We start from the raw sequence: 56828 nt of genomic DNA on the forward strand, positions 1-56828 counted from the left end.
TCTCGATACGTCCTCGCCCTGGGGCTCGTCCTACTCGACCGGCGGACGGCACCGGGACCGGGCGGGGGTTCCCGCTGGTTGAGCCGGTGCGAGGCGCCAGCCGAGGACCGTGTCGAAACCTGGTGAGGCACAGGGAGACTCGCGCGAACGCGTCACCAGGTTTCGACTCGGGTACAGCACCGTCGGTCGAGTAGGCGGAGCGCTAGCGGAGCCGTATCGAGACCAGGTGCACCCGCTGCGGTGGTCTCGATACGTCCTCGCCCTGGGGCTCGTCCTACTCGACCGGCGGGAGTTCCCACTGGTTGAGCCGGTGCGAGGCGCAGGTAGTGCTGGGTCAGACGCCGCGGAGGTCGAGGTGGAGGGTGTCGCCGCCGCCGGCGGTCAGGACGACCGGGATGCCCCAGTCCTGCTGGTACAGGTGGCACGCCGCGTGCTCGGGCACCTCGCCGGTCACCGGGTCGCCGTCGCACGCCGCCGCCCGCACCGACACGTGCAGCGTCCCGGACCCGACGGTCGGGTCGAGCCGCAGCGTCCGCGTCAGGCCGGTCGCTGTGCCGCCGCCGTCGACGAGCAGGCCCTCCGGCGACGCGGACACCATCAGCTGCGTCGGATCGCCCCACCGTAGGTCGAGCTTCTGACCGGTCGGCGGCTCGAAGGCGACCCGCAGCTCGACCTCCCCACCCGCGAGCTCGGTCGGCGGTCGCTGCGTCTGGTGCGCCGGGCCGTCGACCCGCTGGGCGTCGGCGGGCACAGCAACCCGCGTCAGCCGGTGCGCAGCCGACTCCACCACCACGAGATGGACCTCGCCGCCGACCGCGACGACGAGTGCGTCGCTCGGCTCGGCGAGCCCCGTTGCCAGCGTGGAGATCTCGCTCGTCGCCGGGTCGTACCGGCGGATCGCCCCGTTGTACGTGTCGCTGATCGCCACCGAGCCGTCCGGCAGCTCGGTGACCCCGAGCGGGTGCTGCATCAGCGCCTCACTCGCCGGCCCGTCACGGTGACCGAAGTCGAAGAGTCCCTGCCCCGCGTACGTGGACACCTCGAACCCGTTGTCGTTCAACGAGATCGACCGCAGCGCCGACGTCTCCGAGTCGGCGATCCAGACCTTCGACCCGTCGGAGGAGGACGCGAGTCCGGACGGCTGCGCGAACCACGCCTCGTCCGCCGCCCCGTCGCGGATGCCCTCCGAGGACGTTCCCGCGAGGACGGCGACCGTCGAGTCGGCCGGGTTCGGCGCGAGGTGAAGTGCCCACAGCTGATGGGTCCCGGCCATCGCGATCACGACCCGGTCGATCCACCAGGCGAGGTCCCACGGCGTCGACAGGTCCTGCTTGAGCGCCGGACCCGAGCCCGTACGCTCGCGCAGCTGCTCTCCCGTACCGGCGAGAACGCCGATCCGCCCGTCCGACAGACGGATTCCCTTGATCTGGTGGTTGACGCTGTCGGCGACCACGACGTCATACCCGATACGCTCCGCGACGTCCGTCGGCAGCACGAGCACGCCCTGCGGCTCGTTGAACGTCTCGCGCGAGCCGTACCGCGCCCGCTCGGTCTCCAGGTCCGGCCCCAGGTGGACCACCTGGTGGTGCGCGGTGTCGGACAGCAGCACCGAGCCGTCCGGCAGCCCGGCCAGCTTGCCCGGGAACCGTAGCGAGGTGGTCGGCGCGGGCGGCGGCACGTACGGCCCGTCACCGGCGCGCAGCGTCCCCTTGGCGGCGTGCTCCTCCAGCAGCTCCTCGATCAGGACGGCCAGCCCGTGCGCGTGACCCTCGCCGGACATCTGCGCGACGACGTACCCCTCGGGGTCGATCACCGCCAGCGTCGGCCACGCCCGCGCGGTGTACGCCTGCCAGGTCACCAGCTCCGGGTCGTCCAGGACCGGGTGGTGGACGGCGTACCGCTCGACGGCCGCGGCCAGCGCGTCCGGGTCGGCCTCGTGCTCGAACTTGGGGGAGTGGACCCCGATGAGCACCAGCTGGTCGGCGTACCTCTCCTCCAGCGGACGCAGCTCGTCCAGGACGTGCAGGCAGTTGACGCAGCAGAAGGTCCAGAAGTCCAGCACGACGACCTTGCCGCGCAGGTCCTCCAGGCGGACCTCGCGGTCGCCGGTGTTCAGCCAGCCCCGCCCGCGCAGCTCGGGGGCGCGGACGCGGACGCGGGTACGGATCGAGTCACTCACGTGAGTAGCCAACCCCATGGCTGTCCACAGGCTTCCCTCCTGTCCACGGTGTGATGTCGGGCTCCCGGCGTAGGGTCGAGCCATGTCGGCGCTGCTGTGGTTCATCGCGGCTCTCGTGCTTGCGGCCGCAGAGCTGCTGGGGGCCGAGTTCGTGCTGCTCATGGTCGCCGGCGGTGCGCTGGGCGGTGCCGCGACGGCCGCGCTGCTGCCGGACAACCACTGGCTTCCGTTCGTGGTGTTCGCGGTCATCACCGTCTTGCTCGTGGTCGTCGTCCGGCCGCCGCTGCTGCGTCACCTCAACCGGCAGGAGCCGCCGCAGCTCGGCATGCGGCGCATCATCGGCGCGCCCGCAACCGTGCTCGCGCCGGTGGACGAGCACCGCGGTGAGGTGAAGGTGCACGGCGAGGTCTGGTCGGCCCGGACGTACGCGAGCGAGCCGATCCTGGATGCCGGCGCCGAGGTCACCGTCACGGAGGTCCGTGGCGCGACGGTCTACGTGAGAGGTGAGTCCCATGGATGATGTGCCCATCGGCCTGATCGCCCTGATCGTGCTGGCGGTGCTCGTGGTCATCGCGGTCATCCAGGCGATCAAGGTCATCCCGCAGGCGCAGGCCGCGGTGATCGAGCGGCTCGGCCGGTACAACCGGACCACCGAGGCGGGCGTCACCTGGCTGGTGCCGTTCATCGACCGCATCCGCTCGCGGGTCGACCTGCGCGAGCAGGTCGTGTCCTTCCCGCCGCAGCCGGTGATCACCGAGGACAACCTCACCGTCTCGATCGACACCGTCGTGTACTTCCAGGTCACCGACCCCAAGGCCGCGGTGTACGAGATCGCCAACTACATCCTCGCGGTCGAGCAGCTGACGATCACGACGCTGCGCAACGTCGTCGGCGGCATGAACCTCGAGCAGGCGCTCACCAGCCGGGACGCGATCAACACCCAGCTGCGCGGCGTGCTGGACGAGGCGACCGGCAAGTGGGGGCTGCGCGTCTCCCGCGTCGAGCTGAAGGCGATCGACCCGCCGCCCTCCATCCAGGACTCGATGGAGAAGCAGATGCGCGCCGACCGCGACAAGCGCGCGATCATCCTCACCGCGGAGGGTCAGCGGGAGGCCGCCATCAAGACCGCCGAGGGCCAGAAGCAGGCGGCGGTGCTCACCGCCGAGGGTGCCAAGCAGGCGGCGATCCTCAACGCCGAGGGCGAGCGCCAGTCGGCCATCCTGCGCGCCGAGGGTCAGCGCGCGGCGCAGTTCCTGACCGCCCAGGGCCAGGCGAAGGCGATCGAGAAGACATTCGCCGCCATCAAGCAGGGTCGCCCAACGCCGGAGCTGCTGGCGTACCAGTACCTCCAGACGCTGCCGACCATGGCCCGTGGCGACGCGAACAAGGTGTGGATGATTCCGAACGACTTCAGCAAGTCGTTGCAGGAGATGGCTCGCGCGTTCGGTGCGAAGGGCGACGACGGCGTCTTCCGGTACGAGGGTCCCGAGCCGGAGTCCGACACCTCCCGTCCGGGCGACGTCGACGACGACGTGAAGGACTGGTTCGGTTCGACGACCGCGGACGCAGCGCTTGCCGCCGTCCGGCAGGCGGAGGCCGCGGCCCAGATGCCGGTGGAGGAGGGCCCGCTGACCACTCCCCGCATCCGTCCACAGGCCCCGCCGGTCTCGGAGCCCGCACTGCCACCGACCGTGGAGCCGGAGGACCCGGACACGCCGCCGCCCGCCGACCCCGCTGGCTGACCGACTCCGCCGGCTGACCGACCCCGCCGACTGACCGACCCCGCCGACTGACCGACCCCGCCGGTCGAGCCGGGCGAGGCGCCGGCCGAGCCCGTGTCGAGACCCGGTGACCGCGAGGGAGACTGGTCGCGACGGGTCGTACCGCCGCTCGAACGGAGGTGGCCGCATGAACGCGAGCGACAGGCTGGCCGCGTACCGGAGCATGCGTGACTTCGGTACGACGCCCGAGCCGAGCGGCGACACCGCCGCGCCGTCCACCGGTGGGCTGCGCTTCGTCGTGCAGCGGCATCGGGCGACGGCCCTGCACTACGACCTGCGGTTCGAGATGGACGGCGTCCTCGCCAGCTGGGCGGTACCCAAAGGCCCGACCCTGGACCCGTCCGTCCGCCGGATGGCGATTCACGTCGAGGACCACCCGATCGAGTACGTCGACTTCGAGGGCGTCATCCCGCACGGCGAGTACGGCGGGGGCGACGTCATCGTCTGGGACCGCGGCACCTGGGTCCCGCACGACACCGACGACCCGGTGGCCGCCGTGGCCAAGGGCGACCTGCACGCCGACATGTACGGCGAGAAGCTGCGGGGCCGGCTGGTCCTGGTCCGCCGTGGGCCCGCCAAGGAGAAGGAGCAGTGGCTGCTGCTGCACAAGCACGACGACCACGCGGTGGACGGCTGGGATCCCGAGGACCATCCGCGCTCGGTGATCAGCGGGCGCACGAACGAGGAGGTCAAGGCCGACCCCGCGTACCTGTGGCGCAGCGACCGCCCCGCGCAGGACGCTGTCGAGGTCGTGGTCGGCGCGGCGTCCGGGCCGTCCGACGACGAGCTGGCCGCGCTGGACCGGCTCGGCGACGACGGCACCTGGACGGTGTTCGGTCGTGAGCTGGCGGTCACCCACCTGGACAAGGAGCTCTTCCCAGGCCGCGCCGGCGAGGACCCCGTCACCAAGCGGGAGCTGCTCGCGTACACCGCACGTGTCGCGCCGGTCGTGCTGCCGTACGTGCGCGACCGGGCGATGAACCTGCACCGTTACCCCGACGGGGCCACGCGAAAAGGGTTCTGGCAGAAGGCCCTTCCTCATCACGCCCCGGACTGGGTCGGCCGTTGGGACAACTCCGACGCCGACGCCGGCGAGACACGGACGTACCTGGTGGTCGACGAGCCGGCCGCCCTGGTCTGGGCGGCGAACTTCGGCGCGCTGGAGTGGCACCCGTGGACGTCGCCGACCGACGCGCCGGACCGGCCCTCGTACGCGCTGTTCGACATCGACCCCGGCGAGCGGACCACCTGGGAGGAGACGCTCGAGCTGGCCCGGCTGCACCGGGCGGCGTTCGAGCAGCTCGGCGTCAGGGGTGTGCCGAAGGTGACCGGCAGCCGCGGCATCCAGGTGTGGGTCCCCGTCCGCCGCGGCCCGACGTACGACGAGACGCGCGCCTGGGTCGAACGCGTGTCCCGGACGATCGGGAAGCTCGCCCCGGGGCAGGTCAGCTGGAAGTGGCGGAAGACCGAGCGACAGGGGCGAGCCCGGCTCGACTTCACCCAGAACGCCGTCGGCAAGACGCTGGTGGCGCCGTACTCGCCGCGACCGGCCCCCGGAGCGCCCGTGAGCATGCCGATCGGCTGGCAGGAGCTGGACGACCCGACGCTGCGACCGGACGGCTGGACGATCAGGACCACGGCCGCGCGCCTGGACGAGCACGGCGACCTGTTCAGCGGCGCTCTCGTGCACGACCAGCGGCTGGCCGAGTTCCGGTGACGGCCGCCTAACCTGGGACCATGTCGCGCAGCGTCTACATCACCTCCACCGAGGGCGAGACGGGCAAGTCGACGATCGCGCTCGGCCTCCTGGACCTCCTGTCGCGCGAGGCCGGCCGCATCGGCGTGTTCCGTGCCGTGACCGGCTCGGACCACCGGCCGGACCCCGTCGTCGAGCTGCTCCGCTCCCACGCGGGCATCGACCAGTCGTACGACGAGTCGATCGGCGTGACGTACGACCGGCTGCACACCGACGAGGCCGGCGCTCTGGGCGACATCGTCGACCGGTTCCACCGGCTCGCGGCGACGCGTGACGTCGTGATCGTGCTCGGCAGCGACTTCACCGACGTGAGCAGCGGCGGTGAGGCGGCGATGAACGCGCGGATCGCCGCGAACCTCGGCAGCCCGGTCGTGCTGGTCGTCCAGGGCAAGGAGCGCGACGCGGACGCGGTGGCGGTCGCCGCCGAGCTCGCCTGCGAGCAGCTGCGCGAGGAGCACGCCCTCCCCGTGGCGCTCATCGCGAACCGGGTCTCCACCGACGTGCTCGCCGACGTCCGCGAACGGCTGGGCGACCTCCCGGCCGCGGGTGGAGCACCGCTGCTCGGCGTCCTGCCCGAGGTGCCCCTGCTCGTGGCGCCCACCGTCCGCAGCCTGCTCGCCGCGTGCGACGGCGAGCTGCTGCGCGGCAACGACGCGTGGCTGGACCGGGAGGCGCGCGGGTTCGTGATCGCCGCGATGTCCATGCCCAACGTGCTCACCCGGCTGGTCGAGGACGTCACCGTGATCGCGCCCGGCGACCGGTACGACGTGCTGCCGGGCCTGGTGTTCGCGCACCAGTCGGGCACTTTCCCGGCGCTGTCGGCCATCGTGCTGACCGGCGGTTATCGCCCGCCGGACACGATCCTGCAGCTCATCGACGGCTCGCCCAGCGACCTACCGATCATCGTCACCGACCTCGGCACGTTCGACACGACGACCCGGCTGGCGGGCACCAAGGGCGCGCTCTCCTCCGGCAGCCTGGTCAAGCGGCAGACGGCGCTGCGCACGTTTGCCGATGCGGTGGACGGCGACGCGCTGCTCGCCGCGATCGACGTGGCCGACGCGACCGCGGTGACGCCGCTGATGTTCACCCACCGGCTGCTGGCCCGGGCGCGCTCGGACCGCAGGCGCATCGTCCTGCCCGAGGGTGACGACCCGCGCATCCTGCGGGCCGCGGACTCCCTTCTGCGGCAAGGGGTTGCGGACCTCGTCCTGCTCGGCGACGAGACCGCGTTGCGGGCGCAAGCGTCGTCGGCGGGCCTGGACATCTCCGGCGCGACCGTGCTGTCCCCGACCGACGAGGAGCACGTCGAGCGGTACGCGAAGGTGTACGCCGAGCTCCGTGCGCACAAGGGCATGACGGTCGAGAAGGCGCGCGAGGTCGTCACGGACGTCTCGTACTTCGGCACGCTCATGGTCCACCTCGGCGAGGCCGACGGCATGGTCTCCGGCGCCGCGCACACCACGGCCCACACGATCCGCCCGTCGTTCGAAATCATCCGTACGGTGCCGGGCACGTCCGTCGTGTCCAGCGTCTTCCTGATGTGCCTGGCCGACCGCGTCCTGGTGTACGGCGACTGTGCCGTCAACCCTGACCCGACCGCCACCGAGCTGGCGGACATCGCGATCTCGTCCGCGGCCACGGCCGAGCAGTTCGGCATCGACCCGCGGGTGGCGATGCTGTCGTACTCGACGGGGACGTCCGGTGCGGGCGCCGACGTCGACAAGGTCCGCGACGCGACCGCCCTCGTCCGCGAACGGCGTCCGGACCTGCTCGTCGAGGGACCGATCCAGTACGACGCCGCCGTCGACGCCGACGTCGCGCGGACCAAGATGCCGGACTCACCGGTCGCCGGGCAGGCGACCGTGCTGATCTTCCCGGACCTCAACACCGGCAACAACACCTACAAGGCCGTGCAGCGCAGCGCCGGCGCGGTGGCCGTCGGGCCGGTTCTGCAGGGTCTGAACCGTCCGGTCAACGACCTGTCCCGAGGAGCTCTGGTGGACGACATCATCAGCACGGTCGCGATCACCGCCATCCAGGCGCAGTCGACGTCCACGTCTCACGCGGCCGACAAGGCTCGCCGATGAGCCGGTCGGTGCTCGTGCTCAACGCGGGCTCGTCGTCGCTGAAGTTCCAGGTCGTCGAGCCCGAGTCGGGCGAGGCCCGCGCCAAGGGCACGATCGAGCGGGTCGGCGCGTCCGGCTCGTCGATCTCGCTGACCGTGGACGGCGAAGCCCGCGAGGAGGACGCCGAAGTCCCCGACCAGGCCGCCGCGCTGGAGGTGATGCGGACGGCGCTCGCGGACCGCGGGGTCGACCTCGCCGCGGCCGGGCTGGTCGCCGTCGGCCACCGGGTCGTGCACGGCGGTCGGGCGCTCACCCGGCCGACGGTGGTGGACGAGAAGGTCCTCTCCGAGATCGACCGGGTATCGGTGCTCGCACCGCTGCACAACCCGGTCAACGCGGACGGGATCCGCAACGCTACCAACGCTTTTCCCGACCTCCCGCAGGTCGCCGTCTTCGACACGGCGTTCTTCTCGGACCTTCCCGAGGCCGCCTCGACGTACGCCATCGACCACGACCTGGCGGAGAAGTATGCGATCCGCCGGTACGGCTTCCACGGCACGTCGCACGAGTACGTGTCCCAGGAGGTCGCGCGGTTCCTCGGGCGTGATCTCGCCGACCTCGACCAGATCGTGCTGCACCTCGGCAACGGTGCCTCGGCCTCCGCGATCCGCGGCGGACGTCCGGTGGACACCTCGATGGGGCTCACACCGCTGGAGGGCCTGGTCATGGGCACGCGAGGCGGCGACATCGACCCCGGTGTGCTGCTGCACCTGCACCGCGTCGCGGACCTGGACGAATCCGCTCTGGACGAGCTGCTGAACAAGAGGTCGGGCATCCTCGGCGTGTCCGGCATCGCCGACTTCCGCGACCTGTCGAAGGCGGTCCACCAGGGCGAGGAGCGTGCCCGGCTCGCCCTGGACGTCTACCTGCACCGGCTGCGCAAGTACGTCGGTGCCTACCTGGCCGTGCTGGGCGGCGTCGACGTGATCACGTTCACTGCAGGCGTCGGCGAGAACAGTGCCGAGCTGCGAGCGGCGGCGCTGGAAGGATTGGAGCGTCTGGGGATTCGCATCGACGGACGCCGCAACAAGGGCGCCAACGACGGTCCGCGGGTGATCTCGACCGACTCCTCCGAGGTCACCGTCCTGGTCGTCCCCACCAACGAAGAGCTCGCCATAGCCCGTCAAACCCTCGCCGCCCTCAACCCCTGACCCGGACACCCCGTTGGGCGAGCCGGGCACTCACCGTCGGTCGAGTAGGGCGAGGCGGGCACCCTCCGTCGGTCGAGTAGGGCGAGGCGGGCACCCTCCGTCGGTCGAGTAGGGCGAGGCGCTAGCCGAGCCCGTATCGAGACCAGCCGAACCCCGTCCACAACCCGCGCGCGGATGTACCAGCGATCCACACCACGGAGCAGCCGATCGGCCATGCGGCACCGCCGCACACAGACTCGCGTCATGGCGTGGACCTACATCTTGCGATGCGGCGACGGCAGCTACTACGTCGGCAGCACACGTGATCTCGAACGCCGGCTCGCTCAGCACCGAGCGGGGGAGGGCGCCGCATACACCCGACGGCGACTGCCGATCGAGCTCGTGTGGGCGCAGGAGTGCACTCGTGTCGACCAGGCCTACGCGCTGGAGAAGCAGGTGCAGAACTGGAGTCGCGCGAAGCGCGAGGCCCTGATCACCGGCCGGCTGGAGCTGTTGCCGTCTCTGGCCCGTAAGCCTGCGAAGCGACCGTCGATGGAGTAGCCGTGGTCCGCTGGTCTCGATACGGGCTCGGCTAGCGCCTCGCCCTACTCGACCGGCGGTGCCTTGCTCTGTTTTCTATCGACCGGCGGTATGGGGGGGGGGGGGGGGTGGTCGCGCCTCGACCGGCGGTGTGTTTCAGTCGCCTGCTCGACCGGAGGTACTTCGGTTACTCAGCGGGCCAGTGGGGTGGGAGGTGGGTCGTGGCGTCGCCGCGGGCGGCGTCGAGCTGGGACTGCAGCAGGTAGAGCGTCCCGGACAGGTCGGCGCCACGCAGGTCGGCGTCCCTCATGTCCGCCCCGGTCACGTCGGCGCCGGCCAGATCGACACCCCGCAGATCGGCTGCGACCAGCATCGCTCCTCGCAGGTTCGCGCCGCGGAGGTCGCGGCGCCGGAGGTCGACTCCGAGCAGGTCCGCGCCTCGCAGGTCGGGCCCTCCACTGCCACGCAGCTGCGAGCTCGCTTGCTGCAGCAGTGGGTTCACCTCTCCGCGGAGCACGTCGACGTCGAGTTCGGCCACCTCCGCCGGACTGCCCGCGCCGAGGGCATCCAGCCGGTCCGCCTCCGCACGCAACGCCGCGCGCAGCGGGCCGTCCGGGAGCAGACGTACGGACTCCGAGACGTACCAGAGCAGCTCGTGCAGATCCCGCATGACCGGGAACACGTCGAACATCGGCGGCGCGGCCCCGGACCTCCAGTCCACACCACCGAACGTCTCCTGTGACATCCGCTGGCCCGCGCCGAAGCAGTCGTACACGGTGCATCCGCGGAAGCCGAGCTCCGGCAGCCGCTCGTGCACCGAGCACCCGAAGTCGGCGGCGAGGTTCGGGCACGGCGTACCCGCCGGCTTGTCAATCGCGAAGTCGGACGAGGCGGCGAACGCCGGGACGACACAGCACAACCCGAAGCACTGCGAGCAGTCGGCGCTCAGCTGTCGCGCTGCGGTCACCCGAAGTCCGCGCTGGTCTCGCTCGTGGACGTGGCGGACGGTGAGCCCTCACCATCGGCGCTGCCGTCCCACGTCCAGCCGCTCACCTCGGGCGCGTCCTCGCCGTACGTGCGGGTCCACTCCTTGGCGCGACGTCGTGCGTCCATCATGTCCTGCCGCAGCTGTGCCGCTCGCGAGCCGAGACTGGGCACGCGGTCGATGACGTCTATCACCAGGTGGTACCGGTCGAGGTCGTTCATCATCACCATGTCGAACGGCGTGGTGGTCGTGCCCTCCTCCTTGTACCCGCGGACGTGCAGGTTGTCGTGGTTCGTCCGCCGGTACGTCAACCGGTGGATCACCCAGGGGTACCCGTGGTAGGCGAAGATGATCGGCTTGTCGCGGGTGAACAGCGTGTCGAAGTCGCGACCAGCCAGGCCGTGCGGGTGCTCCTTCTCGTCCTGGAGCCGCATCAGGTCGACCACGTTGATGTACCGGATCTTCAGGTCCGGCAGGTGCTTTCGCAGCAGGCTCACGGCGGCCAGAGCCTCTAGCGTCGGGATGTCACCCGCGCTGGCGATGACGACGTCCGGGTCCCCGTCGTCGTTGGACGCCCACTCCCAGATGCCGACGCCGCGCGCGCAGTGGTCGGCCGCCTGGTCGGCGTCGAGCCAGTCGAACTGCGGCTGCTTCCCGGCGACGACGACGTTGACGTAGTGCTCGCTCTGCAGGCAGTGCGCCATCGTCGACAGCAGTGTGTTCGTGTCCGGCGGGAAGTATGCCCGGACGATCTCGGGCTTCTTGTTCAGGACGATGTCGATGAAGCCGGGGTCCTGGTGGGTGAACCCGTTGTGGTCCTGCCGCCAGACGTGGGAGGTGAGCAGGTAGTTCAGCGACGCCAGCGGAGGTCGCCACTCCAGCTCGCGGGTGGTGTTGAGCCACTTGGCGTGCTGGTTGAACATCGAGTCGACGATGTGGATGAACGCCTCGTAGCAGGAGAACAACCCGTGCCGGCCTGTCAGGAGGTAGCCCTCCAGCCACCCCTGGCAGGTGTGCTCGGACAGCATCTCCATCACGCGGCCGTGCCGTTCCAGGTGCTCGTCGACCGGCAGGATCTTGCCGGCGAACACCTTGTCGGTGGCCTCGTACACCGCGCCCAGCCGGTTCGACTCGGTCTCGTCGGGACCGAACAGCCGGAACGAGGTCGGGTTGTCCCGCACGATGTCGGCGACCATCGACCCGAACACCCGGGTGGCCTCGTTCACCGATCCACCCGGCGTCTTGACCTCAATGGCGTACTCGCGAAAGTCCCTGATCCTCAACGGTTTCCGCAGCAAACCGCCGTTCGCGTGCGGATTGGCGCTCATCCGACGGTCTCCCGCGGGAGCCAGCGCCTTCACGTCGGCCACGAGTCGTCCGTCCTCGCCGAACAGCGCGGCCGGGTCGTACGACTCCATCCAGCGCTGCAGCTGGACGCGGTGGTCCTCGTTGGTACGGGTCTCGGCGAGGGGCACCTGGTGGGCGCGCCAGGTGCCCTCGACCTGGACGCCGTCGACGGTCTTCGGTCCGGTCCAGCCCTTCGGCGTCACCAGCAGGATCATCGGCCAGCGCGGCCGATCGGCATCGGCCGAGCCCCGACGCTTCTTGCCCGACCGGGCCGCGTCCTGGATCGCGGTGATCGAGTCGTGCGCGCGGTCGAGCGCCGCGGCCATCTGCTGATGGACGTCCGCCGGGTCGTCGCCCTCGACGGTGATGACCTCGTGGCCGTACCCCTCCAGCAGCTTCGTCAGCTCCTCGCGCGGAATGCGCGCGGGCACAGTCGGATTCGCGATCTTGTACCCGTTCAGGTGCAGGATCGGCAGCACAGCCCCGTCCACCGTCGGGTCGATGAACTTGTTGGCGTGCCAGGACGTCGCGAGCGGACCGGTCTCGAACTCACCGTCGCCGACGACCGCCGCGACGACGAGGTCCGGGTTGTCCATCGCCGCGCCGTACGCGTGGGAGAGGACGTACCCGAGCTCGCCGCCCTCGTGGATGGAGCCGGGCGTCTCCGGGGCGACGTGCGAGGGGATGCCGCCGGGGAAGGAGAACTGCCGGAACAGCGCCTGGAGCCCCTCGGCGTCCTCGCTGATCCGCGGGTACACCTCGCTGTACGTGCCCTCGAGGTAGGCGTTCGCGACCGCCGCGGGCCCGCCGTGACCGGGGCCGGCGAGGAAGATCGCGTTGACGTCGCGCTGCCGGATCAGCCGGTTCAGGTGGGCGTACACGAGGTTGAGGCCGGGCGTCGTACCCCAGTGCCCGAGCAGCCGCGGCTTGATGTCGTCGGCCACCAGGTCGCGCTTGAGCAGGGGGTTGTCGAGCAAGTAGATCTGCCCGACGGCCAGGTAGTTCGCCGCACGGAACCAGGCGTCCAGCCCGGCGAGCTCGCTGCGCGACAGCGGCTTCTTCGACGACGTCGAGGACGAGGTGCGCTTGCGAGGTGGCGTCATGGCCCCACTGTGCCCGCCGACGGTCGCCGGGTCGAGAGAAGATTCTGCTCTTGACGGCTGCAACGGTGTAAGCGTGTAATCAGTGCATGAGTGACATTCATGGTTGGCTCATCGGGCGGCTCCCCGACGAGTGGTTCGAGGCCGAGCCCGAGGTCACCGTCGATCGCGAGGAGATCGTGGTCGTCGGCACACTGCCCACCCCCGACGTCGAGGACACCGGCGAGGCCGCCCACCGCGGCGCCGAGGCCGGGCGGATCAAGCGCTTCCGCGAGGACACCCGCCAGCAGCGGATGCGCATCGCCGACGAGGCCGAGCGTCGGTTCGGGCGCAAGGTCGCCTGGGGCGCCCAGTGCGGTGAGACGCGCGAGCTCTTCACCAACCTGTCCATCCCGGTGATGACGCGCCTGCGGCAGCCGGAGCGCCAGGTGCTCGACACCCTCGTCGCCGCGGGCGTCGCGCGCTCCCGTTCGGAGGCCCTGGCGTGGTCGGTACGGCTGGTCGCGGAGCACGAGGGCGACTGGATCGCCGAGCTGCAGGACGCGCTGACCGCCGTCCACGAAGCACGCCGCGCCGGCCCGTCCTCCCGTCGGAAGCCGGCCTCGTGACCGACGCGGCCGACGCGGGCGCCGTACCGACGCTCTACACCTGGGCCGGCGGCGAGGAGGCGTTCGAACGGCTGACGTCGGTCTTCTACGCGAAGGTGCTGCAGGACGATGTGATCGGGCCGTTGTTCGCCCAGATGGCGCCGAACCACCCGCAGCACGTCGCGTTGTGGCTCGCGGAGGTGTTCGGCGGACCACCGCGCTACACCGACGAGCTCGGCGGTTACCCCCGGATGGTCGCCCACCACATCGACAAGGCCATCACCGAGCCGCAGCGCCGCCGCTGGCTGGAGCTGCTCCTCGACAGCGCCGACGAGGCCGGTCTGCCCGACGACCCGGAGTTCCGCGCGGCCTTCGTGGGCTACCTCGAGTGGGGCACTCGGATCGCCCGGACGAACTCCCAGCCCGGGGCCGACGTCGTCCGCGACGCTCCCGTCCCGCGCTGGGGCTGGGGCGTCGCGCCACCGTACGACGGGGGCTGACCGGCCATCCCCGTACGGCGTCCGTCGCCAGCCATACTGGGCGGTATGCCGTCGTTCGCCGTCCTCAACGGGCCCAACCTGAACCTGCTCGGCCAACGCGAGCCGGCCACCTACGGCCGGACCACCCTCGCCGAGATCGGGAAGTCGTGCGCCACTGTCGCGAGCGAGCTCGACTGCGAGCTGAGCTGGTTCCAGTCCAACCACGAGGGCGCACTGGTCGACGAGATCCAGCGCCTCGCGTCCGACGGCACGGACGGACTCGTGGTGAACGCAGGCGCATACACGCACACGAGCATCGCGATCCGGGACGCGCTGTCGACGCTCGACGCACCGTTCGTCGAGGTCCACATCTCGAACGTCCATGCGAGAGAGGGCTTCCGGGCGCACTCGTACCTCTCCGACATCGCCGCCGGCGTCATCGTCGGCTGCGGCGTCCAGGGCTACGAGCTGGCCGTACGCCGCCTCTCTGCGCTCGCCGGCCAGCATGGCTGACCGCGAGGTGACTCAGGACGGCAGCTCGGTCGCGGTCGACACCACGCCCCGGCGCGACCCGCACGGCTTGTTCTCGCCGGCGGCCCGCGCGCTGGGCCGGCTGGTCGGACGACGTGCCAAGTGGGTGACGGTCGTACTGGCCGTGGTCGTCGCAGCGGCCGCACTGGCCCTCGGCGGCAGCGCCGAGGCCACGTCGACCACTGCGACGTCACTCCCGGCGTCCGCGGAGGCCGCCCGCGCGGACGTCCTCCGCAACCAGATCCCCTCCGGCGGCAACGCGCCCGCGATCGCGGTCTTCTCCCGCCCCGGCGCGCTGACCGCCGCCGACCGCGCCGCCGTCACGGCCGCTCAGCGCCGGGTCGTGGCCGGTGACCGCAGCCGGCAGGGACCACCGCCGCAGTACGCCCGCGACGGCAGCACCGGGCTGCTGGTGATCCCGCTGTCGGCCGACCTCACCGACGACCAGACGTCGACGACCGTGGAGCAGCTGCGCACCACCCTTCGGGGCGATCTCCCCGCGGGCCTGCAGGTCAATGTGACCGGCGGACCGGCGTTCTCCGCGGACGTCGGCAAGATCTTCGAGGGTGCGGACGTCCGGCTGCTGCTCGCCACCGCCGGCGTCGTCGCGCTGCTGCTCCTGCTGACCTACCGCAGCCCGTGGCTGTGGCTCGTCCCGCTGATCGTCGTCGCCGTGGGCGACCAGGTCGCCTCCAAGGCGGTCGCCGCCCTGAGCCGCGTGACGGACCTGCGCGCCGACGGCGCCGTCACCGGCATCACCTCGGTGCTGGTCTTCGGCGCGGGCACGAACTACGCGCTGCTGATCATCGCCCGCTACCGCGAGGAGCTGCGCCGTACCCAGGACCGGCACGAGGCGATGCGGGCCGCGCTGCGCTCGGCGTCCCCGGCCGTCCTCGCCAGCTCGAGCACGGTCATCCTCGCGCTGCTCAGCCTCGGTCTGGCCGACGACCCGTTCACCCAGTCCCTCGGGTACGCCTCCGCCGTCGGCATCGCGATCGCGCTCGCCTTCGCCCTGCTCGTCCTTCCGGCCGCGATGGTGCTGTTCGGTCGGCGGCTCTTCTGGCCGTTCGTCCCGCGGCTGGGACAGGCCGAACCGACGCACCACGGGTTCTGGTCGCGCGTCGGGGAGCGCGTGACGCGGAACCCCGTCAAGGTCGGACTCGCCAGCGCCGCGGTGCTCGCGGTGCTGGCCTGCGGCGGGTTCGGCCTGCGGATCGGGCTGACCTCCACCGAGCAGTTCCTGCAGAAGCCGGAGGCGGTCGTCGGCCAGGAGCAGCTCGCGCGCGCGTTCCCCGCGGGCACCAGCGAGCCCACCGTCGTCCTCACCCGCAGCGATCAGGTGGCCGCGGTGACCGCCGCCGTGCAGAAGGTCGACGGCGTCGCGTCCGTACGGCCTGCCGGATCCGGCGGTGGCATCACCGAGCTCGATGCCGTGCTGTCGGCGGACCCGAACAGCTCGCGCGCGTTCGACATCGTGCGCGACGTCCGGACGGCCGCCTCCTCGGTGCCGGGCGCTCGAGCGCTCGTCGGCGGTGCGGACGCCGAGGCGCTCGACGCGCAGACCACCGCGGCCCGCGACTACCGGGTGCTGACGCCGGTCATCCTCGCGATCGTGCTCGCGGTGCTGCTCCTGCTGCTGCGCAGTGTCGTCGCGGCGGTACTGCTCGTCCTCACGGTGATGGCGACGTACGTGGCGAGCATGGGCGCCAGCTGGTTCGCGTTCGACCACTGGCTGGACTTCCCGGCGATGGCCCTGTCGACACCGCTGCTGGCGTTCCTCTTCCTGGTCGCCCTCGGCGTCGACTACAACATCTTCCTCACGACCCGGGCTCGTGAGGAGGCGTCCGAGGGCGCCGCGGCCAGACCGGCGATCGTGCGCGCGCTCGCCGTGACCGGTGGCGTGATCACCAGCGCCGGCATCCTGCTGGCGTCGGTCTTCGCGGTGCTCGGCGTGCTCCCGTTGATCCAGCTGGCCCAGGTCGGCACGATCGTCGGGTTCGGTGTCCTGCTGGACACCCTCCTGGTCCGCAGCGTCGTGGTGCCGGCCCTGGTCAGCATCATCGGCGAGCGCTGGTGGTGGCCGAGCCACCCCGGTCCGCACGGCACGAGCGAGCCCGAACCGGCCCCCTGACGCCGCCCGGAGGCTCCCGCGACCGCCACCGCTTCTCCGGGCCGAGTGCGCGTGTCCTGCGTGATTCCGCGTGGAAAATCAGCAGGACACGCGCATTCGGCCGGCGGGGCGGGCGGGCGGCGGTCCGGCAGGGGCTGGGATGAGACCCAGGAGGCTCAGCTGTGCCGGCGCCAGGGACCGGTCACCGCGAACGTGGTCCCCGGCGTGTAGACGTTGAAGAACAGCGTCCGCCCGTCCTGGGAGAACGAGACGCCGGACAGCTCGCCGGTCTCACCCGGCGACAGCTCCTGCCGGTTCCGCGCGAAGGTGAACGGCTCGCCGTCCCGGGTCGTGCCGAGCAGGTAGTTCTCGCCGCTGGAGTCCTCGCACATCATCAGTCCGCCGTACGGCGACATGCAGATGTTGTCCGGGCACTCGTACGTGTCGTCGGCGTCGGTGCCGTTGAAGATGATCTCGAGGGTGAGCGTGCGGCGCCGCGGGTCGTACTTCCAGACCTGCCCGTCGTGCGTGGCCGCCGAGCCGTCCTTCGGGCGGGCGAACGACGACACGAAGTAGACGCACCCGTCGGCATCGCCCCACCAGCAGCCCTCGAGCTTCTGACCGCGCACGATCGGCTTGGCGTACTCCTGGGCGCGGACCGGCGTGGTGGCGGCGGTCGGGTCCGGGACGTCGAACCACTGCACGTTCGTGAACGTGGTGCCGGGCTCGCGGACCAGCGACATGTCGTTCAGTCCCGGCGCGTGCATCGCCTGGAGCGTGCCGCCGGCGCGCAGGCTGCCGTGCCCGGCCAGCGGTTTCTTCGGCAGGAAGCGGTAGAACGAGCCCAGCGGCGCACCCGAGAAGGCGTCCTCGGTCTCGTACACCACGCCGTTGGACGGGTCGACGGCCACGGCCTCGTGCATGAAGCGACCCATCGCGGTCAGCGGGACGGGGTCGGCGTTGCGCCTGTTGTCGTACGGGTCGACCTCGAAGATCCAGCCGTGGTCCTTGGTGTAGCCGTTGGTACCCGCCCGGCCCTCGGTCTCCTCGCACGTGAGCCAGGTCCGCCAGGGCGTGTGGCCACCGGAGCAGTTGATCGCGGTGCCACCGAGGCTGACGTACTCCTCGCGGGTCCGCAGCGCCGGGTCGAGCACGAGGTTGGTCGTGCCGCCTCCCGCGCCGGGGTCGTAGGTGGTGGCGAGGCCCGCGGTCGGCACGGTGTTGGTGGCGTCGGGATAGTTCTCGTGGTTGCGGACCAGATGGGTGTGCTGCCGCGAGCCGGTGAAGCTGCCCATGCCGTCATGGCTGCCCGGGACGCGACCCTGGCCTGACAGCAATCGGTCACCCTCGCGGGACAGGATGCGGTACTTGAAGCCACGCGGCAGGTCCAGGATCCCGGCGGGGTCCGGGAGCAGTGGTCCGTAGCCGGCCCTCGGCCCTGGACGGACGGTGTGGAGCGCCTCCGCACGGCCGGTCAGGGCGAGCGAGAGGCCGGCGGCGCCGGTGCTGACGAGGAAGGTGCGACGGGACAGAGACATCGGTGGCTCCTCCGGTTGCCCGAGGCCGGGGCATGGCCGCGGTCGGATCTGCCGACCGTAACGGAGTGATCCGTCCGGCTGGGTGAGTCCGCCGGAACCCGACTCTTGGAGCAGATTCGGCCCCGTACGACAGCGGCGGCGGGGCACCCCCGCCAGATGGGGTGCCCCGCCGCCGCTGTCCTACGCGACCGACCGGTCGATCAGAAGGCCGACTCGTCGAGCTCCATCAGCTCGAGGTTGACGCCTTCGGCGATCGCACGGTCGGACGCCAGGCGCGGCAGCACGGTCTGGGCGAAGAACTTCGCCGCGGCGACCTTGCCGGTGTAGAACGCCTGGTCCTTGCCCGCGTCACCCGCGTCGAGGCGGGCCTGGGCGACCTCGGCCTGACGCAGCAGCAGCCAGCCGATGACGACGTCGCCGGCGGCCAGCAGGAGCCGTACCGAGTTGAGGCCGACCTTGTAGGCCTCCTTCGGCTGCTCCAGCGCGCCGAACGCGTGGTTGCCCATGACCTCCAGGATCGCCTGCAGGTTGGCGACCGCCTGGCCGAGCAGCTCGCGCTCGCCGGCGATCTTGTCGTCGCTGCCGCCGCCCTTGACGGTCTCGGCGATCTGCTGCGCGAGCCAGCCGATGGCCTGGCCCTGGTCCTTGATGATCTTGCGGAAGAAGAAGTCCAGGGACTGGATCGCGGTCGTGCCCTCGTACAGCGTGTCGATCTTGGCGTCACGCACGTACTGCTCGATCGGGTACTCCTGCAGGAAGCCGGAGCCGCCGAACGTCTGCAGCGACTCGGTGCCGAGCAGCACCCAGGCGCGCTCGGAGCCGACGCCCTTGACGATGGGCAGCAGCAGGTCGTTGACCCGGTTGGCCAGCGCGGCCGGCGAGTCGTTCGGGATGGTCTCGACGCCGGTCTTCAGCTGCTCGGCGTCGACGGTGTCCTGCTGGGTCGCGGTGAAGACCACCAGCGCGCGCAGACCCTCGGCGTACGCCTTCTGCGTCATCAGCGAACGACGCACGTCCGGGTGGTGGGTGATGGTGACGCGCGGCGCGTCCTTGGCCGGCGTGGTCATGTCGGCACCCTGCACGCGCTCCTTGGCGTACTCCAGCGCGTTCAGGTAGCCGCTGGACAGCGTCGCGATGGCCTTCGAGCCGACGAGCATCCGGGCGTGCTCGATGACGCGGAACATCTGGGCGATGCCGTCGTGCTTGTCGCCGAACAGGGTGCCGACGGCCGGCTCCTGGTCGCCGAAGGTGACCTCGCAGGTCGTGGAGACCTTCAGGCCCATCTTGTGCTCGACGTTGGTGACGTACGCGCCGTTGCGCTCGCCGAGCTCACCGGTCTCGAGGTCGACGTGGAACTTCGGGACGATGAAGAGCGACAGGCCCTTGGTGCCGGGGCCGGCGCCCTCGGGGCGGGCCAGCACGAAGTGGATGACGTTGTCGACCATGTCGGACTCGGCCGAGGTGATGAAGCGCTTGACGCCCTGGACGTTCCAGGTGCCGTCGTCGTTCTGCGCGGCCTTGGTGCGACCCGCGCCGACGTCCGAACCGGCGTCCGGCTCGGTCAGCACCATCGTGCAGTGCCAGCCCTTCTCGACGATCCACTTCGCGAGCTTCTTCTGCTCGTCGTTGCCGAGCACGTACAGCAGCTTGGCGAAGGAGTAGGAGGCGGCGTACATCGCGATCGCCGGGTTCGCGCCGAGGACCATCTCGTTCATGGCCCACTTCAGCGACGGCGGGACGACGGTGCCGTCCAGCTCGGCCGGGACGTCGACGTTCCAGAAGCCGGACTCCTGGTAGGCGGCGTAGCTCTTCTTGAAGCTCTCCGGGACCGCGACGCTCTTGGTCTGCGGGTCGTACACGGGCGGGTTGCGGTCCGCGTCGTCGAAGGAGGCGGCCAGCTCGGTCTCGGCCAGCTCGGCGACGCCCTTCAGCATGTCGCGCGCGGTCTCGACGTCCACGTCCTCGTACGGACCCCGGCCGAGGACCTCACCGCGGCCGAAGACCTCGAACAGGTTGAACTCGAGGTCGCGAACGTTGCTCTTGTAGTGACCCATGCTGGCCCCTTCTCTGACTGATAGGACGCCGTGCCGGCCCGTGCCCGATCGATCGGGTGGCGGACTCGCCCACGTAAGTTACTCGCTAGTAATCCATTGTCCTACTGATGAGTAGCAAACGCAACGTCCCGCGAAGTTCCGGCGCAGTAGCGGTGCGGCTCAGCGGTCGTGGGCGCGCCAGTCAACGCGCACGGCGGCAGGTCGGTGCGCCTCGTACCAGCGGGCCGCCCGGAGGACGCCGGCGTCGTCGAACCGCCGCCCGATGAGCTGGACGCCGACGGTCCGGCCGTCCGTCGTGAATCCGGCGTTGACGGTGGCGGCGGGCTGGCCGGACAGGTTGTACGGCGCGGTGAAGCCGATGTGCGCCATGCCCTGGTCGGTCTCGCCCCACGGCATCGGCCACTCGGCGGGGAAAGCGGCCATCGGCGCGACCGGCGAGAGCACCAGGTCGTACGGCTGGGTCGCGGCGACCGTGCGGGCGCGGATCGTGTTGATGGCGGTGTAGCACTCCATCAGCCGCAGACCGCTCACGTCGCGCGCCGCCGTCACCCAGCGCACGATGAACGGCAGCACGCGCGCCTGCGCCTGTGGGTCGAGCGCGACGAGGTCGGCGTACGAGCGCACCCGCCAGAACGTGTCGAGCGCGTCGAGCAGCTCGGGTGACATCCACGGCTCGAGGGGTACGACCTCGGCGCCGGCCTCGGAGAAGACGGTGGCCGCCGCCTCGACGGTGCGGCGCACCTCCGGGTCCACGGGGAGGCCGCACCCGGCGTCCAGGAGCAGACCGACGCGGAGGCCGCGTGGCTCGAAAGACGTTTCTTCCCAGTCGATCTCGGTAGCTGGCAGACTCGCCCAGTCTCGCGGGTCGGGCTGGGCGATGACCCGCATGAGCAACGCGATGTCCTCGACGGAACGAGCGAGGGGGCCGGCCACCCGCCCGAGGTACGGCGTGTCGAGGGGTACGCGGCCGTCCGACGGCTTGAGCGTGGCCAGACCGAGCCAGGTGCCGGGCAAGCGGATCGAACCGCCGATGTCCGTACCGACGTGGAGCGGCCCGTACCCGCCGGCGGCCGCCGCTCCCGCGCCCGAGCTGGAGCCTCCGGTCGTGAGGGTCGGGTCCAGCGGGCTGCGGGAGATGCCGTGCAGGCTGGACACGCCGGAGGAGAGCATTCCCCAGTCGGGCATCACGGTGGACCCGAGGACGACCGCGCCGGCCCCGAGTACCCGTTCGGTGATCGGCGCATCCCGCGTGGGGAGGACGGCCGGAGAGCCGGCGTTCCCGGCGCGGAGCGGGATGCCGCGGCGAGCGACGTTCTCCTTCACCGTGATCGGGACACCGTCGAGCGGACCGATCGGTGCGGAGCGGACCCACCGTTCGGTCGATGCTGCGGCCTGGCGCTCCGACGTCTCGGCGGAGTCCTGGGCGAGCGCGTTGAGGACCGGTTCGCGTCGTTCGACGACCGCCCGCACGGCGCGATGGACCTCGGTCGGGGAGAAGTCACCCCGTGCGTACCCGGTGATCAGCTGGGTGGCGCTGCGCCACGCGAGGTCCTCGTCCGCCATCCGCTCATCCTGCCCCGGTACGCCGACCGACTCGCGCGACCGGCCGGACAGCGCGAAGCGGGGCCGCCCGACGGCGGCCCCGCTCCCTGGTGATCGACGGCGGCTCAGCGCTGGTCGTCGCGCCGGAGCCGGTCGCGCCAGGACCGGCCCTGCTTCTCCTCGTCGGTGGCGTCGGTCTCCCACGCCGGGCGGTCCGCGTCCGTCCCCCGCTCGCCGGCGACGTGCTGACCGGGCTCACCCTGGACGTGCTGACCGGGCTCACCCTCGAGGTCCTGGCCCGGCCGGCCGGTGGCGCCCTGGTCCGGAGTCACGTCTCCCCGATCGGTCTCGGGGAGGCGGGCGGCGGGCTGGCCGTCGCCCTGAGCCGCGACACCGGGCCGGTCCTCGCCTGCCGGGGCAGGCACGGCGCCGGCCTGGTCACGACCTGCTGCCGCACCGGACGGCACGCCGCTCTGCTGGCCCCCGCGCGCGAAGTCCTGTGCGCGCGGGACGTCGTCCGACTGGTCGACACCGTGCCGACCCGCCTGCTCGTCGCTGTAGCTGGCGTGCGAGCCGGACGTCGCACCGGCCCGATCGCTGTCGGGCGCGGTGTGCGTGGGAGGTACGGCGCCGCCCGGCTGGTCGTGACCCAGGTCCTGGTCGCGAGCCGGGGGCATCGCGCCGGTGGGACGACCGGCATCGTCCAGATCACGGCCGTGGCCCGAGTGCGTCGGAGGGACCGGACCGCCCTGCTGGTCCTGGCCAATCCGGTCGCGTCCGAGGCTGTCGTCCTGACCGACGCGGTCGTGTCCGAGTCCACCCTGGCGGGTGTCGTCCTGGCCGATGCGGTCGTGATCCGCGGATCCCGGCGCAGCGGCGACCGGCGGGACCTGCTGGCGCGCCGATCCGTCATGAGAGGCGCGGTCCGACGCCGCACGTGCTGTGGTGCCGTCCGTGTCGGCGGCGTGCCGGCCGCGGTCACCCTCGACCCGGCCGTCCTGCCCGTCCAAGCGACGGCCGTCGGCGTCGGTGTCGACGTCGGGGTCGACACGGTCCGCCTCACGCAGCTGGTCGTGGTAGGACGAACGCTCGGTGTCGGCCGCCTCCTGCCGGCGGGCGGCCTCGGACTCCAGCTTCTGGGCCTCGGCGTTCTTGCGGTCGGCCTCGGCGCGCGTCTCCCGGGCCTGCGCCGACGCGCGCTGGGCGTCGGCCTCCTTCTCCTGCACGGTGCGTGCCTGGCCCTGAGCCTGCTCGCGCAGGTCGGCGGCCTGGGCGCGGTGTGCGTCTGCACGCCGGCGTCGCATCATCGGCAGGATCAGCAGCACGAGCGCGATGAGCACGACTGCTGCGATGATCCACCACCAGATGGCGTCCATGGATCTTCCTCTCACTGGATGTGATCTGTGCCACCGAACCTAGCGGCGAAATCCCCGGACTGGCGGTGTTTCCCCCGCGTGCCGGACGGCCGGATGTCCAGGAACGGCCCGCAGAAGACCAGTGGTGTGCTGCTGCGCGCCGGCTCGCGCGTACGCCATGCTGGATCCCTGATGCGACGTGTCGACGCGTCGCCGCTGGATTAGGAGTGCCGATGTCCCTGCGCCGTCCTCGTGTGCTGGTGTCCGTGGTCGGGTTCAGCCTGCTGGCGGGCTGCTCGGCCGGGTCGTCCTCCGAGGAGAGCTCCTCGGCGACCGCGGCACCGAGCTCCGGAGGCGGCGGCGCGCAGGGACCGAGCAACGACCCGATCAGCATCGGGCTCGTCGCGGAGCCCGCCAGCCTCGACTTCACCAAGAACGACGGCGCCGCCATCCCGCAGGCCGAGCTGGGCAACATCTACGAGACGCTGGTGAAGCAGGACCAGGACGGCAAGATCGTGCCCGGTCTCGCGACCAGGTGGACCGTCAGCCCGGACCGGAAGACGTACACGTTCGACCTGCCGGCGAACGCCACGTTCAGCACCGGCGCCAAGGTGACCGGCGCGGACGTCGCGTACTCCATCGACCAGGTGAAGACGAAGTGGACCATCGGGCTCAAGGCGAAGATGGACCCGGTCAGCGCCGTCGACGCGACGAGCCCGACCCAGGTCAAGGTCACGCTCTCCAAGCCCAGCAACAGCTGGCTGTTCGACATGACCACCCGCGTCGGTGCGATCTTCCCGAAGTCGGGCGGCGACCTGGCGAACAAGCCGGTCGGGTCGGGCCCGTACACCTTCACCCGGTGGAATCGCGGCGACTCGATCGTCCTGACCCGCAACGACAAGTACTGGGGGCAGAAGCCGCACTTCAAGACCGTGACGCTGAAGTACTTCAAGGACCCGACGGCCCTGAACAACGCGCTGCTGTCCGGGACGATCGACGTCGTCAGCACGCTGCAGGCACCGGAGGCGCTGTCGCAGTTCCCCACGAGCAAGTACCAGGTCATCGAGGGCACGACCAACGGCGAGGTCGTCCTGTCGATGAACAACTCGCGAGCACCGTTCACCGACAAGCGAGTTCGCCAGGCCGTGCGGTACGCCATCGACCACAAGGGCCTCATCGACACCTGCTGGGCGGGCAAGGGGCAGCAGATCGGGTCGATGGTCCCGCCCACCGACCCGTGGTACGAGGACCTCACGAAGGTCACGCCGTACGACCAGGCGAAGGCCAAGTCGCTGCTGCAGCAGGCCGGCAAGGTCGGCGCCACCGTGCGCCTGCGGCTGCCGAACTTGCCCTACGCCACCGCCTGCGGGCCGGTGGTCAAGAGCATGCTCGAGCAGGTCGGTCTCAAGGTGAAGATCGACACCCTGGAGTTCCCGGCAGCATGGCTGACGACCGTGTTCAAGAACGCCGACTACGACATGTCGATCATCGCTCACGTCGAACCTCGTGATCTGCCAACCGTTTTCGGAGATCCGACGTACTACACGAGGTACAACAACCCGCAGCTCGAGCCGTTGCTGGCCGCCGCCGACCAGGGCAGCGAGACCGACCAGGTCACGAACATGAAGAAGGCCGCCCGGCTCCTGGCCGACGACGCCGCGGCGGACTTCCTGTTCCTGCTCCCGAACCTGATGGTCGCCGACAAGGGCATCACGGGGCTGCCGAAGAACGCCATCACCGAGGGCTTCGACCTGGCCGCGCTCGGCCGCTCATGAGCCCTGCATGATCCTGCGCCTGCTGAGCCGGCTCGCCGTGCTCGTCGCCAGCCTGGCGGTGAGCACGATGGTGGTATTCGGGTTCATGGTCGTGCTGCCGGGCAGTCCGGCGCGGGTCGCCCTGGGGGTCAACGCCTCCGACGCCTCGGTCGCCCAGCTGGAGCAGGAGTTCGGCCTCGACCGGCCGAAGGGCGTCCAGTACCTCGACTGGGTCGGCGGCCTGCTGCGCTTCGACCTCGGCCGCTCGTACGTCTCCCGCGCCGAGATCGCCCCGCAGATCGCCGACCGGTTGCAGGTGACGCTGTGGCTGGTGGTGACCTCGACGGTGCTCGCGCTCGTCATCGCCGTACCGCTGGGCGTGCTCATGGCCGTACGCCACCGACGCGCGAGCGGCGTCCTGCTGTCCGCCCTGTCGCAGGTCGGCGTCGCGGTGCCGGCGTTCCTCGCGGGCGTGCTGCTCGTCGCGCTGTTCTCCGTACGCCTGGGCTGGCTGCCCGCGAACGGCTGGACGCCGCCGGTCGAGGACCCGGCCATGTTCCTCGAGCAGCTGGTGCTGCCGGTGCTGTCCCTCGGTCTCGTACAGGGCGCGGTGCTCGCGCGGTACGTCCGTTCGGCCGTCCTGGACGTGATGCGCGAGGACTACATCCGGACGGCGCGGGCGAAGGGGCTGCGGCCGATGCGGGCGCTGGTGCGGCACGGGCTGCGCAACGCCGCGATCCCGGTCGTGACCGTGCTGGGGCTGCAGCTCGCGACGCTGCTGGTCGGTGCGGTGGTCATCGAGCGGGTCTTCGTCATCCCTGGCCTCGGGTCCGGTCTGCTGGACGCCGTGGCCAACCGCGACCTGATCCTGGTGCAGGACATCGTGATGCTCCTGGTGACGGCCGTCCTGATCGTGAACTTCGTGGTCGACCTGCTCTACCTGGTGATCGACCCGCGGCTGCGGAGCGTCCGGTGAGACGGCGCAGCGGCACCCTGGTCATCGGCGGGTCACTGGTCGCGATGGTCATCCTCGCCGCGCTCGTCTCGTTCGTCTGGACCCCGCACGACCCGGGGCTCGTCGTCCCGCAGGACCGCCTCGCCGGCCCGTCCGGGAAGCACTGGCTGGGCGCGGACAAGCTCGGCCGCGACGAGCTCTCCCGCCTCATGGTCGGCGCTCGTACGACCCTGCTCGTCGGCATCGTCTCGGTCGGGGTCGCGGCGCTGATCGGTGTCCCGCTGGGCCTCGTCGCCGCGATGACCTGGCGCTGGCTCGGCGAGATCCTGATGCGGGTGAGCGACTTCGTCCTGGCGTTCCCGGCGGTGCTGCTGGCGATCATGCTGACCGCGATCTACGGCTCAGGCGTGGTCATCGCGATGATCGCCATCGGCATCTCCACGATCCCGGCGTTCGCGCGGGTCGTCCGCAGCGGCGCGCTCCAGGTGATGTCGACCGAGTACGTCGTCGCCGCCCGCGCGGCGGGCCGCCGACCGGTCGGGATCGGGCTACGCCACGTCCTGCCCAACGTGACCAGCCTGATCATCGTGCAGGCGTCGGTGTCGTTCGCGATCGCGATCCTCGCCGAGGCGGCGCTGTCCTTCCTCGGGCTCGGCGCCCCGCCGGACGTCCCGTCCTGGGGACGCATGCTGCAGGAGAGCCAGTCGCTGCTCCAGCAGGCGCCGCGGCTCGCGATCGTCCCGGGCGTCGCGATCGCGCTGGCGGTGCTCGGGTTCAACCTGCTCGGCGACGGCCTGCGTGACCTGCTCGACCCGCGGTTGCAGCAGCGTCGGGTGGAGGTGCAGCGATGAGCGCCGTGCTGAAGGCCGAAGGGCTGGGGGTTCACACCGGCGACCTGGCGCTCGTCCAGGACGTGACGCTGACCGTCGGCCGGGGTGAGCGGGTGGGCCTGATCGGCGAGTCCGGCTCGGGCAAGTCGCTCACCGCGCTCGCGCTCATGGGTCTGCTGCCCGAGGGTCTGCACGCAACCGGTTCCGTACGGCTGGACGGGTCGCCGGCCGATCTGGTCGGCGCGGACGAGGACGAGCTCGCGCCGTTGCGCGGCAAGCGCATGTCGATGGTGTTCCAGGAGCCCATGACGGCGCTCAACCCCACCATGCGGATCGGCGACCAGGTGGCGGAGGGGATGCTGCTGCACCGCGCGCATCGCCGGCGCGCCGCGGCCCGGTCCGCCGCCGTGGAGCTGCTGGACGACGTCGGCCTCCCCTCACCCGCGGAGGCCGCCCGCGCGTACCCGCACCAGCTCTCCGGCGGGCAGCGCCAGCGGGTCGTCGCGGCTATCGCGCTCGCCAACGACCCGGACCTGCTGATCTGCGACGAGCCCACGACCGCGCTGGACGTGACGGTGCAGGCGCTCGTCCTCGACCTCATCACTCGCGGCGTCGCCGCCCGAGATGCCGCGCTGCTGTTCATCACTCACGACCTCGGCGTGGTCGCGACGGTGTGCGACCGGGTGCTCGTGATGTACGGCGGCCGGATCGTCGAGGCGGGCGAGGTGGCGCAGGTGTTCACCCGGCCCCGGCACCGCTACACCTCCGGGCTGCTCGCCGCGTCCGACCTCGCTCGTACGGACGACGGCCGCCTGCTGACGATCCCGGGCTCGGTGCCGCAGGCGGGTGCGTTCCCCGCGGGCTGCGTCTTCCGGAATCGTTGTGCCGCAGCGACATCCGCGTGCGAGACGCTGCCGTCCTGGGTGGGCCCGGACCCGGAGCACGGGCACGCCTGTGTCCACCCGGTGGAGGTGCCCGCATGACCGACCCGTCCGCCGCCCCCCAGCCCCCTTCACAGGCCGCTTCACAGACAACTGAGTCACTCGAATCTGACGCAATTGCAAGCCGGTCGAACTCGGGTGACTCAGTTGCCTCCGCAGTGGCGGGGAACGAGTCGTCGATCATCCGGCTGCAGGACGTACGCCGCGAGTTCCGTCGGCCGCGCAGGTCGCTGCTGCAGCCCGGTCCCGTCGTGCCGGCTCTGCGGGGCGTCACGCTCGACATCGCAGCGGGAGAGCGGTTCGGCATCGTCGGCGAGTCCGGCTGCGGGAAGTCCACGCTGCTGCGCATCATCGCGGGGCTCGACCGCCCGACGTCCGGGAGCGTCCAGGTGGCGGGCCGAGAGATCAGTGGCCTGCGCGAGGGACGCCTCGGCTTCCTGCGCGACCAGATGCAGCTCGTGCTCCAGGACCCGATGAGCTCGCTCGACCCCCGGATGCGCGTCCGCGACATCATTGCCGAGCCCCTGGTCGCGCAGGGCAAGCCGCATCCCCGCACGCGCATCGTCGAGCTGGTCGAGTCGGTCGGCCTGTCCGCGGACGCGCTGGACCGCTACCCGCACCAGTTCTCCGGCGGCCAGCGGCAGCGCATCTCGATCGCCCGCGCGCTCGCCCCGGACCCGCGGATCCTGCTGGCCGACGAGCCGGTGAGCGCCCTCGACGTGTCGGTCCGTGCCCAGGTGCTGAACCTCATCCTGGAGATTGTGGAACGCCTCGACCTGACGCTGGTCTTCGTGTCGCACGACCTGTCCGTGGTCCGCCACGTGTGCGAGCGCGTGGCGGTGATGCAGGCGGGTGAGGTCGTCGAGATCGGCCCGACCGACCAGGTGTACGACGAGCCCGCACAGCCGTACACCCGATCACTGGTGGCGGCGATCCCGCACCTGCGGACGGCGCTGGAGGGACGTACGGCGGCGGACCTGGCCGCTGGGGCCGCCGCGGCGACGGTGCCGCCCGACCGGCCAGGCGAGAATTGACGGGTCGGCCTGGCATGGAGTGCCGACCAGACGAGATTCGCGAGGTGATCGGGCGAAGATCGACTGGACGGCCCGGTATGGAGTGCCGGACAGACGAGATGCGCGGGTGAGGGAGACGGGTGTGACGGACGTGGCTGCAGGACCGACCAACTCAATCGTGGACGTACCAGGCATTCGCGTCGGGCATGCACAGCGGATCGGCGACGGCTGGCTCACCGGGACCACGTGCGTCCTGGCGCCGGACGAGGGGGCCGTGGCGGGGGTCGACGTCCGGGGAGGCGGTCCCGGCACCCGGGAGACCGATCTCCTGGACCCGCGCAACCTGGTCGAATGCATCCACGCCGTCGTGCTCACCGGCGGAAGCGCATACGGTCTGTCCGCGGCAACCGGAGTCATGGAAGCGTTGGGGCGCAACGGGATCGGCCTGTCGATGGGTGAGGAGGGCGAGGTCGTCCCTCTGGTGCCGGCGGCTGTCATCTTCGACCTCAAGCGTGGCGGCGACTTCACCAAGCGGCCGGACGCGGCGATGGGCGAGGCGGCGTACGACGCGGCGGTCGCCCACGTGCACGGTGAGCCGGTGCGGGAGGGCAACGTCGGTGCCGGTACGGGCGCGAAGGCCGGCGGGCTCAAGGGTGGCGTGGGTTCGGCGAGCGCGGTCCTGCCGGACGGTACGACGGTGGCCGCCCTGGTCGTCGCGAACCCCATCGGCTCGTGCGTGGACCTGCAGACCGGCGAGCTGTACGCCGCGAGGTTCGGCCTGCCGGGCGAGCTCGACCACCTGCGCCGGCCGCGCGCGGACCAGGTGGCGACCGCCGTCCGGCTCGCCGAGGAGCGGGCCCGCGACACCGGCCTGCGGTACGGCATGGCGACCACCATCGGTGTGATCGCCACCGACGCCACGCTCACCAAGTCGCAGTGCCAGAAGGTCGCCGCCATCGGTCACGACGGCATGGCCCGGGCGATCCGGCCGGTGCACACGATGTTCGACGGCGACACCCTGTTCACCCTGGCGATCGGCGAGCGCGACGCGCCCGACCCGCTCGCCTTCCACGCCCTGCTGGAGGCCGCGGGCGACTGCGTGACGCGGGCGATCGGTCATGCCGTCCTCGCCGCGGAGACGGTCGAGGCGGCCGGCATCCGGTGGCGCTCCTACCGCGACGCCTTCCCCAGCGCCTTCGCCTGACCCTCTCCCCGGCAAAAGTTGGCGGCCGGCACAGCCATGCGTGTGCGGATGACCAACCTTTGCCAGGGGGCGGCAGAAGTTGGCGGTCGGCACAGCCATGCCTGTGCGGATGACCAACCTTTGCCAGGGGGCGGCAGAAGGTGGCGGCCGGCACAGCCATGCGTGTGCGGATGACCAACTTTTGCCGGGGGATGGGGGCGGGCGTGGTTAGCATCGGACGACGAGTGGCACGCCCGGACGAGGAGGTCCGATGGACTACGCGACGATGTTCGACCTGACCGGACGGACGGCACTGGTGGTGGGCGGCGCCGGAGGGATCGGACGCGCCGCCTCCGCCGGCCTGGCAGCGCACGGCGCGGACGTCGTGGTCGCGGACCTCGACGTCGCCGCAGCCCAGGAGGTCGCCGCCGACCTGACCGGGCAGGGCCGCAGCGCCACCGCGTACGAGCTGAACGTCCTTGACCCTCAGTCGATCTCGCGCGCGGTCGACGAGCTGGACCCCGTCGACGTGCTGGTCCTCACCGCCGCCGTCAACGTCCGCAAGCGGATGCTCGACTACACCTCCGAGGACTTCGACAAGGTCATCGCGCTCAACCTCAAGAGCTCGTTCGAGATGATCCGGGCGTTCGGGAGGGGCATGGCGGAGCGTGGTCGCGGGAGCATCATCGCCTTCACGTCCATCCGCTCCGTGACCGTCGAGCCGGGCCAGTCCGCCTATGCCGCAACGAAAGCCGCGCTCCTCCAGGTTGTGCGCACCGCCGCGGCCGAGCTCGGCCCGCAGGGCGTCCGGGTCAACACCGTCGCGCCCGGCGTGGTCGAGACGCCGCTCACGCAGCCGATCCTCGACAACCAGGAGTGGGCCGACGCGTACGCCGCGAAGTCCGCTCTCGGGCGCTGGTCGAAGCCCGAGGAGCTCGCCGGCGCGGTCGTCTACCTCGCGAGCGACGCGGCGTCGTACGTCACCGGGACCCAGATCTTCGTCGACGGCGGCTGGACGGCGGTGGACGGTCGTTACGACCCGCCCGCCTGACCGCCGCGCCAGTCGGCCGCGGTGAGCGCGTACACGACCTCACCGAGCTCGGTGCCCGGCAGCGGGTCGTCGAACTCCCCGTGGAAGGTGTGCCAGTACCTCATCCCGATCGACTCCATCACCGCCCGCGACCCCTCGTTCACCGCCATGGTGTCGGCCGTGACGCGGGGCAGCCCGAGGTCCTCGAAGGCGTACCGCAACAGCTCGCGCGACCCCTCGCTCGCGTACCCCTGGCGCCAGTGCCTCCGCAGCAGCCGGTACCCGAGGACGCCGTCCCGCGGATCACCCTTCTCCGGCCGGTCGGGCCGGACGAGCAGCCACCAGCCGACGAACTCGCCCTCGACGAACCCGCACCAGTAGCCGAGCCCCTCGGCGTCGAGGTCGGGATTCGTGCGGCGGGGCTGGAACGCGAGGACCTCCTCGCGGGTGCTGGCCCGCCCGGTGATGAAGCGCATCACCGCCGGGTCGCTGTCCAGCTCGACGAGGTGGTCCAGGTGCTCGTCGCCGAGAGGTCGCAGGGTCAGGCGGGCGGTGTGCAGGACGGGTCGGCTCACGCCCGTCACCCTTGCAGCCGCGCGGCCGGCGGCGCACTCCGAATACGCCACGCGGTTGCGCACGACGCAGCACGCGCCAGACTGGTGGCGACGGAAGGAGCGCGACCCATGAGCGAGGCGACCAGAGCGACGCGCGTGGACGATGCCGTACGCCAGCTGCGCGACCTCGGCGAGCGGGTCACGCTCGCCCGGCGGGCGGTGCTGGAGACGCTGGATGCGACCCCGCTGCACCTGGACGCGGAGGCGATCTGCGTGGCCGTCGGCGAACGCGCGCCCGGCGTGCACCGGGCCACGATCTACCGCTCGTTGCAGTCGCTCGCCTCGCTCGGCATCGTCACGCACACGCACGTCCCGGGCTCCTCGACGATCTACCACCTCGCCCCGGGCGCCTCCCGCCAGGCGCACACCCACCTGCAGTGCAGCTCGTGCGAACGGTTCTTCGACCTGCCGGTGGAGGACCTGGAGCCGCTGCGCGCCACCGTCCGGCGCAGCACCGGTTTCGACATCGACCCCGGTCACGCCGCCCTCCTCGGCACCTGCGCCGACTGCCGCGAGGAGTGACGCGCCCGATCCGGTGGTTCGATGGCCGCATGGGCGTACGCGCACTCACCGTCGGCGGGACCGCGGCTGTCGCAGCCGTGGGCGGCGCTGTGTACTGGCTGCTCGGGGAATCCGCGCCGCCCGAACCCACCCTGCCCGGCCGGCTCGAACGCCACCGCACCGTGCTCGACGGCCGCGAACGCACCTGGACGACGTACGTGCCGGACGGGCTGCGCGGGCCGGCGCCGCTGCTCCTGGTGCTGCACGGCTCCGGCGACGACGGTGCGGCCGTTCGGCGGCAGACCGGGTACGCCTTCGACCGGCTGGCCGACCGGCACGGGTTCGTCGTCGCCTATCCCGACGGCTACCGCGGCAACTGGAACGAGCCCCGGATCGGCGGTCGGTTCGCCGCCAAGGAGCTCGGGCTCTCGGACGTCGACCTGCTGCGCGACGTGGCCACCTCGTCGGACGAGGTCGACCCGCGCCGGGTCTACGCGACCGGCTTCAGCAGCGGCGGCCAGATGGCGCTGCGACTCGCGTTGGAGGCGCCCGACCTCGTCGCGGCGATCGCACCCGTGGCGGCCAACGTGCCGACCACGGCCAACCTCGCGGCGACCGACCTGGGGATGCCGGTCCCCGCGCTGTTCGTCACCGGCACCGCCGACCCGATGAACCCGTACGGCGGCGGCGAGGTCCGGCTGTACGGCACCCGCCGCCGTGGGCGCGTACGCCCGGCGCTGGAGGGGGCGCGCTGGTTCGCCGAGCGCAACGGGATCACCGGCGACGCAGCGGTCGAGCGGATCAGCGACCGCGGCAGCGACGGCGCGTGGGTCGAGTCTCATCACTGGGCGGGCTCCGAGCCGGTGCGGCTGCTCAGCGTGCACGGCGGCGGCCACCACTACCCGGCGGTCGGCGTTCGCGGACGCCGGCTGCTCGGACCCTCGCCGCAGCTGCTCGACACCCCGGCGCGGGTGTGGGAGTTCGTCTCGGCGCACCGCCGCCCGGAGTGACCCGCGGCGTCGCGCCACCGCCCGGCCGCCGTACCCGCCGTACCCGCCGTACCCCACACAGAGAGGTGAACCCGTGACGACGTCTGAGCCCTCGCCCGTCCTCCCGCTCACACCCGATGAGCTGCTGACCACCACCCGATCGGTCCGCAAACGCCTGGACCTGGACCGCGAGGTCCCGTTGTCCCTGGTGAAGGAGTGCCTGGAGATCGCACTGCAGGCGCCGTCCGGCTCCAACCGGCAGGGCTGGCACTGGATCGTGCTGACCGACGCCGATCTGCGCGCCCAGGTCGGCGAGCTGTACCGGCGGGCCGTGGAGGACTACCTGGAGTCGCCCGGCTCGGCCGGGGCCCTGTTCGCCGACGACGCGCGCCGCGCGCCGGTGCAGGCCAGGGTGGGCAGCAGCGTCGCGTACCTGGGGGAGCGGATGGGTCAGGTGCCGGTGCTGGTCATCGCGTGCCTGGAGACCGGCCGCCTCACCGACGGCAACCAGGGCGGAGCCTGGGGCTCACTGCTCCCGGCGGCGTGGAGCTACATGCTCGCGGCGCGCGCTCGCGGGCTGGGGACGGCGTGGACGACGCTGCACCTGAGGTACGAGCGCGAGGTGGCCGAGCTGCTCGGGATGCCCGAGAACGTCCGTCAGGGCGTGCTCATCCCGACCGCGTACTACACGGGGGAGTCGTTCCGCCCGGCGCCGAGGCAGCCGCTCAGCGAGGTGCTGCACGTCGACGGGTGGTGACCCGAGCGGTCCTCAGTGGTCGGTCGACTGGTCGGGCTGCTCGGCGTCGGCGATCTTGGCGACGATCGGGTCGACGGTCTCCCCGTCCCGACGCGCGCTGCGGACGAGTGCTCTGGCCATGCGGACGGCCTCGGGCCTGACCCGGACGATCACGGGCCCGGCACCCTCGGCGGCGGTGCTGCTCATGGGGGTCCTTCCTGGTCACGCGGCTCGTCCACATTGTCCTCCTCGACCGTGACCCGGTCCAGTGCGATGCTGCGCAACGGCGCCTGCGCGCGTTGCACGTCCGCCTCCACCTGCTGGACGTCCGGCTCGAGCTGACCGCGCAGGACGCGCCGGGCCAGCGCCCGCTCCTCCGGTGTGCCGAGGTCGCTGTCGACGAGCTCGGTGAGCATGGTCTCGCCGATCGTGTGCCGCTCCGGCGAGGGCGAGGTGAGCTGATCGACCGCGGCGAGGAACCGGCGGTACCACTCCTCGCGCTCGGTCTGGCGCTGACCGCGCAGCGCCACCCAGGCCGACAGCGCCGCGCCGACCAGCCCGCCGGCGAACGCCGCGATCGCCGAGACCCACCCACTCGCATCCACGGGTGTGAACGTACCGGGGGAGGGTGACGGTACGGCGGAAGGCGAGCGACCGCGTACGAGAAAGCGCCGGAACCCGTTGGGAACCGGCGCTTCTGGAGGATGGAGCGGGCGACGAGAATCGAACTCGCGTATTCAGCTTGGGAAGCTGATGTTCTACCATTGAACTACGCCCGCGCAGCCGTCATCGTGCTCGATGGCGAGGTGCCCGGTGAGTCTAACCGACACCCTCGCCCGGGCCGAACTCTGCGCCCCGCGCCGTTGGGATACCGTGACCGCGTGCTGCTCTCCGACCGCGACATCCTGGCGCAGATCGAGGCAGATCGCGTCCGCCTCGACCCGTACGACCCGGCGATGATCCAGCCGTCGAGCATCGACATCCGGATGGACCGGCACTTCCGCCTGTTCGACAACCACAAGTACCCCTACATCGACCCGGCGGAGGAGCAGGACGAGCTCACCCGGCCGCTGTCGGTGGCCGACGGCGAGCCGTTCGTGCTCCACCCCGGCGAGTTCGTGCTCGGGTCGACGTACGAGGCGGTCACCCTGCCGGACGACATCGCCGCGCGCGTCGAGGGCAAGTCGAGCCTGGGCCGCCTCGGTCTGCTCACCCACGCGACCGCCGGTTTCGTGGACCCGGGCTTCTCCGGCCACGTCACCCTGGAGCTGTCCAACGTCGCCACGCTCCCGATCAAGCTGTGGCCGGGCATGAAGATCGGCCAGCTGTGCTTCTTCCGGCTGAGCTCGCCCGCGGAGAACCCGTACGGCAGTGAGAAGTACGGCTCGCACTACCAGGGGCAGCGCGGCCCGACCGCCAGCCGCTCGTTCCAGAGCTTCCACCGCAGCGAGGTCTGAGGTGCTGCAGGACACCCGGCCGCTCCACCTCCGGCTGCCTCGGGTGCGCCGTCCGCGCGCCGTGGCACTGGTCCTGCACGGTGGTCAGGAGCACAGCGAGAAGCCGGTGTCGCCGCGTGACCTCGCGTTGGTGCGGATGCTGCCGTTCGCGCGCGACCTGGAGCTGCGCAGCCACGGCCGGGTCGGAGCCGCCCTGCTGCGCAACAGCGTGCGCGGCTGGAACGGCGACGCCCGGTCGCCGGTCGCCGACGCCGAGCGGGCCATCGCCGACCTGCGGCGCTCCTACCCGGACCTGCCCATAGGGCTGATCGGTCACTCGCTCGGCGGACGCGTCGCGCTGGAGCTCGCCGGGCACCCGGACGTGTCGAGCATCGTCGCGCTCGCTCCCTGGGTGGGCGGCTCCTACCCGGCGGAGCGGTTCGTCGGGACGCCGCTGCTGGTGGTGCACGGCCGGCGGGACATCGTCACGGACCCGAAGCTCTCCGAGGCCCTCGTCGAGCGGATCCGCGCGGTCGGCGGCGACGCCACCTTCATCGGGCTCGCGGGCGGGCACACCATGCTGCGGCGGGCATCGACCTGGCACCGGCTGGCGTCCCGCTTCACCCAGGACAGACTGCTGGGTGTCTCAACGTGACCGGAGCCGGGTAGAGGGTACGGCGCAGGTCCGCGGATAACGCCTCCTTCGGCGAGCCATAAGGCGCGTCCGCGACTCACGTCGGTGCTTCGGGTTAGGTTGGCAGGCATGATCCGCTTCGAGCAGGTCACCAAGAGCTTCCCCGCGACCGGCGGGCGTGAGTCCATGGTCGCCGTCGACGAGCTGAGCCTCGAGGCGCCGACCGGGCAGATCACCGTCCTCGTCGGCCCCTCCGGCTGCGGAAAGACGACGTCGCTGCGCATGATCAACCGGATGATCGACCCCACCTCCGGGCGGATCCTCATCGACGACCAGGACATCGCGTCGGTCAACCCCGCCCGGCTGCGGCGCGGCATCGGGTACGTCATCCAGAGCGCCGGGCTCTTCCCGCACCGCACCGTGGTCGACAACGTCGCGACGGTGCCGATGCTGCTCGGCACCGGCCGGAAGAAGGCTCGCGACCGCGCCCGCGAGGTGCTCGAGCTCGTCGGGCTGCCGGGGGACTTCGCCGAGCGCTACCCCTCCCAGCTCTCCGGCGGTCAGCAGCAGCGCGTTGGCGTCGCGCGCGCCCTCGCCGCCGATCCGCCGGTCATGCTGATGGACGAGCCGTTCAGCGCCGTCGACCCGATCGTGCGCGAGCAGCTGCAGGACGAGTTCCTGCGGCTGCAGGACGAGCTCGGCAAGACCATCGTCTTCGTCACCCACGACATCGACGAGGCCATCAAGCTCGGCGACCAGGTCGCGGTGATGCGGGTCGGCGGGCGACTGGCGCAGCTGGCCGAGCCCGCGTACCTGCTCGCGCACCCGATCGACGACTTCGTCGCGGACTTCGTCGGGCGCGACCGTGGTTACCGCGCGCTGGGGTTCAGCGAGGCGCCGAACCTGCCGATGTCGAACGAGCCGAGCGTCCCCCTGGGCACCACGCCGGAGGAGGCGCGGGCAGCGACGAGCGACCGCTGGCTGCTGGTGGTGGACGAGGAGGTTCCGCAGGGCTGGGTCGAGCCCGCCCGGATCGAGGCGCCCATCGAGCCGTCCATGCTCGACCGTGGTGGCACCGTCGCGCGTGTGCACGGTCCGCTGCGCGCCAGCCTGGACGCGGCCCTCTCCTCGCCGAGCCGACGCGGCGTGCTCGTGGACGACGACGGACGACTGGTCGGCACCGTCCGGGCGGCCGACGTGGTCCAGGCCATCGAGCGGGTGGAGCGCCCCGAGATCGATCCCGCGGAGATCGCGCCGACCGCGGCCCCCGTGGAGTAGGCGGCGACGATGGACTGGTCGTACGTCAGTGACCACTGGTCGCAGATCATGGAACGCGCCTGGCAGCACACGATCCTCGCGGGCGTACCGCTGGTGCTCGGGTTGCTGATCGCGCTGCCGCTCGGCTGGCTCGCGGCGCGGGTGCGGTGGCTCAAACCGCCGCTGCTGGGCGGGTCCGGGCTGCTCTACACGATCCCGTCGCTGGCGCTCTTCGTCCTCATGCCGGTCGTGCTGGGCACCAGCATCATCGCCCGCGTCAACGTCATCGTCGCGATGACGATCTACACGCTCGCCCTGCTGGTCAGGACGGTGGCCGACGCGCTGGAGGCGGTCCCGAACGCCGCGACCCAGGCGGCCACCGCGATGGGGTACGCGCCGGCCCGCCGCTTCCTCGCCGTCGACCTCCCGCTGGCCACGCCGGTCATCGCCTCCGGGCTGCGGGTCGCGGCGGTCAGCAACGTGAGCATCGTCAGCGTCGCCTCCCTGATCGGGGTCTCCAACCTCGGGATCTACCTCACCAGCGGGTACGACCGGCAGTACTGGACGGAGATCTGGGTCGGCCTGGTGAGCTGCATCCTGCTGGCGATCGTCTTCGACGTGATCATCCAGGTGGTCACCCGCCTGCTCACGCCGTGGCAGAAGGCGTGTGTCGCATGATCAACCAGATCTGGACCTGGCTGACCGACGGGGCGAACTGGTCGGGTGACGACGGCATCACCCACCGGCTCGTCCAGCACCTCTGGTACTCCGGGCTGTCCTTGCTGATCGCTGGGGTGATCGCGCTGCCGCTCGGCACCTGGATCGCCCACTCCGGGCGGGCGTCGTGGCTGGTCACGGCGGCCAACTCGCTGCGGGCCGTGCCGAGCCTGGGTCTGCTGTTCGCCGCGTCGATGCTGCTGAGCAGCAAGTTCACCGGGGACACCGACCTGCCCTACCTGGTGCCGAGCATCATCGTCCTCACCATCCTGGCGATCCCGCCGCTGCTGGCCGGCGCGTACTCCGGGGTGCGCGAGGTCGATCCGGCCGCCCGCGACGCCGCCCGCGGGATGGGGATGACCGGCGGCGAGGTGCTGCGCCAGGTCGAGCTGCCGAACGCGCTGCCGCTGATCTTCTCCGGGCTGCGCAGCGCGACCCTGCAGGTGATCGCGACGGCGACCATCGCCGCGTACATCGGGCTCGGCGGGCTCGGCGCCTTCCTGCGGGACGGCATCGCGCTGAACGAGTACGACGCCGCGGCCGGCGCGTCCGTCCTCGTCGCGGTCCTGGCCCTGGCGGCCGACCTGCTGCTCGGGGTGGTGCAGCGCCTCGTCGTCTCACCGGGTCTGCGGACCACCCGTACGCGTACGCGCCGCAACCGGCGGGCCGACGCCACGCCCGCCGCGGCCGCCCTCGGCCCCACGAACGCTCGTTCCTGATCCATCAACGAAGGAAGACCGTCATGAAGCGCACTCTCATGGCCCTGGCCGCCGTCGTCACGCTGACCGTGACCGGCTGCGGGGGCGGCGACGACAACCCGCTGCAGAGCGGAACGGGTGGTGGCGCCGGTGGCGGTTCCGCCAGCTCCGGCGCGGGAGGCGGCTCGGCACCCGCGGGCGCCATCAAGGTCGGCGCCGCCGACTTCCCCGAGTCCCAGCTGCTCGCCCAGCTCTACGCCGGCGCGCTGAAGGCCAAGGGCGTCAACGCCTCGGCGACCGACCCGATCGGCGCGCGCGAGGCGTACCTCACGGCGTTGAAGGACGGGTCGATCCAGGTGATGCCGGAGTACACCGGTTCGCTGCTGACCTACCTGGACAAGTCGGCGACGGCGAAGGACCCCGACCAGGTGTACGCCGCGCTCAAGACCAAGCTGCCGGCGAACCAGGTGGTCCTGGACAAGTCGGCGGCCGAGGACAAGAACTCGATGGTCGTCAGCAAGAAGACCGCCGACAAGTACCAGCTGAAGTCGATCGCCGACCTGGCCAAGCACCAGAACGACATCACGGTCGCCGCGCCGCCGGAGTTCAAGGGACGCGAGCAGGGCCTGGTCGGCCTGAAGTCGGCGTACGGCTTCACGCCGAAGTCGTTCCGGCCGCTGAAGTCCTCGGCCGTCGTCCAGGCGCTGAAGAACGGCCAGGCCGACGCCGCGAACATCTTCAGCACCGACCCCGCGATCGCCGAGAACAACTTCGTCGTGCTGGACGACCCGAAGAAGCTGTTCGGCTCGGACAACATCGTGCCGCTGGTCGCCAAGGCGAACGAGTCGCAGGTCAGCGCGGCGTTGAACGCGGTGCAGGCCAAGCTCACGACGCAGAACCTCAGCGAGATGCTCAAGCAGGTGACGGTCGACAAGAAGGACCCCGACAAGGTTGCAGAGGACTTCCTGAAGCAGCAGGGTCTGGCCTGACCCGCTGCTGTTACGCGTGAGGGTGAGGCGGTCGACGACCGCCTCACCCTCACGCGACCGGCCCGGACGCGCCCGGTCAGCTCTTCCGGCCGGGCTTGATGCTGAGATACCTCGCGGCGTAGGTCGACCCGAGGATCAACCCGACGAAACCGAGCACGAGCATCGTCACGTCGTCGTCGATGACACCGGTCACGATCGACAGGGCGCCGCCGATGACGACGAGAATGGCCGCTGTCAGGTACACGGCTCGCATATCCGCACCTCTCGTCCGTGAATCAGCCACACTTGTCGGCGATGAGGCCGATGCCTGTCAGTGAAGCACCGAGTTCGACGGCCATGGTACGCAGCGCCTTGACCTTATCGTTGTACTTCTTCGCCTTGACTGTTCGGTAGATGATCTTGGCGGCCTTCTTCAGTGATCCGACCTTGGAGATCAACTTGGCCACCAGGCCGCCTGGGACAATGATGGCCCCGGCGGCCAATGCAATGGCTCCGGCACACTTGGCGATGCCAACCCAGTCGGGATCCATCGTGACCGGATATGCCGTATCGGCGGTCGGCTTCAGGTGCTGCGTCAGAGTATTTCCCGTTACCGAGTAATACGTCTCGACCCGGTTTCCGTTGGCGTCTACGGCCCATGGGCTGTCAATGAGACTGTGCACCTGCGAGCCCTGCATCACCAGCACTTCGTCGCTCTCGACTCCGAGGTCGCGAGCCATTCTGAGGGTGGCTCCTTGGTCGAACGTGAAGGACACCGACCGCGGGCTGTCCGGAGATTGCAGGACGACCATGGTCTGGGCGCCTTCTTCGTGCTCGCGCGTGACGATCGCCATGTCGTCAGAGCCGGTCTGAACCACCGACCCGGACACCTGCTCGACCGCCGTGTCCTCGACGTCGGTGCGCATGGTGACCCCGTCCATGGCGACGGACCCATCGCTGCTGCTCACCGAGACGTCACTCCGGTCTTCGGCGTCGCGGACCTCCCCCGCAGTTTCCGCGGACCGGTCCGCGGTGGCTACGATCTGCTCGCTCGCCTTGGCCGCGACCTCGGCGTCGCCGGCCTGCGCCGTCCCGCTCGCCGCCGTCAAAAGAACGGCTGCAGTGAACGCGGCCGTGGCCATGCTAAATACAGGCTTCAACTTCATCATGCCCCCGTGGTGATGTGAGAGTAGAAAGCAGTCCCCACTGCCTCGGCCGTGAAGTTACCACCACGGCGCTGGCTCGAAGTACCGGCCGCGTCGCCGGCGGAAAGAGCGGACGCTGACCGCGGTGCCGTCGGCCTGGGAGCAGGGTTTCCGAGCCGAAAGCGCGTTTCTGAGTGAGTGCTCACTCAGATATGGTCAACGGGTGACCACCGCCATTTCACAACGCGCCCGGGCGCTGCCGCCGGACGAGCGTCGTGCGGCACTCGTGGAGGCGACGCTGCACGCGATCCGCGAGCTGGGAGCCGTGCCGTCGACCCGGCAGATCGCGCAGGCGGCCGGGGTGGCCGAGGGCACGATCTTCCGTGTCTTCGCGAGCAAGGAGGAGCTGGTCGACGCGGCGGTCGCGCAGGCGTTCGATCCGGCGCCGCTGGAGCAGGCGGTGGCCGAGATCGCGGCCGACCAGCCGCTGCGCGACCGCCTGGTCGAGGTCGCGGCTCTGCTGCAGCGCCGGTTCGGCGACGTGTTCGGGCTGATGAGCGCGCTCGGGATGACCGCACCGCCGTCGGACCGGTTCGCTCCCAGGCACACGGCCGATCGTCACGCCGCACTGCAGGACGCGTTCGTGGACCTGATCCGGCCCGACGCCCATCGGCTCCGCGCCAGCCCCGAGCAGACGATGGCCTACCTGCGCCTGCTGTCCTTCTCGGGCAGCCACCCGCAGATCACCCACGGCCAGATCCTCACGCCGGAGGAGATCGTCGACCTGATCCTGTCCGGCGTGCTGGCTCCCGATCACGAGGCGACGCCGTGAAATCTCTTGGCTTCAAGCAGGGTTCATCGCCTACCGTCGCATCGATCGTCAATCAATCCGCCCTGACGACCTCAAGGGGACCCCTGTGCTGCTGAAGCTCCTGCGCGAGCGGCTGCGCGACTACCGCGGCTGGCTCGCGGCGCTGGTCGCGCTCCAGCTGGTGAGCGTGATCGCCTCGCTCTACCTGCCCAGCCTCAACGCGGCGATCATCGACAAGGGCCTCTCGCGAGGCGACACCGACTTCATCTGGCACACCGGCATGACCATGCTGCTGGTGACGCTGCTCCAGGTCGTGGCGGCGGCCGGTGCGACGTACGTCGGCGCGCACACCGCGACCGGGTTCGGCCGCGACGTCCGTTCCACCCTCTTCCGTACGGTCGGTCGCTTCTCGGGCCGGGAGGTGAACCAGTTCGGCGCACCGTCGCTGATCACCCGCTCGACCAACGACGTGCAGCAGGTCCAGATGCTCGTGCTGATGGGCTGCACGATGGTCGTGGCGGCGCCGATCATGATGGTCGGCGGCGTCGTGATGGCGCTGCGCGAGGACGTCGGGCTGTCCTGGCTGATGGTCGTCGCGGTGCCCGTCCTGGCCGTCGCGATCGGGCTGATCGTCTCGCGGATGGTGCCCGGCTTCCGGCTCGTCCAGCAGCGGCTGGACGGCGTCAACCGGGTCCTGCGCGAGCAGCTGATGGGGGTCCGGGTGATCCGGGCGTTCGTGCGCGAGCCGTACGAGACGCAGCGGTTCACGCGGGCGAACGCCGACCTGACCGAGGTGTCGCGTCGGGTGAACCGGTTGATGGGCGCGATGTTCCCGATCGTCATGCTCGTCATGAACGCGTCCACCGTGGCGGTGCTGTGGTTCGGCGGTCACCGGGTGGGTGACGGCGACATGCAGGTGGGGTCCCTGACTGCGTACATGACCTACCTGATCCAGATCCTGATGGCGGTCATGATGGCGACCTTCATGGTGATGATGATCCCGCGCGCGTCGGTGTCGGCCGAGCGCGTCCGTGAGGTCCTGGACACCGAGACCTCGGTGGCGCCTCCCGCGGAACCGGTCCGCGTCGAGCGGGTGCGCGGCGTCGTCGAGCTCGACCACGTCACGATGTGCTACCCCGGCGCGGATGTGCCGGTGCTGCGGGACGTCTCCCTGCGGGCCGAGCCCGGTCGGACGGTGGCCGTCATCGGCTCGACCGGCTCCGGCAAGAGCACGCTGATCTCCCTGGTGGCGCGGCTGTTCGACGCCACGGGCGGCCGCGTCACGATCGACGGGGTGGACGTCCGCGAGCTCGACCCCGAGCTGCTCTGGGGGCACCTCGGGATCGTCCCGCAGAAGCCGTACCTGTTCAGCGGGACGGTCGCCTCGAACCTGCGGTACGGCAACCCGGACGCCTCCGACGAGGAGCTCTGGGCGGCGCTCGAGGTCGCTCAGGCGAAGGGCTTCGTCGAGAAGATGGACGGCGGCCTGGACGCCGCGATCGCCCAGGGCGGCACGAACGTGTCCGGCGGTCAGCGTCAGCGGCTGTGCATCGCTCGTGCCCTGGTGGCGCGGCCGTCGATCTACCTGTTCGACGACTCGTTCTCGGCGCTCGACCTCGCCACGGACGCGCGGCTGCGCAAGGCGCTGACCCCGTACACGAAGGACGCGACGGTGTTCATCGTGGCCCAGCGGGTCTCGACGATCACCGACGCCGACCAGATCGTCGTCCTGGACGACGGACTGGTGGTCGGCCGCGGCACTCACGAGGAGCTGCTCGAGACGTGCGAGACGTACCAGGAGATCGTGGCGTCGCAGGCGGCCGAGGAGGTGGCGGCATGAGCGGCGAGGAGGACGCAGCGAAGGCTGGGGGCGAGGTACGAGCACCCGGCCGGAGCGGAGGACGACCGAGCGCGACCGTGGGCATGACCGCGGACGAGCGATCGGTGGCGACCGAGGAGAAAGCGCCGGCGAAGCAGATGGCGGTCCCGCGTCGTACGACGAGGGTCGGCGGCGGACCGTTCGCGGCGATGGGCCCGACGGACAAGTCGATGAACTTCAAGCCGTCGGCCAAGCGTCTGATCGGCCTGCTGCGGCCGCAGCGCGTGCGGATGTACGCCGTCCTCGCGCTCACCGTGACGGCGGTGGTGCTCAACGTGATCGGCCCGCGCATCACCGGGCACGCGGTCGACAAGATCTTCGCTGGCGCGATCGGCCAGCAGCTGCCCGCGGGCCAGAGCAAGGACGCCGTGGTCGAGGGCCTGCGCGCGCGGGGACAGGGCACGTTCGCCGACATGGTCGCGGCGATGGACCTGATCCCCGGGGTCGGCATCGACTTCGGTGCGGTCGGCCGGATCCTGCTGATCGTGCTGACGCTCTTCGCGGTGGCGGCGATCTTCCAGTACGCCCAGAGCTGGCTGCTCAACGACGCGGTGCAGGCGACCGTGCAGCGGCTGCGCAACGACGTCGAGGCCAAGATCCACCGGCTGCCGCTGAGCTACTTCGACCAGCAGCCGCGAGGGGAGCTGCTCTCGCGCGTGACCAACGACATCGACAACATCGGTCAGTCGTTGACCCAGACCCTCAGCCAGCTGTTGTTCTCTCTGCTGACCGTGGTCGGCGTACTCGTCATGATGCTGACGGTCTCGCCGTTGCTCACCTTGGTCGCCGTCGTGTCGATCCCGCTCGCGATGGTCGTCACCGGCCAGATCATGAAGCGCTCGCAGAAGATGTTCGTCGCCCAGTGGACCAACACCGGCGAGCTGAACGGTCAGATCGAGGAGGCGTTCACCGGCCACGAGCTCGTCACGGTGTTCGGCCGGCGCCCGGAGGTGCAGGCGGCGTTCGACGCCAAGAACGAGGAGCTGCGCGGCGTGAGCCACCGGGCGCAGTTCATCTCGGGGCTGATGATGCCGATCATGATGTTCGTCGGGAACCTGACGTACGTCGTGGTCTGTGTGGTCGGCGGCCTGCGCGTCGCGAGCGGCTCCATGACCATCGGTGGCGTCACGGCGTTCGTGCAGTACTCCCGGCAGTTCACCCAGCCACTGGCTCAGCTGGCGTCGATGGCCAACCTCCTGCAGTCGGGGGTGGCCTCGGCCGAGCGGGTGTTCGAGCTGCTGGACGCGCCCGAGCAGAGCGTGGACGAGGAGGCGGTGCTGCCGCCGACGCGCGGGCGCGTCGCCTTCGAGGACGTGAGCTTCGGGTACGACCGCGACAAGCCGCTCATTCAGCACCTGGACCTGGTGGCCGAGCCGGGCCAGACGGTCGCGATCGTCGGGCCGACCGGCGCCGGCAAGACCACCCTGGTCAACCTGCTCATGCGGTTCTACGAGCTGGACGGCGGCCGCATCACACTGGACGGTGTCGACATCGCCTCGGTGCCGCGGCCGGAGCTGCGCGAACGGATCGGCATGGTGCTGCAGGACACCTGGCTGTTCGGCGGCACCATCCGGGAGAACATCGCGTACGGCAACCTCGATGCCACCGAGGAGCAGATCCACGAGGCCGCGCGGGCGACGTTCGTCGACCGGTTCGTGCACTCGCTGCCGGACGGCTACGACACCGTCATCGACGAGGAGGGCAGCAACGTCTCGGTCGGGGAGCGGCAGCTGATCACGATCGCGCGTGCCTTCCTGGCCGACCCGGCGATGCTGGTCCTGGACGAGGCGACCAGCTCGGTCGACACCCGCACCGAGGTGCTGCTCCAGCAGGCGATGGCGGCGTTGCGCTCGGACCGTACGAGCTTCGTGATCGCTCACCGGCTCTCGACCATCCGGGACGCCGACATCATCCTGGTGATGGAGGACGGGCGCATCGTCGAGCAGGGCTCGCACGAGACGCTGATCGCCACGGAGGGGGCGTACCACCGCCTGTACATGGCTCAGTTCCGGGGCGCGGCGGTCGACGTCGAGGAGGAGGGCGCACCCGCACCGGTGGGCTGAGCGAGCAGGAAGCCCTCGAGCTCGGGGACCCGGTAGCGCTGCTGCTGCGGGGACAGGTCGATCTCCTGCTCGAGGTCGTCCAACCAGATCTCGTAGCTGCAGCGATCGGGGATGCACTGCCCGCTGAGCACGAACGGGCCCTTGCGCAGGTTCAGGCCGTGGCTGACGCCGGCCTGCCCCCAGCCGTTGGATGCCGCGGCGCGTGCGATGCGGATGTCGACGCCGTCGGGATCGGCGTCGTCGAGCATCACGGTCAGGCGTGCCTCGTAGCGGTCGTCGCGCCACATCGTGGTGGAGAACCCGGCCCTCTGGTAGCGCAGGCCGCTGTCGCGCAGCAGAGGACGCCACGCACTGACCATCTGCAGGCGCAGCGCATCGGTGGCGGCGACGGGCTCGCGGGGCAGGCCGCGCGGTTGAGGGAAGGGACGGTCCGGGTCGGGCGCGGTGGTGGCAGCGGACGGGTTCTGCCCGGCCGGCCCGGGCCGGCCGGTCCCGCACCCCGTCAGGATCGCCACGGCCACCACCCCGGCGAGCGCGGACGACCCGAGGAGGGTGAGACGGCGCCGGTGTGCGCGACGGGGACGGCGGGATGCGGTCGCCAGGGAGCTCAATGCTGATGTCCTTCGGTCGGTGTGCGGTCGTGCTCCGGGTCGTCGATGTCGATCGAGGGCCCGTGCAGCTGGAGGACGTCCGATGAGTGGCGCGGCTGCGCGAGCATGTCGTGCGCGGCGAGCTGGTCCTTGCGGCCCGACACGATGTCGGCGAGCGCGTAGAGGGACTCCGAGTGGTGGTCGGAGTCGTAGTAGCGGGAGTGGTCGTCCATGTTCCACGGCGCGGCGAAGTCGGAGGCGCGCTCGACGGACTCCGCCTTGAACCGGGTGGCGCCGAAGGAGTCCTTCGCCGGGTCGGCACCCAGGGACTGGAAGTTCGTCGTGACCTGGTCCCGGCTCGCCGAACCCACGAACACCCGGTCGCGGCGCAGGTGCAGATCGTCCACGGACCGCGCGGTGCCGCCCACGCCCGGGCTGCCGATGAGCGCCACCTGGTCGACCTGGTCGGCGAGGCCGGCGTTCTGCAGCGCGAGCCCGACGGTGGTGCTGCCGTAGGAGTGGCCGACGACCATGAGGCTCACCGGGCCGGTGTGGGCTGCCCGCAGCGCCGTCACGTCGCGGGCGAGCAGCCGCGCGCCGGCGCGGGCCTTGCGCTGGGAGGCGACGTCGGCCGTGTCGGGCGCGTCGTACCCCTGCCAGGCGATGACGGCGACGTCGCGCGGCGGGCGTCCTCGCGCGGCCTCTGCCTGCAGGCGCCGCGCGTCACCGCCGACCTGGTGCATCTTGCTGCCCCGTGAGGCGAGCCCGGGGACACACAGCGCGACGTACGTCGCCAGGTCGGGGTTGCCGAAGGCGATCGCGACGCGGCCCTCGTTCCCGTACATGCCGGAGTCGTACGTCTGCACCAGTCGCGGGGTCCCGTCCGAGCCGGGCGTGGCCGTCGCTGCGGTCGACAGGGCGGTCCGGTACCTCGCCACGATGCCCCGGGTCCGCTCGTCGACCATCGGCGACCACCCTGGGACCGCACCGACGCCGGGCGTGCGCAGCGGGACGGGTCCGTCCAGGTACCCCAGCTGTCGCAGCTGGGCGGTCGAGAGTGCGTCGACCTGTGCGATCGTCGTCGGCGGTGTGACCCCGTGGGCGCGGAACAGCGCCTCGCCGGCGGCCCGGTCGCGCTGCAGCATGATCCGGTTGGCACGGTCCCGATCGACCGTGGGGATGCCGGCCAGGTTGCCGATGTGGTGGGCGTCGGCGGTGATGAGCTCGGTGCGCTGCGCCGGCGTCAGGGCGAGCCACTGATCGCGAACCGCCGCGGGGTCGGCCGAGGCGGCCACGAACCGGGGACCCGACTGCGCGTCAGCCAGCAGCAGCGAGAGGACACCCTCCACGGGGATGAGGGGAAGCGGGGCGCCGTCCGGCCCGAGACCGGCGACCGAGCCGTCGGGCCCGATGACGCAGAACCCACCCCGCGCGAGGGTCTCGGCGTTGTCGTACGCCCACGCCGCGTACCGCAGACCACGAGCGAGGGCGCCCAGACGGGCACCGACGGATCCGAGGCTGTCGTCGCCGATCGTGAGCCCGAGTGTCGTCTGCGCCACCAGCCAGCCGGTCGACGGTGCGACGAGGCCGCTCGTGGCGGGGAGGTGGGTGATGACGCGACCGACCGCGCCGTCGAGGAGGGTGACGGCGCGGCCGGCGCGGTCCAGGGTGCCGGCGGCAGAACGCATGCTGGTGGTGTCCGAGGTCCGGCTCGACTGATCGCCGCCCCCGCGCTCGATCTCGTTCACGCCGCCGCGCCGACGGTCGCGGGCAGCAGCCAGGTGGTGCACGCCGAGGTGAGGAGGCGGCGGACGTCGGCCACGGCGAGCCGTTCGGCGTGGACGCGGTGCTCGCGGTCGAGCCGCAGCCGGACCCACGTCGACCTCAGCAGCTGCACGTCGATCCGGCCGTGCCGGTCGCCGGCCGAGACCTCGCAGCTGAGCACGCCGTCGAGACCGAACGCCGCCTCGGCCAGCCAGGGGGGCAGCACCGGCATACCGCATACGCGCAGCGCCTCGGCGAGCTCATCGGCAGCGCCGCGCCGGACGAGTGACGTCAGCAGAGGAACGTCCTCCACCGCGACGCCTGAGGCTGCGGAGGCGGCGCCGGCGGTGGAGACGTCACCGGCGGAGGCGTACGGCGGCCCCGCACCGTCGGAGGTTGTCTCGGGAACGGCCGGCCGGCGGACGAGACCGTGCACCGCGTCGAGCAGACTCGCGACCTCACGACGAACGATGCAGCGAGGAGGAGCGGCCGACCCGATGTGCTCCGAGGTCACCTCGAACCCACCACCCGTACGCACGACCGTGGCTCGTTCACGCAGCTCGCCGTACTGCGCCGTGACCGAGAGCGTCGCCCCGCTCACCGCGCCATCCTTGTCCCGGGAAGGCGGGTCACGTGCTTCAGCGCCGTTGCGATGACCGACTCGTGACGCTCGACCGCCCGGGCGTGCGCGTACAGCTGCCGCCGCAGGTCCTCCAGGCTGCGTACGCAGTCGGACAGGTCGCGCCGGTGATCGGCGAGCCGGTCCCGGTAGCGGTCGGCGCTGGACCCCGACCATGCGACGTGCGTCCCGCTTCCGAGCACACGCCAGGCGCTACGGGTGTCGCGGGCGATCCGGTCGACGGCTCGCGCGGCGGAGCGGATCTGCTCGGCGTCGTCTGTCATGCGGAAGACAGTGCCGCACAACGAGATTCGAGCGATCTAGACGGACGTCACCTGTGGACGAAACGGTCGGCGCGAGCCGGGGTGTGGATCACGACACGAGGTTGCACACGTCGATCTCCTGCCCGCGGTCGGTCGTCAGGTGCTTCACCCCGTCCTCCCCGTAGGTCACGACGTGGTAGCCCGTGAACCGGTAGTACCCCTGTGCCAGCTCCGGCCCGTTGCCCGCGGCCCACCCCACTCCGACCGGCCCCGTGGCGGTGTACGTCTGCAGGGAGCCGTCGATGCGGTAGAGGGTGTGCGCGGTGCCGCTCAGGTTGAGCACCGTCGAGGCGCCGGTGCTGGTGTTGGTCGCTCGGCTCAGGAGCAGCCCCGTGTACTTCTCGGTGCGCGGCGTGCCGTCGTCCCAACGGCTCAGCACCTTGACCTTCACGTTCTGCTCCACCGCGCTCAGCGTCAGATCGAAGGAGCCGCAGTACTTCGCGGCAGGCAGGGTGAGGTCACCCTCGGGATACGGCTGCCAGGACTCCTTGACCGGGTGCCAGCCCGGATCGGCCGCGACCGCGGGTGTCCCGGCTCCTGCGACGGTGCCCGTGGCGGCGACCCCCAGCAGCAGTGCGGCGGCGAGTGCTCTCCTCATGTGCCTGTCCTAACCGTGAATCGAAGATAACTGGTTATCTCACACAAGCGGTTAGGCTGCCGTCCGTCAAGGGCGTGAGTGTGAGCGAGGACCAGCGCGCGAGTGGGAGAACGCATGGCGACGTGGTGGGTCACGGTCGACGGTCGGGTGCTGCCCAAGCCGATCGGGGGCCACCCGGCCCTGGAGCTGTGCAACACCCGGTCCGGCTGGGGCGAGCCGTTCGACGACCGGCAGGAGTACCTGCGCGACTACGCCTACCTCGCGACCTTGGGTCACTCGACCGGGGTGATCTCCCGGGAGCGCGCGGAACGGCTGATCCGCAAGGCCGCCCGTGATCGAGACGCAGCGGCCGAGGTCCTCGACCGGACCCGCACCCTGCGCGCCGACCTGTACGCCGTGCTCACCGGGCGCGCCGGACGTGCCCCCTTCGAGCGGGTCGCCGCCGCAGCCGCGACCGCCCGCGGTCGCCAGCGCCTCGACCGGGACGGCGACCGGATCGCCTGGTCCCTGCCGGCCCAGGCGGACCTGCGCGACCCGCTGGAGGCCCTGCTGATCACGGCGTCCGACCTGCTCACCTCGCCTCAGCGGGACGAGGTCCGTACCTGCCCCGGCGTGGGCTGCGGCTGGCTGTTCCTGAGCACGGGGAAGCGCCGCTGGTGCCAGATGGCGGTGTGCGGCAACCGGGCCAAGCAGGCCTCGTACGCCTCCCGCCACCGCGACTGACCCGAGCGGCACCACGAACGCCGACGGCCCGCCACGACGGGTCGTGGCGGGCCGTTCGTACGCGGGCGGTCAGGCGTCGGCGGTGACGGGCTCCTCGCCGCGACGGACGGCGGCCAGCAGCATGTTCGCGACGTCGACCACCTCGACCTGCTCGCGGGCCTCACCCTCGGACTGCTTGGCCGTAAGGCCGTCGGTCATCATCACCCGGCAGAACGGGCAGCCGATGGCGATCCGGTCGGCGCCGGTGTCGATGGCCTCCTGGGTGCGGTTGAGGTTGATCCGCGAGCCGAGCTTCTCCTCCATCCACATGCGGGCACCGCCGGCGCCGCAGCAGAACGACTTCTCGCCCGAGCGCTCCATCTCGCGGTACTCCACGCCCGGCAGCGCGCCGATGAGCTCGCGCGGCGGGGCGTACACGCCGTTGTGCCGGCCGAGGTAGCACGGGTCGTGGTAGGTCACCGAGGACGCCGTCGAGGCCGCGCCCGAGGAGTCCGCCTCGTCCGGGCGCGCGACCGGGACGAGCTTCTTCTCGCGCACCAGGCGGTTCAGCAGCTGCGTGTGGTGCACGACCTCGTACTCGCCGCCCAGCTGCGGGTACTCGTTCTTGATGGTGTTGAAGCAGTGCGCACAGGTGACGACGATCTTCTTCGCCTTCGACTCGTTCAGCACCTCGACGTTCTGGGACGCCAGCATCTGGAAGAGCATCTCGTTGCCGGCGCGCCGGGCCGGGTCGCCGGTGCAGGTCTCGCCGTCGCCCAGCACGGCGAAGTCGACGCCGGCGGTGTGCAGCAGCTCGGCCACCGCGCGGGTGGTCTTCTTCGCGCGGTCCTCGTACGCGCCTGCGCACCCGACCCAGAACAGCCAGTCGACCTCGTCGGCCGACTCGATGTCGGATCCGATGACCTTGACCTCGAACGGCAGGTCCTTGGCCCAGTCCAGGCGCGCCCGCGCGGACATGCCCCACGGGTTCTGCTTGTTCTCGAGGTTCTTGAACAGGCCGCCGAGCTCGCTCGGGAACGCCGACTCGATGAGAACCTGGTAGCGGCGCATATCAACAATATGGTCGACGTGCTCGATGTCGACGGGGCACTGCTCGACGCACGCACCACACGTCGTGCACGACCACAGGACGTCCTGATCGATGACGGCGTCCGGCCCGTGCGGGTTGTACGCGGTCAGCGGCGCGCTGAGGTCGTACGAGGTGTCGCCGATCAGCGCGGTCGTCACGGCGGCGGGGGCGTCCGCACCCTCGGGCGCACCGCCGTTCGACGCAGCCTTGAGGTAGGGCGCCTGGGCGTTCGCGTGGTCGCGCAGCGTCATCATGAGCAGCTTGGGCGACAGCGGCTTCTCGGTGTTCCAGGCGGGGCACTGCGACTGGCAGCGGCCGCACTCGGTGCAGGTGGAGAAGTCGAGCAGGCCCTTCCAGGTGAAGTCGTCGACCGTGCCGACGCCGAGGCTGACCTCGTCGGAGTCGTCCTCCATCAGCTCGTCGAGGTTGTCGAAGTCGACCGGCTCACCGGCGACCTTCATCGGCTGCAGGGCGCCCAGCGACGTACGACCGTCGGCGTGCCGCTTGAACCAGATGTTGAAGAACGCCAGGAAGCGGTGCCAGGCCACGCCCATCGTGACGTTGAGCGAGATGGTGATCATCCAGGCGAAGGAGATCAGGATCTTGATGGCCGCGACGACCACGATCAACTGCTCGATCGAGTCCTTGGACATGCCGGAGAACAGCTCGCCGAGCCCGAAGGTGAACGGGAAGTGCAGCGCGTTGGCGTGGTCGCCGCCGGTCACGTCCTCGTGGGCGTACTCCAGGCCGCGCAGCACGGTGATGCACAGGGCGACCCCGAGGATCGTCAGCTCGACGTAGTACGCCTGCCAGAAGGTGGAGCCGAAGAACCGCGAGTAGCGGCCCTGCGGGCTGGGGTTGCGGCCCGGGTGGTTCTTCCGGCGGACCCACATCAGGGTCAGGATGCCGAGCAGGCCGGTGACCGCGAAGAGCTCGGTGACCCACTCGTACAGGAAGAAGTGGCCGATCAGCGGGAGAGCCCAGTCCGGCTCGAAGACCTGCCCGAACGCGTTGACCAGCGTCAGGAACAGCACCCCGAACGAGACCATCGTGAACCAGTGGGCGACCGCGACGACCGGGAGCCGTGACATGCGGGTGTGGCCGAGGAACTCCCGGATCAGCGTCCAGGTGCGAGCGCCGGGCCGGTCGGTGCGGCGATCCGGCTGGCCGAGGCGGTACGTCGAGGCCATCGTGGCGATGGCGCGCACGAACAACCCGATGGCGACGAGCGTGACCGGGATCGTGACGACCGCGGCGACGATCTGAAGTGCGGACATGACGAGCAGTCTAACCATTTGTTACCGCTCGGTAACTGTTGAGGCGACCCTTTGCCCCGGCGCCCGACGTACGCACCCGCCGCTACCCTCGCCCCGTGTCGCGCACCGGGGAGGTGCGCATCGGACGAGGGCGGCTCGGTGAGACTCCATCCCTACTTCCGGCCCAAGGGTCGCAACCACCTCGCGCTGCCGTACCTGGGGCCGTACCTGCTCGGCGCCATCGGCCTGCTGGCCGCCGTGAGCGCGGTCGGTCTCGACCTGTCGAAGGCGCCCTGGCTCGGGATGGTCGTCCTGGTCGCCGCGCTGGTGGTGGGCCTGCGCGAGCTGCAGCGCCCGCGTGTCACCCCGAGGGTGGGGTGGCTCCTGGCCCTGGGCGTGGTGGCCGCCTGCGGGGTGCTGCTGGACGTGGGTACGCGGTTCGCGCCCGTCGTGCTCGTCGTCGCCTTTGTCTGGTGGGTGTGGCTGCGCGGACGGCCGCCGCTCGAGGTCGTCGAGGTCGCGCCGGGACGGTGGGAGGCCGTCGCGGACGTGGTCCCGCACTCGACCTGGGTGGACGTGTCGGCCGACCAGACCACGACCGACGCTCCGGCGCCGGCGTACGAGCCGGCGCCGCGACGCCTGGAGTACGCCCTCCCCGTGCCCGACCCGGCTCGTCGACCGTCCGGGCTCCCACGCCGATCGATCACCCTCGTTCCGTGGAAGCCCACGGGCGTCCTCTGGTTCGGCCTCGGCATGCTCGCGCTGGGCTTCCACCTCATCTGGACGGTGGTGCTCACCGGTGACTCCGGACGGGGTGGGCGGGCGATCGGGGCCGCGTTCGCGCTCCTGCTGCTCGCGCCGGGTGTCGCGATGCTCAGGACCGGGTCGTCGGTCCGCCTGGTCGTGGACGTGGAGGGTGTCCGGACCACCGGCTCGGGCCGCTGGGGCTTCCGGTGGTCCGAGCTGTCGGGCCTGGCGGTCGTGCCTGCCGCGGGTGGCGGGACCCCGGCGCTGGCGCTCGCGGTGAGCGACCCTCGGCTGGTGAGGGGGCGTCAGATCGCGACCGGCCGCGTACCGCCCTTCACCCACGTGTACGCCCTCCCTCCGTCCCGCCGCACGGACGAGGCGGCCGGCGAGCTGGTCGCGGCGCTGGCGACGTTCGCCCCCGACCTGCTCGTCGGTCCTGCCGGCGCCACGCCCGAGCAGCCGTACCCGCATCGGGCGCCGGACCCGGTACGGCCGGTCAGCGCGCCGCCGGAAGGTGCGCCGCCGGTCGGCGCTGACGTCCGGGTCCCGGTGCCGGCGCCGCACCTTCGACCATCGGGCGTCCGTCGACGCCGGGTCGCGACGGGCCGCCTCTGGGCAGCCCTGGCCATCGGCACGGTCTCCGCCTGCGTCCTCGTCCTCGGCGGCGCACTGCTGCTCGCTTCCGTGACCGGGCGAGGCGTCGATCAGGTGTGGCCGCGGCTGCTGGCGGGAGGCTTCGGTGTCCTGTTCCTCCTCTTCGCGGTCGCCGGCCTGAGCACCGTGCTGCTCGACCTCACCCGCCGCATCGAGGTCGACGGTGTGGGGATGCGCCTCACCGGGATCTCGGGCTGGCGCTTCACCTGGGACGAGGTGGCTGCCGTCGCGGTCGTCGTCAGCCAGGACCGGGCACGCTCCAACGCCCCTGTCGGGATCGCCGTCGCAGCGCCGTCCCACGAGCAGCGGGGCAGCATGACGTACGAGACCTGGGAGGAGCTGCCGCCGTTCACCCACCTCTGCCCGGTACGCGGCGGACGGGACGGCGACGTCCTGCGGACCGAGCTCGCCACCGCCCTCGGAGCCGTCGTCCCGGATCTGTACGTCGGGGAGCTCCCCGCCCCGGTAGCCCAGCCGTCGCACTGAGCGAACCACGGTTGCAGTATCAATAACCTGCTGTTGGAATAGGCATAAGACGCCTGCGGTTGTCGCGGGCTCGACGTACTCCAGCGAAGGCGGTAGCAGTGCCCATCCTCGACGACGTGACCCAGGCCATCGGCAACACACCCCTGGTGCGTATCAACCGCATCATCTCCTCGGACGCGACCGTCGCGGCCAAGCTGGAGTTCAGCAACCCTGCGGCGTCGGTCAAGGACCGCATCGGTGCCGCCATCGTGAAGGCGGCCGAGGATGCCGGCGCACTGAAGCCCGGCGGCACGATCGTCGAGGCGACGTCCGGCAACACCGGCATCGCCCTCGCCATGGTCGGTGCGGCCAAGGGTTACGACGTCGTCCTCGCGATGCCGGAGACGATGTCGAAGGAGCGGCGGGCGCTGCTGAAGGCCTTCGGTGCCGAGCTCGTCCTCACCGAGGGCGCCAAGGGCATGCAGGGTGCGGTCGACAAGGCCGACGAGATCGTCGCTCAGCGCGAGGGCGCGATCCTCGCCCGCCAGTTCGCCAACGAGGCCAACCCCGAGGTTCACCGCCGCACCACGGCGGAGGAGATCTGGAAGGACACCGACGGCGAGGTCGACATCGTCATCGCCGGCATCGGCACCGGCGGCACCATCACCGGCGTCGGCCAGGTCCTCAAGGGTCGCAAGCCCGGGGTGCAGATGATCGCCGTCGAGCCGGAGGAGTCCCCGATCCTCAACGGCGGTCAGCCCGGCCCGCACAAGATCCAGGGCATCGGCGCCAACTTCGTCCCCGAGATCCTCGACCGTGACATCTACGACGAGGTCATCGACATCAACGCCGCCACCTCGGTGGAGTGGGCGCGCAAGGCCGCGACGGAGGAGGGGCTTCTGGTGGGCATCTCCTCCGGTGCCGCACTCGCCGCCGCCGACCAGGTCGCGCGGCGCCCGGAGAACGCCGGCAAGACCATCGTCGTGATCATCCCGTCGTTCGGCGAGCGCTACCTGTCGACGATCCTGTTCGAGGGCCTGGTTGACTGACGCAATGGGTGCCGACGCGCTGCTGACCGGCGGAGCTGCGAGCAAGAGCGTGACGCAGACCGTGCGTCGCGCCGTCGCTCACATCCGCTCCGACCTGGACGCAGCGATCGCCCGCGACCCGGCCGTGGAGTCCCGCCTGGAGATGGCGCTGGCGTCGCCGGGCCTGCACGCCGTGTGGTCGCACCGGCTCGCGCACCGCATGTGGTCCAAAGGCGGCAGCTGGCGGCTTCCGGCGCGTCTGCTCTCCCAGACGGCACGGGCGGTGACAGGAGTGGAGATCCACCCCGGCGCCACCATCGGCCGGCGCTTCTTCATCGATCACGGCATGGGTGTGGTGATCGGCGAGACCGCCGAGGTCGGTGACGACGTCATGCTCTACCACGGCGTCACCCTGGGCGGCCGGTCGCTGCAGCGGGTCAAGCGGCACCCGACCGTCGGCGACGGCGTCACCATCGGCGCCGGTGCCCGTGTCCTCGGCCCGGTCCGCGTCGGCGACGGTGCCCAGATCGGAGCGAACGCCGTCGTGGTCAAGGACGTCCCACCGCAGGCGGTGGCGACCGGGATCCCGGCGAAGGTGCGGTTCCCCGAGCCGGCGTACGACCCGTACACCGACCCGGCGCTGTTCATCTGACCCAGCACCAACGAGACGGCCCGCGTCCCCCAGGAGGGGACGCGGGCCGTCTCGATGCGAGTGGATCAGCCCTTTGCGGCGGCCTTCAGCTTGCTGCCGGCGCTGACCTTGGCGGCCTTCGACGCGGCGATCTGGATCTCCTCACCCGTCTGCGGGTTGCGACCGGTGCGCGCGGCGCGGTCGACGACCTCGATGGTGAGCAGACCCGGCAGCTGGATCTTCTCGCCGCGGCCGACGGCCTCGAGGATGACGTCGTTCAGGCCCGTGATCACGGTGTTGGCGTCCTTGACGCTCACCCCCGTGCGCTGGGCGATGGTGCTGGCGAGGTCAGTGCGGTTCATGAAAGGTCCTGTTCTGAAGGTTGAACGGTGAGCCATTGCTGGCCCGGGTTTGAAACTACGGCAGTTCAGCGCAGATTTCGCGTCGGCACGCGACAGAATTCCGCGTCGTGTCGCGGTTCTTCCGCGTGCCGAGCGGACCACGGTACGCCGTGGGGCGCCTCAGGGCCGACTGCGGCCGGACAGATCGGTCGCTGCGGTCGGCGCATCCGAGGCGCCGGTGTCGCTCGAGGAGTCCTTCAGGCCCACCTTCGTGGCGGCCTTCGTCGCGGCGGACTCGGCCGCGCTGCGTGCGGCCGGCGCCTTCGACTTCACCTGGTCGGTCACGTCCCCGACCTTGTTCTGCACCGAGGGGTTCTCCCACACCTTGTTGGCCTGGGTCTTGATCTGCTCGTAACGCTGCTTGCCGGCTCGTGCGCCCAGCACATAGCCGGCACCGACCCCGATCAGGAAGGACAACTTGCCCATGTCGTGCTCCTCTCGTCGTTTGCGACGACACTAACAACGGCGCCATCACGGCGAGTGGTCCTCGTGTGCACCCGGGCCTCGGACGGACGTCTACGATGGACGCGCTCGCTCGGGCGGACCGGGCGAACGGAGGGCTCGCATAGTGGCCTAGTGCGGCGGTCTTGAAAACCGCTAAGTCGGTTACCCCGGCTTCGTGGGTTCGAATCCCACGCCCTCCGCCACCGGTTTCCACGTCCT

General features: G+C 70.9%; 53 protein-coding genes and 2 tRNA genes. 34 read left to right on the forward strand and 21 right to left on the reverse strand.

Annotated features, from left to right (window positions below; translation table 11 throughout):
* Window positions 1-334 precede the first annotated feature (334 nt).
* On the reverse strand, window positions 335-2179 hold the full coding sequence (locus P4R38_RS00795) for an NHL domain-containing thioredoxin family protein (RefSeq protein WP_277190565.1): 1845 nt from the start codon (window positions 2177-2179) through the stop codon (window positions 335-337).
* Between the two features lie 82 nt (window positions 2180-2261).
* Between P4R38_RS00795 and P4R38_RS00800 the strand changes: the two genes are divergently transcribed.
* From P4R38_RS00800 to P4R38_RS00825, 6 genes are all read left to right on the forward strand, one after another.
* A complete protein-coding gene (locus tag P4R38_RS00800; RefSeq protein ID WP_277190566.1) occupies window positions 2262-2699 on the forward strand; it encodes an NfeD family protein in 438 nt (145 codons plus the stop codon).
* Window positions 2692-3921, forward strand: coding sequence for an SPFH domain-containing protein (locus P4R38_RS00805; RefSeq protein WP_277190567.1), 1230 nt, complete (start codon window positions 2692-2694; stop codon window positions 3919-3921). Before P4R38_RS00800 ends, P4R38_RS00805 begins: the two co-directional genes overlap by 8 nt.
* A gap of 166 nt (window positions 3922-4087) precedes the next feature.
* Window positions 4088-5677, forward strand: a complete 1590-nt coding sequence (gene ligD, locus P4R38_RS00810) for a non-homologous end-joining DNA ligase (protein WP_277190568.1) — start codon at window positions 4088-4090, stop codon at window positions 5675-5677.
* Window positions 5678-5697: 20 nt separating this feature from the next.
* A complete protein-coding gene (pta, locus tag P4R38_RS00815; protein ID WP_277190569.1) occupies window positions 5698-7806 on the forward strand; it encodes a phosphate acetyltransferase in 2109 nt (702 codons plus the stop codon).
* The gene (locus P4R38_RS00820; RefSeq protein WP_277190570.1) at window positions 7803-8996 is read left to right on the forward strand and encodes an acetate/propionate family kinase; all 1194 of its coding nucleotides are present in this window, start codon (window positions 7803-7805) and stop codon (window positions 8994-8996) included. Before pta ends, P4R38_RS00820 begins: the two co-directional genes overlap by 4 nt.
* A 243-nt stretch (window positions 8997-9239) precedes the next feature.
* Window positions 9240-9536 carry a GIY-YIG nuclease family protein gene (locus tag P4R38_RS00825; protein WP_277190571.1) on the forward strand — a complete coding sequence of 99 codons (297 nt, stop codon included), beginning with the start codon at window positions 9240-9242 and terminating at the stop codon, window positions 9534-9536.
* Window positions 9537-9702: 166 nt separating this feature from the next.
* On the opposite strand, the gene P4R38_RS00830 is transcribed toward P4R38_RS00825, so the two are convergent.
* Window positions 9703-10482, reverse strand: a complete 780-nt coding sequence (locus tag P4R38_RS00830; protein ID WP_277190572.1) for a pentapeptide repeat-containing protein — start codon at window positions 10480-10482, stop codon at window positions 9703-9705.
* Window positions 10479-12950: a phosphoketolase family protein gene (locus tag P4R38_RS00835; RefSeq protein WP_277190574.1), complete on the reverse strand. Its 2472-nt coding sequence runs from the start codon at window positions 12948-12950 to the stop codon at window positions 10479-10481. Before P4R38_RS00835 ends, P4R38_RS00830 begins: the two co-directional genes overlap by 4 nt.
* Window positions 12951-13036: 86 nt before the next feature.
* Here P4R38_RS00835 and P4R38_RS00840 point away from each other — a divergent pair, with 86 nt between their 5' ends.
* Genes P4R38_RS00840 through P4R38_RS00855 form a run of 4 tightly spaced genes read left to right on the forward strand, consistent with a single transcriptional unit; the run spans window position 13037 to window position 16675 of the window.
* A complete protein-coding gene (locus P4R38_RS00840; protein ID WP_275237096.1) occupies window positions 13037-13555 on the forward strand; it encodes a hypothetical protein in 519 nt (172 codons plus the stop codon).
* Window positions 13552-14034 carry a group II truncated hemoglobin gene (locus P4R38_RS00845; RefSeq protein ID WP_277190575.1) on the forward strand — a complete coding sequence of 161 codons (483 nt, stop codon included), beginning with the start codon at window positions 13552-13554 and terminating at the stop codon, window positions 14032-14034. The genes P4R38_RS00840 and P4R38_RS00845 overlap by 4 nt, the downstream gene beginning before the upstream one ends.
* Window positions 14035-14079: 45 nt before the next feature.
* Complete coding sequence (gene aroQ / locus P4R38_RS00850) at window positions 14080-14526, forward strand: type II 3-dehydroquinate dehydratase (RefSeq protein ID WP_277190576.1); 447 nt, start codon at window positions 14080-14082, stop codon at window positions 14524-14526.
* Entirely contained in the window at window positions 14519-16675 is a 2157-nt protein-coding gene (locus P4R38_RS00855) for an MMPL family transporter (RefSeq protein WP_277190577.1), read from the forward strand. The genes aroQ and P4R38_RS00855 overlap by 8 nt, the downstream gene beginning before the upstream one ends.
* Before the next feature lie 155 nt (window positions 16676-16830).
* On the opposite strand, the gene P4R38_RS00860 is transcribed toward P4R38_RS00855, so the two are convergent.
* The 4 genes from P4R38_RS00860 to P4R38_RS00875 form a co-directional block, all read right to left on the reverse strand.
* The gene (locus P4R38_RS00860) at window positions 16831-18192 is read right to left on the reverse strand and encodes an alkaline phosphatase PhoX (RefSeq protein WP_277190578.1); all 1362 of its coding nucleotides are present in this window, start codon (window positions 18190-18192) and stop codon (window positions 16831-16833) included.
* Window positions 18193-18392: 200 nt separating this feature from the next.
* Window positions 18393-20246, reverse strand: coding sequence for an acyl-CoA dehydrogenase (locus tag P4R38_RS00865; RefSeq protein WP_277190579.1), 1854 nt, complete (start codon window positions 20244-20246; stop codon window positions 18393-18395).
* Window positions 20247-20405: 159 nt separating this feature from the next.
* A complete protein-coding gene (locus tag P4R38_RS00870; protein WP_275237102.1) occupies window positions 20406-21809 on the reverse strand; it encodes an amidase in 1404 nt (467 codons plus the stop codon).
* 104 nt (window positions 21810-21913) lie between these two features.
* The gene (locus tag P4R38_RS00875; protein WP_275237103.1) at window positions 21914-23164 is read right to left on the reverse strand and encodes a hypothetical protein; all 1251 of its coding nucleotides are present in this window, start codon (window positions 23162-23164) and stop codon (window positions 21914-21916) included.
* Between the two features lie 212 nt (window positions 23165-23376).
* On the opposite strand from P4R38_RS00875, the gene P4R38_RS00880 reads away from it, so the two are divergent.
* The 7 genes from P4R38_RS00880 to P4R38_RS00910 all read left to right on the forward strand — a co-directional run bounded on the left by P4R38_RS00880 (window position 23377) and on the right by P4R38_RS00910 (window position 30870).
* Complete coding sequence (locus P4R38_RS00880; RefSeq protein ID WP_277190580.1) at window positions 23377-24918, forward strand: ABC transporter substrate-binding protein; 1542 nt, start codon at window positions 23377-23379, stop codon at window positions 24916-24918.
* A gap of 7 nt (window positions 24919-24925) precedes the next feature.
* Entirely contained in the window at window positions 24926-25873 is a 948-nt protein-coding gene (locus tag P4R38_RS00885) for an ABC transporter permease (protein ID WP_277190581.1), read from the forward strand.
* Window positions 25870-26703, forward strand: a complete 834-nt coding sequence (locus P4R38_RS00890) for an ABC transporter permease (protein ID WP_409201226.1) — start codon at window positions 25870-25872, stop codon at window positions 26701-26703. Before P4R38_RS00885 ends, P4R38_RS00890 begins: the two co-directional genes overlap by 4 nt.
* Window positions 26700-27665 (forward strand): ABC transporter ATP-binding protein, encoded by a 966-nt coding sequence (locus P4R38_RS00895; RefSeq protein WP_277190583.1) that lies wholly within the window; start codon window positions 26700-26702, stop codon window positions 27663-27665. The genes P4R38_RS00890 and P4R38_RS00895 overlap by 4 nt, the downstream gene beginning before the upstream one ends.
* A 116-nt stretch (window positions 27666-27781) precedes the next feature.
* Window positions 27782-28657, forward strand: coding sequence for an ATP-binding cassette domain-containing protein (locus P4R38_RS00900; RefSeq protein WP_277190585.1), 876 nt, complete (start codon window positions 27782-27784; stop codon window positions 28655-28657).
* A gap of 157 nt (window positions 28658-28814) precedes the next feature.
* The gene (locus P4R38_RS00905) at window positions 28815-29840 is read left to right on the forward strand and encodes a P1 family peptidase (RefSeq protein WP_277190587.1); all 1026 of its coding nucleotides are present in this window, start codon (window positions 28815-28817) and stop codon (window positions 29838-29840) included.
* A gap of 250 nt (window positions 29841-30090) precedes the next feature.
* Window positions 30091-30870 (forward strand): SDR family NAD(P)-dependent oxidoreductase, encoded by a 780-nt coding sequence (locus tag P4R38_RS00910; protein WP_277190589.1) that lies wholly within the window; start codon window positions 30091-30093, stop codon window positions 30868-30870.
* Here the strand turns inward: P4R38_RS00910 and P4R38_RS00915 are convergent.
* Window positions 30852-31424, reverse strand: a complete 573-nt coding sequence (locus tag P4R38_RS00915; RefSeq protein ID WP_277190590.1) for a GNAT family N-acetyltransferase — start codon at window positions 31422-31424, stop codon at window positions 30852-30854. The genes P4R38_RS00910 and P4R38_RS00915 overlap by 19 nt on opposite strands.
* A 108-nt stretch (window positions 31425-31532) precedes the next feature.
* Between P4R38_RS00915 and P4R38_RS00920 the strand changes: the two genes are divergently transcribed.
* From P4R38_RS00920 to P4R38_RS00930, 3 genes are all read left to right on the forward strand, one after another.
* Window positions 31533-31985 carry a Fur family transcriptional regulator gene (locus P4R38_RS00920; RefSeq protein WP_277190592.1) on the forward strand — a complete coding sequence of 151 codons (453 nt, stop codon included), beginning with the start codon at window positions 31533-31535 and terminating at the stop codon, window positions 31983-31985.
* A 29-nt stretch (window positions 31986-32014) separates the two neighbouring features.
* On the forward strand, window positions 32015-32974 hold the full coding sequence (locus tag P4R38_RS00925) for an alpha/beta hydrolase family esterase (RefSeq protein ID WP_277190594.1): 960 nt from the start codon (window positions 32015-32017) through the stop codon (window positions 32972-32974).
* 73 nt (window positions 32975-33047) lie between these two features.
* On the forward strand, window positions 33048-33710 hold the full coding sequence (locus tag P4R38_RS00930) for a nitroreductase family protein (RefSeq protein ID WP_277190595.1): 663 nt from the start codon (window positions 33048-33050) through the stop codon (window positions 33708-33710).
* 12 nt (window positions 33711-33722) lie between these two features.
* On the opposite strand, the gene P4R38_RS00935 is transcribed toward P4R38_RS00930, so the two are convergent.
* The 3 genes from P4R38_RS00935 to P4R38_RS00945 all read right to left on the reverse strand — a co-directional run bounded on the left by P4R38_RS00935 (window position 33723) and on the right by P4R38_RS00945 (window position 34468).
* Window positions 33723-33896: a hypothetical protein gene (locus tag P4R38_RS00935; RefSeq protein WP_275237115.1), complete on the reverse strand. Its 174-nt coding sequence runs from the start codon at window positions 33894-33896 to the stop codon at window positions 33723-33725.
* Entirely contained in the window at window positions 33893-34294 is a 402-nt protein-coding gene (locus tag P4R38_RS00940) for a hypothetical protein (protein WP_275237116.1), read from the reverse strand. The genes P4R38_RS00935 and P4R38_RS00940 overlap by 4 nt, the downstream gene beginning before the upstream one ends.
* A gap of 100 nt (window positions 34295-34394) precedes the next feature.
* A tRNA-Gly gene (locus P4R38_RS00945) sits at window positions 34395-34468 on the reverse strand.
* Window positions 34469-34570: 102 nt separating this feature from the next.
* Between P4R38_RS00945 and dcd the strand changes: the two genes are divergently transcribed.
* From dcd to P4R38_RS00975, 6 genes are all read left to right on the forward strand, one after another.
* Window positions 34571-35146 carry a dCTP deaminase gene (dcd, locus tag P4R38_RS00950; RefSeq protein ID WP_277190597.1) on the forward strand — a complete coding sequence of 192 codons (576 nt, stop codon included), beginning with the start codon at window positions 34571-34573 and terminating at the stop codon, window positions 35144-35146.
* 1 nt (window position 35147) lies between these two features.
* The gene (locus P4R38_RS00955) at window positions 35148-35780 is read left to right on the forward strand and encodes an alpha/beta hydrolase (protein ID WP_277190598.1); all 633 of its coding nucleotides are present in this window, start codon (window positions 35148-35150) and stop codon (window positions 35778-35780) included.
* A 108-nt stretch (window positions 35781-35888) separates the two neighbouring features.
* On the forward strand, window positions 35889-37037 hold the full coding sequence (locus tag P4R38_RS00960; protein WP_277190599.1) for an ABC transporter ATP-binding protein: 1149 nt from the start codon (window positions 35889-35891) through the stop codon (window positions 37035-37037).
* A 9-nt stretch (window positions 37038-37046) separates the two neighbouring features.
* Window positions 37047-37694 (forward strand): ABC transporter permease, encoded by a 648-nt coding sequence (locus P4R38_RS00965; protein WP_277190600.1) that lies wholly within the window; start codon window positions 37047-37049, stop codon window positions 37692-37694.
* Window positions 37691-38452: an ABC transporter permease gene (locus P4R38_RS00970; protein ID WP_277190601.1), complete on the forward strand. Its 762-nt coding sequence runs from the start codon at window positions 37691-37693 to the stop codon at window positions 38450-38452. Before P4R38_RS00965 ends, P4R38_RS00970 begins: the two co-directional genes overlap by 4 nt.
* Window positions 38453-38475: 23 nt before the next feature.
* Entirely contained in the window at window positions 38476-39420 is a 945-nt protein-coding gene (locus P4R38_RS00975; protein ID WP_277190602.1) for an ABC transporter substrate-binding protein, read from the forward strand.
* A 76-nt stretch (window positions 39421-39496) separates the two neighbouring features.
* Here P4R38_RS00975 and P4R38_RS00980 read toward each other — a convergent pair whose 3' ends face one another.
* Window positions 39497-39673: a hypothetical protein gene (locus P4R38_RS00980; RefSeq protein WP_275237124.1), complete on the reverse strand. Its 177-nt coding sequence runs from the start codon at window positions 39671-39673 to the stop codon at window positions 39497-39499.
* Window positions 39674-39695: 22 nt separating this feature from the next.
* Window positions 39696-40568 (reverse strand): hypothetical protein, encoded by an 873-nt coding sequence (locus P4R38_RS00985; RefSeq protein WP_277190603.1) that lies wholly within the window; start codon window positions 40566-40568, stop codon window positions 39696-39698.
* Window positions 40569-40767: 199 nt separating this feature from the next.
* Here P4R38_RS00985 and P4R38_RS00990 point away from each other — a divergent pair, with 199 nt between their 5' ends.
* The 3 genes from P4R38_RS00990 to P4R38_RS01000 all read left to right on the forward strand — a co-directional run bounded on the left by P4R38_RS00990 (window position 40768) and on the right by P4R38_RS01000 (window position 45297).
* Complete coding sequence (locus tag P4R38_RS00990) at window positions 40768-41376, forward strand: TetR/AcrR family transcriptional regulator (RefSeq protein WP_277190604.1); 609 nt, start codon at window positions 40768-40770, stop codon at window positions 41374-41376.
* A gap of 85 nt (window positions 41377-41461) precedes the next feature.
* Complete coding sequence (locus P4R38_RS00995) at window positions 41462-43195, forward strand: ABC transporter ATP-binding protein (protein ID WP_277190605.1); 1734 nt, start codon at window positions 41462-41464, stop codon at window positions 43193-43195.
* Window positions 43192-45297 carry an ABC transporter ATP-binding protein gene (locus P4R38_RS01000; RefSeq protein WP_409201227.1) on the forward strand — a complete coding sequence of 702 codons (2106 nt, stop codon included), beginning with the start codon at window positions 43192-43194 and terminating at the stop codon, window positions 45295-45297. The genes P4R38_RS00995 and P4R38_RS01000 overlap by 4 nt, the downstream gene beginning before the upstream one ends.
* Here P4R38_RS01000 and P4R38_RS01005 read toward each other — a convergent pair.
* The 5 genes from P4R38_RS01005 to P4R38_RS01025 all read right to left on the reverse strand — a co-directional run bounded on the left by P4R38_RS01005 (window position 45237) and on the right by P4R38_RS01025 (window position 49191).
* On the reverse strand, window positions 45237-45812 hold the full coding sequence (locus P4R38_RS01005; protein ID WP_275237128.1) for a hypothetical protein: 576 nt from the start codon (window positions 45810-45812) through the stop codon (window positions 45237-45239). The genes P4R38_RS01000 and P4R38_RS01005 overlap by 61 nt on opposite strands.
* A gap of 92 nt (window positions 45813-45904) precedes the next feature.
* Window positions 45905-47575 carry an alpha/beta hydrolase gene (locus P4R38_RS01010; RefSeq protein WP_277190606.1) on the reverse strand — a complete coding sequence of 557 codons (1671 nt, stop codon included), beginning with the start codon at window positions 47573-47575 and terminating at the stop codon, window positions 45905-45907.
* A 56-nt stretch (window positions 47576-47631) separates the two neighbouring features.
* Window positions 47632-48252: a hypothetical protein gene (locus tag P4R38_RS01015; RefSeq protein WP_277190607.1), complete on the reverse strand. Its 621-nt coding sequence runs from the start codon at window positions 48250-48252 to the stop codon at window positions 47632-47634.
* Window positions 48249-48554: a WXG100 family type VII secretion target gene (locus tag P4R38_RS01020; RefSeq protein WP_277190608.1), complete on the reverse strand. Its 306-nt coding sequence runs from the start codon at window positions 48552-48554 to the stop codon at window positions 48249-48251. The genes P4R38_RS01015 and P4R38_RS01020 overlap by 4 nt, the downstream gene beginning before the upstream one ends.
* 88 nt (window positions 48555-48642) lie before the next feature.
* A complete protein-coding gene (locus tag P4R38_RS01025) occupies window positions 48643-49191 on the reverse strand; it encodes a hypothetical protein (RefSeq protein ID WP_277190609.1) in 549 nt (182 codons plus the stop codon).
* A gap of 114 nt (window positions 49192-49305) precedes the next feature.
* On the opposite strand from P4R38_RS01025, the gene P4R38_RS01030 reads away from it, so the two are divergent.
* On the forward strand, window positions 49306-49914 hold the full coding sequence (locus P4R38_RS01030) for a CGNR zinc finger domain-containing protein (protein ID WP_277190610.1): 609 nt from the start codon (window positions 49306-49308) through the stop codon (window positions 49912-49914).
* A gap of 69 nt (window positions 49915-49983) precedes the next feature.
* On the opposite strand, the gene P4R38_RS01035 is transcribed toward P4R38_RS01030, so the two are convergent.
* Complete coding sequence (locus P4R38_RS01035; RefSeq protein WP_277190611.1) at window positions 49984-52260, reverse strand: (Fe-S)-binding protein; 2277 nt, start codon at window positions 52258-52260, stop codon at window positions 49984-49986.
* Window positions 52261-52398: 138 nt separating this feature from the next.
* Between P4R38_RS01035 and P4R38_RS01040 the strand changes: the two genes are divergently transcribed.
* The 3 genes from P4R38_RS01040 to epsC all read left to right on the forward strand — a co-directional run bounded on the left by P4R38_RS01040 (window position 52399) and on the right by epsC (window position 55785).
* A complete protein-coding gene (locus tag P4R38_RS01040) occupies window positions 52399-54126 on the forward strand; it encodes a hypothetical protein (RefSeq protein WP_277190612.1) in 1728 nt (575 codons plus the stop codon).
* 98 nt (window positions 54127-54224) lie between these two features.
* Entirely contained in the window at window positions 54225-55154 is a 930-nt protein-coding gene (gene cysK / locus P4R38_RS01045) for a cysteine synthase A (RefSeq protein ID WP_277190613.1), read from the forward strand.
* Between the two features lie 4 nt (window positions 55155-55158).
* Window positions 55159-55785 (forward strand): serine O-acetyltransferase EpsC, encoded by a 627-nt coding sequence (gene epsC / locus P4R38_RS01050; RefSeq protein WP_277190614.1) that lies wholly within the window; start codon window positions 55159-55161, stop codon window positions 55783-55785.
* A gap of 65 nt (window positions 55786-55850) precedes the next feature.
* Here epsC and P4R38_RS01055 read toward each other — a convergent pair whose 3' ends face one another.
* Both P4R38_RS01055 and P4R38_RS01060 read right to left on the reverse strand, forming a co-directional pair.
* Entirely contained in the window at window positions 55851-56126 is a 276-nt protein-coding gene (locus P4R38_RS01055) for an HU family DNA-binding protein (RefSeq protein ID WP_275237139.1), read from the reverse strand.
* A 159-nt stretch (window positions 56127-56285) separates the two neighbouring features.
* Window positions 56286-56591 carry a hypothetical protein gene (locus P4R38_RS01060; protein WP_275237140.1) on the reverse strand — a complete coding sequence of 102 codons (306 nt, stop codon included), beginning with the start codon at window positions 56589-56591 and terminating at the stop codon, window positions 56286-56288.
* 128 nt (window positions 56592-56719) lie between these two features.
* Between P4R38_RS01060 and P4R38_RS01065 the strand changes: the two genes are divergently transcribed.
* Window positions 56720-56812 (forward strand) — tRNA-Ser (locus tag P4R38_RS01065).
* The last annotated feature ends 16 nt before the right edge of the window (window positions 56813-56828 follow it).

Origin of the sequence: Luteipulveratus flavus (genome assembly GCF_029439465.1) — a bacterium.
GTDB lineage: Bacteria > Actinomycetota > Actinomycetes > Actinomycetales > Dermatophilaceae > Luteipulveratus > Luteipulveratus flavus.

Coding starts and splice junctions, on each gene's coding strand:
- aroQ (WP_277190576.1), top strand. CDS start 14,080: ATGCCGTCGTTCGCCGTCCTCAACGGGCCCAACCTGAACCTGCTCGGC.
- P4R38_RS01030 (WP_277190610.1), top strand. CDS start 49,306: ATGGCGACGTGGTGGGTCACGGTCGACGGTCGGGTGCTGCCCAAGCCG.
- P4R38_RS00825 (WP_277190571.1), top strand. CDS start 9,240: ATGGCGTGGACCTACATCTTGCGATGCGGCGACGGCAGCTACTACGTC.
- P4R38_RS00855 (WP_277190577.1), top strand. CDS start 14,519: ATGGCTGACCGCGAGGTGACTCAGGACGGCAGCTCGGTCGCGGTCGAC.
- P4R38_RS01000 (WP_409201227.1), top strand. CDS start 43,192: ATGAGCGGCGAGGAGGACGCAGCGAAGGCTGGGGGCGAGGTACGAGCA.
- P4R38_RS01060 (WP_275237140.1), bottom strand. CDS start 56,591: ATGGGCAAGTTGTCCTTCCTGATCGGGGTCGGTGCCGGCTATGTGCTG.
- P4R38_RS00895 (WP_277190583.1), top strand. CDS start 26,700: ATGAGCGCCGTGCTGAAGGCCGAAGGGCTGGGGGTTCACACCGGCGAC.
- P4R38_RS00870 (WP_275237102.1), bottom strand. CDS start 21,809: ATGGCGGACGAGGACCTCGCGTGGCGCAGCGCCACCCAGCTGATCACC.
- P4R38_RS00965 (WP_277190600.1), top strand. CDS start 37,047: ATGGACTGGTCGTACGTCAGTGACCACTGGTCGCAGATCATGGAACGC.
- P4R38_RS00985 (WP_277190603.1), bottom strand. CDS start 40,568: ATGATGAAGTTGAAGCCTGTATTTAGCATGGCCACGGCCGCGTTCACT.
- ligD (WP_277190568.1), top strand. CDS start 4,088: ATGAACGCGAGCGACAGGCTGGCCGCGTACCGGAGCATGCGTGACTTC.
- P4R38_RS00860 (WP_277190578.1), bottom strand. CDS start 18,192: ATGTCTCTGTCCCGTCGCACCTTCCTCGTCAGCACCGGCGCCGCCGGC.
- P4R38_RS01025 (WP_277190609.1), bottom strand. CDS start 49,191: ATGAGGAGAGCACTCGCCGCCGCACTGCTGCTGGGGGTCGCCGCCACG.
- P4R38_RS00935 (WP_275237115.1), bottom strand. CDS start 33,896: ATGAGCAGCACCGCCGCCGAGGGTGCCGGGCCCGTGATCGTCCGGGTC.
- P4R38_RS01055 (WP_275237139.1), bottom strand. CDS start 56,126: ATGAACCGCACTGACCTCGCCAGCACCATCGCCCAGCGCACGGGGGTG.
- P4R38_RS00800 (WP_277190566.1), top strand. CDS start 2,262: ATGTCGGCGCTGCTGTGGTTCATCGCGGCTCTCGTGCTTGCGGCCGCA.
- P4R38_RS00840 (WP_275237096.1), top strand. CDS start 13,037: ATGAGTGACATTCATGGTTGGCTCATCGGGCGGCTCCCCGACGAGTGG.
- P4R38_RS00975 (WP_277190602.1), top strand. CDS start 38,476: ATGAAGCGCACTCTCATGGCCCTGGCCGCCGTCGTCACGCTGACCGTG.
- P4R38_RS01020 (WP_277190608.1), bottom strand. CDS start 48,554: ATGACAGACGACGCCGAGCAGATCCGCTCCGCCGCGCGAGCCGTCGAC.
- pta (WP_277190569.1), top strand. CDS start 5,698: ATGTCGCGCAGCGTCTACATCACCTCCACCGAGGGCGAGACGGGCAAG.
- P4R38_RS00865 (WP_277190579.1), bottom strand. CDS start 20,246: ATGGGTCACTACAAGAGCAACGTTCGCGACCTCGAGTTCAACCTGTTC.
- P4R38_RS00805 (WP_277190567.1), top strand. CDS start 2,692: ATGGATGATGTGCCCATCGGCCTGATCGCCCTGATCGTGCTGGCGGTG.
- P4R38_RS00910 (WP_277190589.1), top strand. CDS start 30,091: ATGGACTACGCGACGATGTTCGACCTGACCGGACGGACGGCACTGGTG.
- P4R38_RS00960 (WP_277190599.1), top strand. CDS start 35,889: ATGATCCGCTTCGAGCAGGTCACCAAGAGCTTCCCCGCGACCGGCGGG.
- P4R38_RS00880 (WP_277190580.1), top strand. CDS start 23,377: ATGTCCCTGCGCCGTCCTCGTGTGCTGGTGTCCGTGGTCGGGTTCAGC.
- P4R38_RS00920 (WP_277190592.1), top strand. CDS start 31,533: ATGAGCGAGGCGACCAGAGCGACGCGCGTGGACGATGCCGTACGCCAG.
- epsC (WP_277190614.1), top strand. CDS start 55,159: ATGGGTGCCGACGCGCTGCTGACCGGCGGAGCTGCGAGCAAGAGCGTG.
- P4R38_RS01010 (WP_277190606.1), bottom strand. CDS start 47,575: ATGCGTTCTGCCGCCGGCACCCTGGACCGCGCCGGCCGCGCCGTCACC.
- P4R38_RS00885 (WP_277190581.1), top strand. CDS start 24,926: ATGATCCTGCGCCTGCTGAGCCGGCTCGCCGTGCTCGTCGCCAGCCTG.
- P4R38_RS00875 (WP_275237103.1), bottom strand. CDS start 23,164: ATGGACGCCATCTGGTGGTGGATCATCGCAGCAGTCGTGCTCATCGCG.
- P4R38_RS01035 (WP_277190611.1), bottom strand. CDS start 52,260: ATGTCCGCACTTCAGATCGTCGCCGCGGTCGTCACGATCCCGGTCACG.
- P4R38_RS00835 (WP_277190574.1), bottom strand. CDS start 12,950: ATGACGCCACCTCGCAAGCGCACCTCGTCCTCGACGTCGTCGAAGAAG.
- P4R38_RS00925 (WP_277190594.1), top strand. CDS start 32,015: ATGGGCGTACGCGCACTCACCGTCGGCGGGACCGCGGCTGTCGCAGCC.
- P4R38_RS00820 (WP_277190570.1), top strand. CDS start 7,803: ATGAGCCGGTCGGTGCTCGTGCTCAACGCGGGCTCGTCGTCGCTGAAG.
- P4R38_RS00970 (WP_277190601.1), top strand. CDS start 37,691: ATGATCAACCAGATCTGGACCTGGCTGACCGACGGGGCGAACTGGTCG.
- P4R38_RS00980 (WP_275237124.1), bottom strand. CDS start 39,673: ATGCGAGCCGTGTACCTGACAGCGGCCATTCTCGTCGTCATCGGCGGC.